This is a genomic window from Spirochaetales bacterium, from assembly GCA_016930085.1.
Taxonomy (GTDB): domain Bacteria; phylum Spirochaetota; class Spirochaetia; order SZUA-6; family JAFGRV01; genus JAFGHO01.
Genome location: JAFGHO010000018.1, coordinates 1 through 57,671 on the forward strand (window position 1 = coordinate 1; position 57,671 = coordinate 57,671).

The 57,671-nt window shown below is 46.0% G+C and carries 48 protein-coding genes and 1 pseudogene; 30 read left to right on the forward strand and 19 right to left on the reverse strand.

From position 1 onward, the window contains the following. Positions 1–429: 429 nt before the first annotated feature. The 3 genes from JW881_02975 to JW881_02985 are packed head-to-tail and all read left to right on the forward strand — an operon-like array spanning position 430 to position 3,596. Complete coding sequence (locus JW881_02975) at positions 430–2,652, forward strand: hypothetical protein (protein MBN1696456.1); 2,223 nt, start codon at positions 430–432, stop codon at positions 2,650–2,652. 47 nt (positions 2,653–2,699) lie between these two features. Then, positions 2,700–3,107: a hypothetical protein gene (locus JW881_02980; protein MBN1696457.1), complete on the forward strand. Its 408-nt coding sequence runs from the start codon at positions 2,700–2,702 to the stop codon at positions 3,105–3,107. Between the two features lie 6 nt (positions 3,108–3,113). Next, the gene (locus tag JW881_02985) at positions 3,114–3,596 is read left to right on the forward strand and encodes a hypothetical protein (protein MBN1696458.1); all 483 of its coding nucleotides are present in this window, start codon (positions 3,114–3,116) and stop codon (positions 3,594–3,596) included. A 7-nt stretch (positions 3,597–3,603) separates the two neighbouring features. Here the strand turns inward: JW881_02985 and JW881_02990 are convergent, their stop codons facing one another. Then, complete coding sequence (locus JW881_02990) at positions 3,604–5,895, reverse strand: substrate-binding domain-containing protein (GenBank protein ID MBN1696459.1); 2,292 nt, start codon at positions 5,893–5,895, stop codon at positions 3,604–3,606. A 356-nt stretch (positions 5,896–6,251) separates the two neighbouring features. On the opposite strand from JW881_02990, the gene JW881_02995 reads away from it, so the two are divergent. The 7 genes from JW881_02995 (at position 6,252) to JW881_03025 (ending at position 20,091) form a co-directional block, all read left to right on the forward strand. Next, entirely contained in the window at positions 6,252–8,591 is a 2,340-nt protein-coding gene (locus tag JW881_02995; protein ID MBN1696460.1) for a substrate-binding domain-containing protein, read from the forward strand. Positions 8,592–8,725: 134 nt separating this feature from the next. Continuing rightward, entirely contained in the window at positions 8,726–8,947 is a 222-nt protein-coding gene (locus tag JW881_03000) for a hypothetical protein (protein ID MBN1696461.1), read from the forward strand. A gap of 241 nt (positions 8,948–9,188) precedes the next feature. Next, complete coding sequence (locus JW881_03005) at positions 9,189–14,312, forward strand: hypothetical protein (GenBank protein ID MBN1696462.1); 5,124 nt, start codon at positions 9,189–9,191, stop codon at positions 14,310–14,312. An 89-nt stretch (positions 14,313–14,401) separates the two neighbouring features. Next, positions 14,402–15,175 (forward strand): DUF1573 domain-containing protein, encoded by a 774-nt coding sequence (locus JW881_03010; protein ID MBN1696463.1) that lies wholly within the window; start codon positions 14,402–14,404, stop codon positions 15,173–15,175. Positions 15,176–15,390: 215 nt separating this feature from the next. Next, positions 15,391–18,006 (forward strand): PAS domain S-box protein, encoded by a 2,616-nt coding sequence (locus JW881_03015; protein MBN1696464.1) that lies wholly within the window; start codon positions 15,391–15,393, stop codon positions 18,004–18,006. Between the two features lie 140 nt (positions 18,007–18,146). Further along, positions 18,147–18,365, forward strand: coding sequence for a hypothetical protein (locus JW881_03020; GenBank protein ID MBN1696465.1), 219 nt, complete (start codon positions 18,147–18,149; stop codon positions 18,363–18,365). 13 nt (positions 18,366–18,378) lie between these two features. Beyond that, positions 18,379–20,091, forward strand: coding sequence for an ABC-ATPase domain-containing protein (locus tag JW881_03025; GenBank protein MBN1696466.1), 1,713 nt, complete (start codon positions 18,379–18,381; stop codon positions 20,089–20,091). 4 nt (positions 20,092–20,095) lie between these two features. On the opposite strand, the gene JW881_03030 is transcribed toward JW881_03025, so the two are convergent. Together JW881_03030 and JW881_03035 are read right to left on the reverse strand one after the other, a co-directional pair. Then, a complete protein-coding gene (locus tag JW881_03030) occupies positions 20,096–21,613 on the reverse strand; it encodes a LysM peptidoglycan-binding domain-containing protein (protein MBN1696467.1) in 1,518 nt (505 codons plus the stop codon). A gap of 337 nt (positions 21,614–21,950) precedes the next feature. Continuing rightward, complete coding sequence (locus JW881_03035; protein MBN1696468.1) at positions 21,951–23,177, reverse strand: cation:dicarboxylase symporter family transporter; 1,227 nt, start codon at positions 23,175–23,177, stop codon at positions 21,951–21,953. A gap of 291 nt (positions 23,178–23,468) precedes the next feature. On the opposite strand from JW881_03035, the gene radA reads away from it, so the two are divergent. Continuing rightward, on the forward strand, positions 23,469–24,818 hold the full coding sequence (gene radA, locus JW881_03040; protein MBN1696469.1) for a DNA repair protein RadA: 1,350 nt from the start codon (positions 23,469–23,471) through the stop codon (positions 24,816–24,818). Between the two features lie 196 nt (positions 24,819–25,014). Here the strand turns inward: radA and JW881_03045 are convergent, their stop codons facing one another. From JW881_03045 to JW881_03055, 3 genes are all read right to left on the reverse strand, one after another. Continuing rightward, the gene (locus tag JW881_03045) at positions 25,015–25,248 is read right to left on the reverse strand and encodes a hypothetical protein (GenBank protein MBN1696470.1); all 234 of its coding nucleotides are present in this window, start codon (positions 25,246–25,248) and stop codon (positions 25,015–25,017) included. A 145-nt stretch (positions 25,249–25,393) separates the two neighbouring features. Then, positions 25,394–25,861: a hypothetical protein gene (locus JW881_03050; GenBank protein ID MBN1696471.1), complete on the reverse strand. Its 468-nt coding sequence runs from the start codon at positions 25,859–25,861 to the stop codon at positions 25,394–25,396. A gap of 239 nt (positions 25,862–26,100) precedes the next feature. Beyond that, the gene (locus tag JW881_03055; protein MBN1696472.1) at positions 26,101–27,405 is read right to left on the reverse strand and encodes an OmpA family protein; all 1,305 of its coding nucleotides are present in this window, start codon (positions 27,403–27,405) and stop codon (positions 26,101–26,103) included. 204 nt (positions 27,406–27,609) lie between these two features. Here JW881_03055 and JW881_03060 point away from each other — a divergent pair, with 204 nt between their 5' ends. The 4 genes from JW881_03060 to JW881_03075 all read left to right on the forward strand — a co-directional run bounded on the left by JW881_03060 (position 27,610) and on the right by JW881_03075 (position 30,217). Then, positions 27,610–29,328 (forward strand): hypothetical protein, encoded by a 1,719-nt coding sequence (locus tag JW881_03060; GenBank protein MBN1696473.1) that lies wholly within the window; start codon positions 27,610–27,612, stop codon positions 29,326–29,328. Beyond that, positions 29,325–29,756, forward strand: a complete 432-nt coding sequence (locus tag JW881_03065) for a hypothetical protein (GenBank protein ID MBN1696474.1) — start codon at positions 29,325–29,327, stop codon at positions 29,754–29,756. The genes JW881_03060 and JW881_03065 overlap by 4 nt, the downstream gene beginning before the upstream one ends. A gap of 123 nt (positions 29,757–29,879) precedes the next feature. Further along, the gene (locus JW881_03070; GenBank protein MBN1696475.1) at positions 29,880–30,032 is read left to right on the forward strand and encodes a hypothetical protein; all 153 of its coding nucleotides are present in this window, start codon (positions 29,880–29,882) and stop codon (positions 30,030–30,032) included. Then, positions 30,029–30,217 carry a type II toxin-antitoxin system RelE/ParE family toxin gene (locus tag JW881_03075; GenBank protein ID MBN1696476.1) on the forward strand — a complete coding sequence of 63 codons (189 nt, stop codon included), beginning with the start codon at positions 30,029–30,031 and terminating at the stop codon, positions 30,215–30,217. The genes JW881_03070 and JW881_03075 overlap by 4 nt, the downstream gene beginning before the upstream one ends. 13 nt (positions 30,218–30,230) lie before the next feature. On the opposite strand, the pseudogene JW881_03080 reads toward JW881_03075, so the two are convergent. After that, positions 30,231–30,638, reverse strand: a pseudogene (locus JW881_03080) (WYL domain-containing protein). Between the two features lie 138 nt (positions 30,639–30,776). Here JW881_03080 and JW881_03085 point away from each other — a divergent pair. After that, positions 30,777–31,625 carry a hypothetical protein gene (locus JW881_03085; protein ID MBN1696477.1) on the forward strand — a complete coding sequence of 283 codons (849 nt, stop codon included), beginning with the start codon at positions 30,777–30,779 and terminating at the stop codon, positions 31,623–31,625. A gap of 145 nt (positions 31,626–31,770) precedes the next feature. Here the strand turns inward: JW881_03085 and JW881_03090 are convergent, their stop codons facing one another. Then, a complete protein-coding gene (locus JW881_03090) occupies positions 31,771–32,364 on the reverse strand; it encodes a hypothetical protein (GenBank protein ID MBN1696478.1) in 594 nt (197 codons plus the stop codon). Between the two features lie 124 nt (positions 32,365–32,488). Next, positions 32,489–32,926 (reverse strand): hypothetical protein, encoded by a 438-nt coding sequence (locus JW881_03095; GenBank protein ID MBN1696479.1) that lies wholly within the window; start codon positions 32,924–32,926, stop codon positions 32,489–32,491. 185 nt (positions 32,927–33,111) lie between these two features. Between JW881_03095 and JW881_03100 the strand changes: the two genes are divergently transcribed. Together JW881_03100 and JW881_03105 are read left to right on the forward strand one after the other, a co-directional pair. Continuing rightward, on the forward strand, positions 33,112–33,639 hold the full coding sequence (locus tag JW881_03100; GenBank protein ID MBN1696480.1) for an NUDIX domain-containing protein: 528 nt from the start codon (positions 33,112–33,114) through the stop codon (positions 33,637–33,639). A 161-nt stretch (positions 33,640–33,800) separates the two neighbouring features. Next, entirely contained in the window at positions 33,801–35,534 is a 1,734-nt protein-coding gene (locus tag JW881_03105; protein MBN1696481.1) for an SLBB domain-containing protein, read from the forward strand. On the opposite strand, the gene JW881_03110 is transcribed toward JW881_03105, so the two are convergent. The 3 genes from JW881_03110 to JW881_03120 form a co-directional block, all read right to left on the reverse strand. Then, positions 35,531–36,214 (reverse strand): response regulator transcription factor, encoded by a 684-nt coding sequence (locus tag JW881_03110; GenBank protein ID MBN1696482.1) that lies wholly within the window; start codon positions 36,212–36,214, stop codon positions 35,531–35,533. The genes JW881_03105 and JW881_03110 overlap by 4 nt on opposite strands. Before the next feature lie 232 nt (positions 36,215–36,446). Beyond that, on the reverse strand, positions 36,447–37,334 hold the full coding sequence (rfbD, locus tag JW881_03115; GenBank protein ID MBN1696483.1) for a dTDP-4-dehydrorhamnose reductase: 888 nt from the start codon (positions 37,332–37,334) through the stop codon (positions 36,447–36,449). Further along, positions 37,331–37,855 (reverse strand): dTDP-4-dehydrorhamnose 3,5-epimerase family protein, encoded by a 525-nt coding sequence (locus JW881_03120; protein MBN1696484.1) that lies wholly within the window; start codon positions 37,853–37,855, stop codon positions 37,331–37,333. The genes rfbD and JW881_03120 overlap by 4 nt, the downstream gene beginning before the upstream one ends. 126 nt (positions 37,856–37,981) lie before the next feature. Here JW881_03120 and rfbA point away from each other — a divergent pair, with 126 nt between their 5' ends. Continuing rightward, positions 37,982–38,848 (forward strand): glucose-1-phosphate thymidylyltransferase RfbA, encoded by an 867-nt coding sequence (gene rfbA, locus JW881_03125; GenBank protein MBN1696485.1) that lies wholly within the window; start codon positions 37,982–37,984, stop codon positions 38,846–38,848. Positions 38,849–38,853: 5 nt separating this feature from the next. Further along, entirely contained in the window at positions 38,854–39,930 is a 1,077-nt protein-coding gene (rfbB, locus tag JW881_03130) for a dTDP-glucose 4,6-dehydratase (protein ID MBN1696486.1), read from the forward strand. A 46-nt stretch (positions 39,931–39,976) separates the two neighbouring features. On the opposite strand, the gene JW881_03135 is transcribed toward rfbB, so the two are convergent. The 3 genes from JW881_03135 to JW881_03145 form a co-directional block, all read right to left on the reverse strand. Continuing rightward, positions 39,977–40,249, reverse strand: a complete 273-nt coding sequence (locus JW881_03135) for an acyl carrier protein (GenBank protein ID MBN1696487.1) — start codon at positions 40,247–40,249, stop codon at positions 39,977–39,979. Positions 40,250–40,522: 273 nt separating this feature from the next. Further along, complete coding sequence (locus JW881_03140; protein MBN1696488.1) at positions 40,523–41,326, reverse strand: ABC transporter permease; 804 nt, start codon at positions 41,324–41,326, stop codon at positions 40,523–40,525. Continuing rightward, positions 41,323–42,267 carry an ABC transporter ATP-binding protein gene (locus JW881_03145; GenBank protein ID MBN1696489.1) on the reverse strand — a complete coding sequence of 315 codons (945 nt, stop codon included), beginning with the start codon at positions 42,265–42,267 and terminating at the stop codon, positions 41,323–41,325. Before JW881_03145 ends, JW881_03140 begins: the two co-directional genes overlap by 4 nt. Positions 42,268–42,681: 414 nt before the next feature. Here JW881_03145 and JW881_03150 point away from each other — a divergent pair, with 414 nt between their 5' ends. Genes JW881_03150 through JW881_03165 form a run of 4 tightly spaced genes read left to right on the forward strand, consistent with a single transcriptional unit; the run spans position 42,682 to position 45,067 of the window. Further along, the gene (locus JW881_03150; protein MBN1696490.1) at positions 42,682–42,849 is read left to right on the forward strand and encodes a hypothetical protein; all 168 of its coding nucleotides are present in this window, start codon (positions 42,682–42,684) and stop codon (positions 42,847–42,849) included. Next, positions 42,828–43,694, forward strand: coding sequence for a hypothetical protein (locus JW881_03155; protein MBN1696491.1), 867 nt, complete (start codon positions 42,828–42,830; stop codon positions 43,692–43,694). The genes JW881_03150 and JW881_03155 overlap by 22 nt, the downstream gene beginning before the upstream one ends. After that, positions 43,695–43,985 (forward strand): PqqD family protein, encoded by a 291-nt coding sequence (locus JW881_03160; GenBank protein ID MBN1696492.1) that lies wholly within the window; start codon positions 43,695–43,697, stop codon positions 43,983–43,985. Then, a complete protein-coding gene (locus JW881_03165; GenBank protein MBN1696493.1) occupies positions 43,982–45,067 on the forward strand; it encodes a radical SAM protein in 1,086 nt (361 codons plus the stop codon). The genes JW881_03160 and JW881_03165 overlap by 4 nt, the downstream gene beginning before the upstream one ends. Before the next feature lie 119 nt (positions 45,068–45,186). On the opposite strand, the gene JW881_03170 is transcribed toward JW881_03165, so the two are convergent. Further along, positions 45,187–45,324, reverse strand: coding sequence for a hypothetical protein (locus tag JW881_03170; GenBank protein MBN1696494.1), 138 nt, complete (start codon positions 45,322–45,324; stop codon positions 45,187–45,189). Positions 45,325–45,528: 204 nt separating this feature from the next. Here JW881_03170 and JW881_03175 point away from each other — a divergent pair, with 204 nt between their 5' ends. From JW881_03175 to JW881_03195, 5 genes are all read left to right on the forward strand, one after another. Then, entirely contained in the window at positions 45,529–46,755 is a 1,227-nt protein-coding gene (locus JW881_03175) for a nucleotidyltransferase family protein (protein ID MBN1696495.1), read from the forward strand. Between the two features lie 498 nt (positions 46,756–47,253). Further along, a complete protein-coding gene (locus JW881_03180; protein MBN1696496.1) occupies positions 47,254–47,934 on the forward strand; it encodes a hypothetical protein in 681 nt (226 codons plus the stop codon). 294 nt (positions 47,935–48,228) lie between these two features. Further along, complete coding sequence (wecB, locus tag JW881_03185; GenBank protein ID MBN1696497.1) at positions 48,229–49,284, forward strand: UDP-N-acetylglucosamine 2-epimerase (non-hydrolyzing); 1,056 nt, start codon at positions 48,229–48,231, stop codon at positions 49,282–49,284. After that, positions 49,277–50,518 carry a glycosyltransferase family 4 protein gene (locus tag JW881_03190; GenBank protein MBN1696498.1) on the forward strand — a complete coding sequence of 414 codons (1,242 nt, stop codon included), beginning with the start codon at positions 49,277–49,279 and terminating at the stop codon, positions 50,516–50,518. Before wecB ends, JW881_03190 begins: the two co-directional genes overlap by 8 nt. Positions 50,519–50,536: 18 nt before the next feature. Continuing rightward, positions 50,537–51,691 (forward strand): hypothetical protein, encoded by a 1,155-nt coding sequence (locus JW881_03195; GenBank protein MBN1696499.1) that lies wholly within the window; start codon positions 50,537–50,539, stop codon positions 51,689–51,691. A 65-nt stretch (positions 51,692–51,756) separates the two neighbouring features. Here the strand turns inward: JW881_03195 and JW881_03200 are convergent, their stop codons facing one another. Continuing rightward, positions 51,757–52,353: a class I SAM-dependent methyltransferase gene (locus tag JW881_03200; protein ID MBN1696500.1), complete on the reverse strand. Its 597-nt coding sequence runs from the start codon at positions 52,351–52,353 to the stop codon at positions 51,757–51,759. A 435-nt stretch (positions 52,354–52,788) separates the two neighbouring features. Here JW881_03200 and JW881_03205 point away from each other — a divergent pair, with 435 nt between their 5' ends. Beyond that, a complete protein-coding gene (locus tag JW881_03205; protein ID MBN1696501.1) occupies positions 52,789–54,465 on the forward strand; it encodes a hypothetical protein in 1,677 nt (558 codons plus the stop codon). 77 nt (positions 54,466–54,542) lie between these two features. On the opposite strand, the gene JW881_03210 is transcribed toward JW881_03205, so the two are convergent. Then, positions 54,543–56,084, reverse strand: coding sequence for a hypothetical protein (locus JW881_03210; protein ID MBN1696502.1), 1,542 nt, complete (start codon positions 56,082–56,084; stop codon positions 54,543–54,545). Between the two features lie 171 nt (positions 56,085–56,255). After that, positions 56,256–57,611 carry an O-antigen ligase family protein gene (locus JW881_03215; GenBank protein ID MBN1696503.1) on the reverse strand — a complete coding sequence of 452 codons (1,356 nt, stop codon included), beginning with the start codon at positions 57,609–57,611 and terminating at the stop codon, positions 56,256–56,258. Positions 57,612–57,671: the final 60 nt, after the last annotated feature.

The window sequence follows — 57,671 nt, forward strand, 5'->3', positions numbered from 1 at the left end:
CTCATGCAAAACAGATGCTGTCATATGAGGCTCCTTGAATAAAAAGTTTTATACATTATATAACGCATAGAAAGTGACCGCTGCTTTAATTTTATTCTGAAACCGATAAAAAACCCATGCCTCTGCGTTTTTTGTAAGAGATGGCTTATATATAACCACCAATTTATTATTCAACGATAATTATTTGAACAATAGCTGTCGGGCATCTGTGGAAGGCCGGCACCTTTCATTTAAACATCCTGTTAACCGTAAAAAGATCAACACTCTTTTAAAACCGGTGCCGGCCGATCTGCTGTTTTTAAAACATTTTTATTAATAATCAATTCCTCTTTCACTGTGCTATCTTTCGTTATAGTATTAGCGAGAAAAGGCCCGTATGCATTGAAATTCGGGACAATAAGGAATATATTCTCATGAAGGAGCTGGTTGATGAATAGAAATATAATGAAGAGACTCGCATGGTTCTGCATATCCGCCATGCTATTGATATTCGAAGCGTGTCCGCCTCCCGAAGACGGCAGAGCGGTCGCACTGGGAGTGGAGGGGGAATACGCACCCTATCTCCATATTCCTTACCATAAAATCTACTATGCCCGGGCCGGAACGGAATACAGTACGGACGATGAAGCCACATGGACGGCCTGTCCCGGTTCGATCTTCGATATTAATCTTGACGAAGGGGACCGGGTATGGATCCGGGATATAGACGAACCCGCGGACACACTTTTTCTGGGTGAAGTGAAAGCGACCGGCGGAAAAGCGGATTTTCTTGCCTGGGAAAAAATCTATGCCGGAGAAGGAAGTTGGGAAGACAAGGCGTACGGGTATCCCGGCCAGAAGAAAAAAATATTGTTTTACTTCGATAATATCGGAACAAGATCGGACAGTGACTCGAATCAACGGATCAGGTTGTATCTTTCCGGGGACAGAACGATCACATCATCGGACACCCTTTTACGCGACATCAAGTACACCTATAACTGTCCCGTTGGTGAAGTCTTCGGGGGCCAGGAAGAGTTTACGGTGCCCTCCGTCCCATACGGTACGTATTACATCGGTTGTATCATAGACGCGACGAATGTCATTGCCGAACTGAACGAAGACAACAACACGACGCCCCCGGCGTGCACCGCCGAGTTCCATGTCCAGGACCCGGACGCGAACACGGGAAGCGGGGCGTTCAAGGTTGTCAATTCATGGGGTACCACGACCAGCTGGCAGAATGTCGGGGGCGACGGCCATTACTGGATTACCTATGAGGTCATGAAAAAACAGCAGATGATGATCTATTATTTTTATAACGATTTCAGCCACGTCTACAAACCGACCATTGTCGCCGTGTTCCGCCTTACCCACCCCCAGCGAAACAGGTGCCGCGTGGTTGCCGGACTCGGCAATCCCTCATCTCCTTATATGGAAAAGGAACTTCAGCTGCGGGACGGGGACGATAAAATTTACAGCGGCGCCGAACCGTTTCCCGCGAACGATATCGTCCTCGACATCTCCGAGTTCGCCCCGGCGATCAATGACTTCGACCTTTTTCTTTCAGTTGAAAACCGCAGTACGATTGACAATTGCATGGTCGGGGATTTTTCCGCGGAACTGTATACGAATTACGACGACGGCCCCCCCGGCGACCAGTCCTTCACTGCGGAACTCGAATCCCTGCCGTACACCATAGCCCCGCTTTCGACGGGCACCCTGACCCTGGCCACAAAGGGGATGGTGACGGTGGATCCCGAACAGATCCTTCCTTTAACCCGCTCGGCGAGCTCTCGGGCCGTGATCACCGAAGGCATCCCACCGGATGACGAACTCCGTAGCGACATGAAAGCAGGCGGGGTTTTTCGGGAAGGTGTCACGTACAATATCGTCACTCAGGACGGCCACGGGACCGGCTACCGGCCCCCCACGGAATCACAGTGGAAAAGCATGAAGAAACTCCGCGGGGTATCGCCCCCCTCACTCACGCGGGGGGTGGCGGTGGATCAGGAGGCCGATCATTCGGCGACACAGTATTTCCCGCCCGTCGGGGAACAGGGCGATAAGGGCTCCTGCGCGTGTTTTGTCATGGGCTATTATATCACGACCTTCAACGAGGCAAAGGAGCACAGCTGGGACTTGAGCGGCGCGTCATGGACCGGGGGAGCGCCGGATGCAGGCCACCGGCAATACATCTTTAGTCCAGACTTTCTCTACCACCAGATAAACGAGGGTCTCGACGACGGATCGAGCATGCTCCATGCCGCCTCCATGGCGATCAGGATGGGGTGTTCAAGCTGGCTCGAGATGCCCTACGAGCTTGACGATTATACAATATGGCCATCCGAAGCCGCGTTCAGGGAAGCCGCGCGTTACCGCGGCCGCGAGGTGGGAAACCATTACTGGGAATACGCGCCGTGCGGCTATTTCATCATCTATACCGACGCGGACGTCAACATGCTGAAACACCTGATCGCCTCCGGGTACTGCGTCGGGACGTCGATTCATGTGGAAGCGGTGAGAAATCCTAATGACTTTTATTATTACCTCGACGACAATGATGTGTTTTGGGATGATTCCGTTTCAAAATTCACCGACCTGAATCACGCCCAGACTATCGTCGGGTTCAAGGACGGGACCGCCTGGAATCCGTCAAATCCGGGCGCATGATGATTGAATATACGGGGCGGACAGGAAGCGGCCGCCGGGTGGGCGGCGTGAAATTGACGATCCTTACGTATATTATCATATCCGGCCTCTGCTTGTGCACCTCTTCCCGGAAGCAGGCTGTCGGTGGAGGGAATATCAGCCAGCCGGAAAACCTCGCACAGCCGGCACACAACAAAACCGGCGCCTTTGAAGCGATCGATACCGGGTCGGCCATAGCGGTAAAGACCTTCGCGTTCCTGAAGGAGACATTGGAAAAAGCCCGCCCGCATCTTTCGCTGCATTCGGTAAAGGAGGCGGAAAGCCAGGTCGTTCAGGGCGTCAATATCAGGCTGGTCTGCGAATACAGCCTTGAAGGCGATGATACGCCGCGGCTCCTCCGCGCCACAGTCTATTGGGATCCCGGCGGGAATCCCTCTCTCACGGAAGCATCACCCGATGACGAAAGGGATTCCTGAACCCCCGTGCTTTTCGACGCCGATCTTTCACTGGTACAGTTTTCCCGCCTCACCTCCGCGTTTGTCGACAGTTCCTCGCTGATCTACATGGACAAGACGGGGTGTCTGGGGGAGGTTGTTTCCGCAATAATGCTTAAAACGATTCCCGAAGTCACAGAAGAAACGGGTTTTACGCCGCCTGGCGTATCGGTCTTCACCCACTCTTTTCCGGAACACGACACCGACAGCCTTCTGCTTAAAGCCGCCGCCGGGGAAACATCCCCGATTATATCGGAAGACAAATCACTCATTCTTCGGGCGGACCGGGCCCGGCTCCCCTGTTTCAATACACTCATGATGCTTCTTTTTCTGCTTTACAAAAAGAGAATCACCGGACCGCAATACCGCTCTTTTTACGACCGCCTTGTACCGATAGCACGTTATGGAGAATACGTTCTCCGTTTTGGAGAGGAAACGGCGGTGAAACTTGGCGCCGGACCGGATACGTGAGAGTGGTTCATTCCTTGATAAACGTATAATTTTTTTTCATGAACAATTCCAGACAGATATCGACCGCGCCGTTGTCATAGAGAATCCCCTTGTTGTTGAACACCTCTTCGAGCGCTTTGTCAATGCCGAGGGCTTCCCGGTACGGCCTGCGCGAGGCCATTGCCTCGACCACGTCCGCGACGCTGATAATACGCGCGGGGACATTGATATCCTCGTCTTTCAATCCCCTGGGATAGCCGCTTCCGTTCAACCGTTCGTGGTGCTGGAGAACGACTTCCGCGATCGGCCACGGGAAATCGATCGCCTTGATTATATTATAGGCCATCATGGGGTGGGTTTTGATTAAATCGAACTCGATGTCCTTGATTTTACCCGGTTTACTGAGAATATCGGCGGGAATATAAATCTTGCCGAGATCGTGGATAATGCCGGCCATACGGACCGTTTCGATCACATCGGGGGGCAGATTCATTTCCTGCGCGATCCGCCGCGCGAGATCCGCCACACGTCGCTGGTGGCCGGCCGTAAAGGGATCCCTTGTTTCGATGGCCTTGACGAGGGTATTGATGAACGCCGCCATGGCCTTGCGGAATTTTTCAAGATGAAGCTGTAGTTCCTTTTTCTGCTTCTCGAGTTTGTTTTTGTTCATTTGAGACCGGCGGAAGATAAGGCTTCCGTAGAGAGCATTGCTTATAATCCGCCTCAAATTACTGTAGATCCCGCACTGATGTATGTTGAACGGGAAAAGGGTAAAACCGAAAATGTGATCCGTATAATTGAGGCAATGGACAAGATAAGCGAATCGCCGTTTGTGTTGAAAAAATTTTTGCGGAAGAAGGCCGCGGGACGGAAAAACGACTTCGTCATCATGAAGATCGATCCGTTTTGAGTCTTTATAAGCGAAGAGAAGCCGCGATATCCCGTCTGGACCCGCCGGGCCTTCGTAATAATACGAAAGATAGAATTCATCGATTTTCAGAAAAGCGAGTTTACGGGAAAGAATGGAAATAAACTCGTCTTCTTCCATGGTCACGACGAGGGAATCACGGATATCGTTCAGCGCATGGTTATACTGCTCTCGTTCGAAATTGATCCGCTTGTCGATTTGCGCCGTTTTTTTCTCTATTCTCTCGGACGCTTCCTGCCACGTCTCATTTATCCATTGCGATGAAGCATCCATCGTCACATTGTGGAGGATGACGCTGAAAAGCTCGTTCAGAATAGCTTCAATGATGTAAAAGGTCTCCATCATGCGAAACACATTTCTGAGAAATGAATCCCAGGCGAGGAGGAAAGCCGCCGGATTTTCCGAGCCGATCATTTCAGAAAACTGATTGACAAGTCTTTCCGCCTCTGTCCGCATTTCCGCTTCATCCCTGAAAAAGTACAGCCGTCGCAGGTGGCCGATAATGTTTTGCTTTATCGCCGTTTTCTTTTTATCAAATAACGCCGTTAAGGTTAATGTCCGTTCACCGGTTTTTTCCTTATTGTATGGGATATAGTATCCGAAGGTGCACCCGCAGGATTGCCGGATGACCGCTTTTGTCTGTACGAACGTCTCGGAAGGTACTTTTTTACCGGCTATCCGATCTAAAAGCACCGTCAACGCCGTGATACCCACTTCCCGCAAAGGCTGGCGTACCGTGGTCAGCGGCGGTGTCATGACGCTGCTGTTTTTCAGATCGTCAAACCCGGTTACGGCATAATTACCCGGAACATTGAATTCAAACGACCGCAATGCGGTTATTGCGCCAAAAGCCATATCGTCACTGGCGGAAACGATGGCATCGAATTCCGTTCTACCGCCTTCGATGAGTTTTCGTACTTCCTTTTCGGCGGTCGTTGTATAGTATTCCCCGTCCAGAATCAGGCTTTCGTCGACGGGAATATTCCTCGAAGCTAATGTGTCACGGAAAACGGTCAGGCGGTCTTGAGCATCCCGGTCATGTTCGGTCCCCTTGATGAAAACGAATCGTCTGTATGAATGCTCATCAATGAGGTGATAGAGGATTTCCTTCATGCCGTGCTTGTTGTCGACAAGGACACTCGGGATTCCGTCGATCGAACGGCCGACACTCACCATCGGGATGGGGGTATAGCCCTCACAAAATGCTTTAAGCCGTTCATCAGAAAGACGATGGGCTATTGTTCCCAGAAAAAGAATAAGACCGTCGACGATCGCCGCATCCGGAAAGGAAAACATGATATTGCGGCTGGCATCGTGCATATCCGCTTCTTTCGCCCTGTCGAGGACGCCGCCCTCATAGCAGATGAGATTGATATCATTCACCGCAGCCATATCATAAATACCGGTAAGGATACTGACATGATAATCGCTTTCCGTCCAGTCGATGAGAATCCCTATGGTCGGCCTGTTTTTATGGGCTGCTTTCGCCGTATTCGTTTTCCCCTTCCGGATATCCAGTTATGCTACTATAAATATAAAAAAAAGGTGTGCCCGAGTAAAGAAAAAAAATAAACCGATTGAGTAAAAATCCGCCCTCACAGTATGTCCGCCGATCGTCGCGGACTTTTGCCGTGAGGATATTCGGTTTCTTCCGCTTCCAAAACGATGTTTTGAAAGGAGACGCCTTATTATTTGTTGCGAAGACCTCCGCATTTATACTATACTTTTACTGGTAATCAAAGGGTATCATGCGGAAAAAATATCGTTTGAAAAAATGGAATAATTCACCTTTTACCATAGGATTTATCACGGAAAAGGTCATCGGCGGATTCAATGCACCCCTCTGGCAGGGAATCGTCCACGGCGCGGAAGATCTCAAAATAAATCTCATTACCTTTGCCATCAATGAAAGCACAATACGACAGGAGAAACAAAAATTCGTTAACGACATCTACCCTTTGATCGGTCCTCATAATATCGAAGGGCTTATCATCAACTACGGTATCCTGAGTATTTTCGGGAGTAAAAAGAGAATCACCGATCTCATCCAAAGCTTAAAACCCATGCCGATCATTTCCATTGCCGTTCCCGTCGACGGTGAACATTTCCCGTGTATTTCGGCAGACAATTACAACGGCATGTTCGAAATCGTCAATCATCTTGTCAATACACACGGAAAACAGCGGATTGCCTTTATTCGCGGGCCTAAAAATCATCCGGAAGAAGAAGAAAGATTTCGTGCGTATGAGGATGCCCTCGTATCCAACGGTATTCAGGTCGATCCGGTGCTGGTCACTTCACATCTCAACTGGTCCGGAATCGTTTCGGCAAAACGGGCCCTCTCTCTTTTTATCGAAAAAAACAAAGACGGTTTCGACGCCCTTATCGGGGCAAACGATACCCTTGCCCTCATCGCCATGGATATATTAGGGCGAAATAATATCCGCATTCCCGACGATATTGCCGTCTGCGGATTCGATAATATCGATGCGTCCTACATCAGTACGCCAAGGCTTACCACGGTCCAGAACGCGACTTTTGAAATGGGGAAAAAAGCGGTGGAAACCATAATCGCACTGCTAAAAGGTGAAATTGTCGCGGAAACCACAACTATCCCCTCACGGCTGATCATACGGCAATCTTGCTGCCCCTCATCGCCCGACGTTACGTACCGGTCTTCACAATTCGAAGATCTCGAACATGTCATTATCGAACGAAAACTATCAGGGAAAAAGGAATACTTCGAGCTTCTCATCGATGAGTTTACAAAGCGGGTGGTACAGCTTGTCCAGGATATCAATATCGATCAATATATGTCGGTGATCGAATCCCTTCTCGAAGCCATGAAAACCGATATCATCGAAGAAAAAAGCGGGACTTTCCTTCCCTTGCTTTCCGATATCATACAAAAGGAGTCCATCAGGGGTAATATTTCGTTATACCAGAAGATATTCCGGCTTCTCCACGATTTTCTGACCCACCATTGTCCACTCTCCGACTTTTTGCTTCGGGCCCAGGATCTTCTGCTTGAGGCCCGTTACTGCATAGAAAACCGGTTCATGCAAGAATACCATTATCAAAAGCAATACCTCTCCGCCCTCACAAACGATATGAGTATTATCAAGTTCGAGATGGAAAGTATATCCACCTATAAAGATCTTATCGCAAATATCGATGCACAGGTACGAACGGCCGGAATTAAAAGGGCGTTTCTTTTTATGTATAACGAAGCGGGTGTGCCTTCATCCGAGTGCAAACTCATCTATTCGCTTACCGATATATCAAAGGAAAGGCCCGGTAAAACTAAAAACGGAATCCACTCGCATTCCATTATTTCACCTGATATTTTACCGCTTGCAGACCGGTTCTCGTTACTGGTACAACCATTAAGATCCGCCGAGGACGCGTTCGGATTTATCGTTTTCGAAGTATCTTCGCATGAAGGTTATCTTTATTTCGATATATGCAGCCATCTCAATAATTCATTGAGGGTGCTTCTCTCTGTATATAAACAACAGAAAATAATGAACGGTATGATTAATGCCCTCATCCATGCCGTCGAATCACGCGATCCCTATACCGCAGGACACCTTAAAAATGTCGCGGAACTCGCAACGGCAATCGCCCTTGAAATGGGATATTCGGATGATGCGGTGGAAGGTATTTTCATGGCGGCATCTATTCACGACATCGGTCGTATTTCCGTCCCCGCGGAAATCCTCTGTAAACCCTCAAAACTCACGGAGATTGAATATAATATCGTGAAAACTCATGCACAAATCGGTTTTGAAATTCTTGAAGAAATATCGTTTCCCTGGCCGATTGCAGAGATCATCCATCAGCATCATGAAAGACTCGACGGATCGGGATATCCGCGCGGACTGACCGGCGGCGACATCCTGCCTGAAGCACGTATTCTGGCCGTCGCCGACGTTATCGAGGCGATGTCCTCCTACCGTCCGTACCGTCCGCCGTTCAGTATCGATGAGGCGCTCGAGGAGATCATCAACAACAAAGGGACGCTCTATGATCAAGCCGTTGTGGATGTTTGTGTCAGACTTTTCAGAGAGGAAGGATTTCAGTTTTGAACGCGCGAAGCCCGGAACTGCTCAATATAAAAACAGCACGGTGCCTATCGACATTTTTTTTCAACCTCAGGTATGACACTTTTTATAACCAATGGTTTATAGAAATCCGTAATTCATAGAGGAGAGTTATCGAAATGAATTCAACTTCCGTACCGGACTATATCCTTGCATATACCAACTGGGTATTGAATAACATGAAAAGGGACGGTTACCCGATAGAAACCCACAAATGGGAAGGAAAGGTGCTGAAGATCATCCTGTCCGATAACGGAGAGGAAAAAGATATTCTTTCGAGATTCAAGAAAAAATGCGAAGGAAAACTGGACGGTATCGGCATCGAAATAATCCGTCCTTAATGCTATTCGTTTTAGTGGAAACATTTCTTTCTTTTCTCTTCTGAAAACATTTCCCGCTTTTCAAAACAACTTACAAATTTCAGCAATTCTCCATTTTTCCGAAGGATTTTTACCAGTCAAACGATTATCTCAATAGTCGGAATGAAATTCGGAATATAAATAAGGAGGAAACGTATGTAAAAAACCGGGCATATCGAAAAATGTTTCAGTTAAAAAAATATTAATCGAAAGGAGAAAACAAATGAAACATAGTAAAAAAAGTTTGATCACGATACTTTTCTGCGTGATCGTGCTTTCCCTTACGGGATTGCTGTGGGGGCTGGATACAAAAGGCGGATTTAAACTCGATCGAAAGGACGATACCTGTGCATATCCGGTATATACGTATACCTATGACAGCCAACCCAATATTAAGTATTTCAGATTTACATTAAGCCCTTACTTAATGTACGGCTGGTCGACATCAAAAGCCTTCAATGGGGGAGATTCGGCCGGGGAAGGTTCAAACGCCGAAATACTCAGCGCTATCAAGGATATAAAAGAGAAGATCCCCTGGTTCATCAAGATTGACGATATAAGGGCAAAACCGCAAATATTGGAAATTTATACCTATATCAATGTTGATTCCATTCAAAAAATCACCGTGAGATTGAAAAGTTATACACAATCGGATCTTCAAAAATTCATACCCTTCAATCTTTTCACCGAATGGCTTAAGCCGGTACACCTGAACTCGTTCAATGATCGCTTCGATCGAAACTGCGACCGTGTTTTCCGGTTTTCCGATCAAACGCAAATCGAGATGGCCCGGGGATTTATCGATTCTTATAATTCGAGCGCAAAAGATCTTACGGATAAAATAAAAACGGACGGTTTATCGTATGTGGTTGTTAAAAAAGACGACAAGCAATTTCCGTATCCACATTTTTCGAGTTACCTCTTGACTGATCCTGGAAGTAAAATCGCGCCTGATATTGAAAAGATTCCCGGAGTGCATGAAAAATATTTCACGAAAAAAAGGAATACATCCGGCAACATTGTTGAAGAAGAAATGGTAAACTTCCTGCACAAAAAACCGCAAGATCATAAACTGGGCAAAACCCTGACTTCCCGCGAAATCCATGACTGGTCGGGCAGAGACCGTAAACCATTGACGCAAGACGAAGTCATGAATAATTGCAGTGCAAATGAAATCGCTTTCGCGCTGGGTCTCGAACGGCATATCGCTCCGAACTCGACACCGGTAACGAACAACAATTCCTGTGATAATTTCGGATATGAGTGGCTGCATCTTGTCGCACATTCGTTGGGTCCGGCAGCCGGTTTGAATAATAATCCCCAGCATAAAAAAAACCTGGTAATTGGTACAAAAGCGGCGAATACGCTCATGATTAATCATGAGCAGATCGTCAAGATTCTTGCACTGAACGGTTTTGATGTAACGTTGACCGTCAAGGCGATTCCGTTTGAAAAAACCATTGGCGGCGAATATCCCCTCTGGATAGTGAAAGATATAGAATACATCTATGAAGTCAAGGGCCATCCCGAATTGAGTAATGTCGTTCATATCGATCCGTTTCTTAAAACGACACCTTCACTTGCGGAAAAAATATTTTGCGACAGGTTTATAACGTTCGGAAACGATATTCAATCAGTCGAAGGATCAATGGTGGACGATACGGCACGCCGTAAACACTATGTGTGTTTCTCTGAAAAGCTTCGTACCATGCCTGTAAAATCACGATCGTCAGGTGTGTATACGGTTAAGCATACTGTGGGTAATTCTCCAGACATGTTTCCATACGGAAGTGCCAAACCGGCCGGTTTTCCTCATCTTTATGATAATTTGCCATATACCAATATAAATTACAACAACTATTATCATATTGACGAGACATCACTGATTTCCAGATATCTCAATCTCTCATCCGCTTCCGTTTCAAATCCCGTATCCGGTAACATATATACTGCCTCGGCAAGAATTCCGGATTCACACCTCCCGGCATTCAATCAATTTTTATGCAGTGAAGTAACTTCACCTCCTGTTTTCGAATACAAAACCGATAATTTCATGTTAAGCGATTTGTTTCAGGATTTCGATTGTGAATTTCTTGACCAGTTTGTTTTCGACAATGTATCGATCGGGATTGAGCGGGAAGAAGGAATATCGGGCACAGACAATATTATCGTATTCGAGGGAACTCTCGTAATGAATAAGGGCATCCTGGAGGCGTTTGGTGATTTTATGCATGTTCAAGACGGTTTGATCATGCGGGCAAGGATTAATGCGGGAACGGACGATCAAATCCTTGCGGGGAAAATCGATCCCAAAAGCATTGTCATTGAAAGCGCCATGAAATTCAATCTTCCCGTCACGTCGGGAATAACGCTCACAGAAGCCGGACTTCAATTGATCATTATGGAAAAACTGGATTATATCAATATGAAACGCGGATGGTATATCAAACCTTCCATTCACGGTTCCATTGAATTTAGCGACCTGGGAACTGCGGAACCTGTGGTTCTTGATTGTCTGCTCTCTTACGACAACGGAACACTTCATGCCGATGCATTTTGTGACGGTGCTTACGGATTGTTCGGAATCGAAAGGATTTATCTTGACAGTCTCCAGATTCAGTTCGATCTTGGAAATACAAACAATATCGAAATTGCCGCTTATCTCTCCACGGGGACAAAAATGTACGGTCTTGGAGGAAAGCTTTCTTCATCAGGCGCTGGCCTTTTTGTAAAGGCGGAGGAGTTTACCATTAATGATCTGGGAGAACTCTTTTATACGACGACCGGAAGGTCACTGACAATCCCCGATTTTGACATCCAGTTCAACGATGTATTGATCGGGATAGCCACCGATTCATGCTCGATAGGGGACGTTTACCTCGAAAAAGGCCTGACCTTAAGCGGTACCGTGACGGCGCACGGTTACACGGGAAGCGGAACGACCGTTATCTCGGGATCCATGATCTCGTTTACCGGCGCCATGGATGAATTCGATTTCGGTCCCGTTCATATCTCCGATGCATACGCAAGCATGTATCTCTATTCGGGAACCCGGGCGGAGTTTTCCGTCGGGGGCTCTGCCTCGATTCAGGGGATCGACCTCGCATGCGAGGTCAAATTCGAGAAATACGAGGGTGTATGGAATTGTGTTCTTTATGGCAAGATAGAAGGCGAGGACCTCCGGTTTTCGTCCGTTTTTCCCGTTGCCGAAGGGACATTCATGGACAGCCTGAGTTTCTCAAAGGCCGCCTTTATCGTGGCGCTCAGGGACTGCGCGACACAACATCCCGACTACGCATTTACCGTCCGGAAAGGCCTGCAGCTGATGGCGGTACTCGAGGAAATTCCGATTCTTTCTCAACTGACTGGAAACACACAGACCGGCCTCGAACTCTGTGCTTACTTCGGCACCGGGATCGACATTACGGTGGCGCTTCCCGACACACGTCTTGCACTGGGGGATTTTATCGAAACCGATCCATTCAAGATACGTGTTTCCCTCGCGCCTCCGTCGTTCAGTCTGATATTCGGAATGAATGTCGCCATGATGAACCAGACGGAACCCCTTCACTTCGATGTCGTCCTGGATCTCGGCCTGCTCGAGGCGAAAGGTTCGGGTACGATGAAAGGCTACTGGGAAAATCCCTTCGGTATTCAGGGACTGCGAATCGGACCTGAACTCGCCCTTGAAATCGGTATCAATTATGCACAGTTCGCTACCACACTGACCCCTTCGACTTTCGGAATAATGGGGGGAATGGCCGTCGGAGATGTCGAGGCGCAGATGGCGCTGCGGCTCTCTTCCACATCGGCACAGCAGATTCTCATGGGAAAACTCACCAAACTTTCGCCGCATGATCTGATCGCCTTCACAAATACGATCACCGGTTCGAACATCCCCTCAGACCAGATTCCCGATTTCATCGAATTCAATGATCTCAATATCTATATCGCGCCGCTGGGCGGATCGATCGGTACGGTCATTTTCGAAAGGGGGATCAGTTTTTCCGGAGAAATGATCTGTTTCGGGAAAAGAGCGTCGATCAATGCACGCCTGAGCGACAACGGATTTGTCGCGAAGGGTCACATCGACCAAATCGATTTCGGCCCCCTTAAAATACACGGAAAACAGGGGGAAAATGCGGAACTGGATATCGAACTGACTCAGGCCCGCCAGTCCATATTCATCGACGGGGAGATCGAGTTCTTCAACTGTTCCGTTGGTGTATTCGCCAAAGCGTCGGTGAACGGGATCGAATTCGAGTTCGATCAAACTATACTGGACATACTCCGCTTAAGCCTTCACGGTAAAAGCGAAGGATCGCTCGACGACCTCGCGTCGCTGGGCTTCACCCTTTCCGGCGAACTGGTGCTTGCCGGAAACCGTGTTGCCGTCAACGGCCTCCTGCGGGCAAACGGCACCTTCTCACTCGAAGGGGACGCCCGCATCAACCTCGCCGGGATCGATCTCGCCGACGCCCACCTCGCCTTCTCGAACAGCGGTATCGCACTCTCGGGCAACATCAATATCGGCGGCAGCTACTTCAGGGTAAGCGGGGATATCGCCAGTAACGGCAGTTTCAAGCTGGCCGGCGCAGGTAATATTACGATAGGGGGATTCAGCCTTGCAAACGCCCAATTCACTTTTGACAACAGCGGCATCACCGTAAGCGGCAAGGTGAATATAGGCGGCAGCATGGTCCAGGTCAGCGGAAGCGTCAACGCATCCGGCGCCTTTTCGTTCAACGGGACGGGGAATATCAGTCTATTGGGTTATTCGATTGCCGGGGCGAAGATCGCCTTCTCAAACAGCGGTATCTCGGGATCGGGTGCCCTCAGTTTCGCAGGCTTCACCTTCAGTGTTTCGTTTTCCGCCTCGACTGACGGAAAAGTGAACGGAAGCGGAAGCGTGAATGTCGGGCCGTTCTACCTCGGTGCATTCGGCGTGGAAGTCGGCAGTTTTTCCGGAACGGTGACCCTTTCCATTTCCAACAATGCGGTCCGCGCGTCATTTGCCGGCAGGTCGTGCATTATGGGGGCGTGCAGCAATCTGAGCGGTTCGGTCGGGACGGACGGTGTTCTCACCTTCACGGCGCAGGTTTGTCTTTACCTTCCCGTCGCGGGAATCTCGTGCTCGCGCCAGTGTACCAATGTCTGTCTTCCCGAATGTTACTGGGGTTCAAGCTGCTCTCAGATCTGTGTTCCTTTTCTGGGTTGCAGTACCGTCTGTGTCCCGGTGCTTCTATGCCCTATTAAATGCCACAAGGTATGTATCGATGTGTGCGTTCCCGTTATCAACATGGTGTATACATGTTCGAACGTCACATTCAGTATTGATTTATTCTGAGTATCTCTTCACCGGAAGCCGGGGGCTTTTGCTCCCGGCTTCCGTAATAAACGAACGCATACGGTTGATATGCGGAAAGGAAAATAACTATGAAAAACATTAGAAAAACAATAACGATAATATTCATTTGTCTTGCGGCATATGCACCATGGTGTATTGCGGACGATAAACTCGGTCCCATTATGGTTTTCGACAGTCTTGTTTTTGATTTCGGCAAAGTGAAACAGAACGACACAATGTCGTTTGATTTTTCATTTACCAACAACGGCGACGGCCCGCTTAAAATCACCCAATACCAGACATTCTGCGATTGTACGGCGATCGAAAATGTGCCGGAGAAGATCGACCCGGGTGAAAAGGCAAGCATCAGGGGAACCTTTCATTCGAAGAATTACAAAGGAGAGGTTGAAAGAATGATCAAACTCATGACAAACGAGAAGGTAAACGAAGCACATGTGCTTTATATCAAGGCGGATGTCACCGAACTGATCAGGATCGAACCGGAGAATACCATGATGTTCCAGCATGAAGCAAAAGAAGGGATCATAATCAAAGAGATGACGATTTCGAGTGTCGACGGGAGACGCTTTGCGATAAAGGATATAAAAAGCAAAGTCGATTTTCTCACCGGTATGGTTATTGTCGAAGAAGAGAAGAAGAAGGAGAAAGCAAAGGATGAAAAGGAGAAAATGAAGTCTTCATACAAAGTGAATGCCGCTGTCGATTGTTCAAAAATTCCGGATTTCGACTACTTTTACATCGCCGTCGAATTGGCCTTTCTGGTGGAGTTCGAGCAAGCGGACAAAGGAACGATCGAGCAGAAAACAATGCTTTTGATTTTTAATGAAATGGAACCGCTATAAGACGACCTTAAACACAACCGTAACAAAACAGCGGCCGGAAGATAGGCTCCGGCCGCCATTTTCATACAAGTTCGTGAAAAAAGACGGCTGTGCAGCAATGACAACTTTTACAGCAAAGTACCCGAAATAATATTGAATATATATCGGGAATATTATATAATATAATTTATGTAAAAATTAAAGCAATAAATCGTTAGGGAAAACATTCCGGAATCATGATTATACTGGCATTTATTTCATATACACTTTTTCTGCTATGCCTTTACCTGGGATACGATTCGATCGTGGGGCAAGAGAAAACACCCGTTCATAAACTCTATATATTGCTTATCGCCCTCTATTGTCTCTGGAATCTCGGAATGACATTGTATCATTTTGCAGGGACAAAGGAAATCGCCTTTTTTATTTTCAATCTGAGCAGCAACTGGATTGCCCTTTTTACATTACCGCTGTTCCTTCACTTTACCCTTTTTTTTACCCATGCACATCTCGAAAAAAAATATCTGACAGCCGTCACGATCGTTTTTTATATTCCCTATATCGTCCTCCAGATCCTTTCCTTATTCCCTCGCTACACATGGCTCGATTCGGTCATCGCAACCGATACCGGCTGGCAGATCAAAACCAGTTTATTTTCCGTCACGAATCTGCTTTTGATAACGTATATGACTGCGGTATGTTTGTGCGGATTTTCCATGATTATTCTGTGGGGAATCCGTGCAAAAAGCGGAAAAATCAAGAGACAGGCGGGACTGCTGGCCGCGGCAACACTGGCGGCTTCCCTCTTTTCGGCATGCTCATATATGCTCTGGATGTTTTTTCAGTCATCGGGTTTTCCATATACCAATCACTTCGCCACTTTTTTTCTGGCAGTCGGCTTCAAGATCGCCATTTCACGCTACCGGTTTCTCGAGGTAAGCCCGCAAATCGCACTTCCCGATATCATCAACAATATTGAAGATTTTTTCCTGCTTTACGATAAAAACGGCACGATGATCGCCTCCAACATGCGAATCAATGAAATACTCGGCTACCAGGCCGACGATGTGGAAAAACGTTCACCCGACATTGTCGTCGATAACACGAAGATGGGTCTGGATTCCTTTATCAGCCGGCGGAAACCGGATACACCGGAATCGGTCAATCTGAATTTCGTCTCGAAAACAAACGAATATATCCCGGTCCGGCTGTCGATAACGGATATCCGCGATCGTTTCTCGGAAATAATCGGGTGCCTGGTGATCGGGCACGACGAACGAATACGCCGGGATCTCGATCTCGAACGAATGGATAAACTGGAAAAGGAACGATCGCTTGAAGCATCGGAAGCCCAATACCGCAAAACAATCAATTCGCTGACCGATTATATTTTTGTTATCGGCACGGATTACCGCATGCTTCTTTATAACGAAGCATGTCTCAAATACGCACGGTCCCTGGGTATCGGAGAAGAACTCAAAGGGCGTCTCCTCGAAGATATCTTTCCGCACTTTTTACAAAAAACAAAAGGATCATATGAAGAGGTATTCAGAACGGGCCGGCAATCGGCTAACCGTTATTCGATCGAAATGAAAGATAAAATGATGTCCTACGATTACAGTTTATTACCGGTTTCCGAAGGCACCGCCGTCAGAAAAATCATATCGATTGTGCGGGACATTACGGATCAAAAAAGGGCGGAAGAAAACCTTATCCAGACAACGAGGCTGGATTCCCTCGGTATTCTTGCCGGCGGTATCGCGCACGACTTCAATAATGCGCTTACCGGCATTATCGCCAATATTTCCTTTGTCACCGGCTGTCTTTGCGATAACGAGACAAAAGAAATAAACGCCATACTGGCCGAAACAATCAACGCCGCGATGAAGGCAAAAAACCTTACCTTACAGCTTCTCACCTTTGCAAAAGGGGGCATGAACGTCAAAAAAACCGGCTCGATCCGAACACTGCTGGAAGAATCGGTCTACACTCCCGTGCGGGACAGCAATTGTACCGTCAACCTGCGCATCACCGACAACCTCAGGCTTGTTGAAATGGACGGCGGCCAGATATCGACCGCCTTGCAGAATATCATGTTCAATGCAAGGGAATCCATGCCGGCAGGCGGCGAGATACACGTACGGGCGGCCAATGTCCGGCTGTCCTTCCATAACACATTCAACCTGAAAAGCGGCCATTACGTTAAAATCAGTATCACCGACAAAGGACACGGTATCGATCCCCTTATCGCGGACCGTATCTTCGATCCTTATTTCAGCACAAAGGAAGACGGACACGGCCTCGGACTGGCCACGGCTTTTACGATCATCAGAAATCATCAGGGGTATATCGATGTCCATAGTGTTCCCGGCAGGGGGTCCACATTCCACATCTACCTTCCCGCGACGACGCAAAAAAATATCGCCGAACCCACCGTAGAACGGCCGGGCGATCTGAAAAACATCAATGTTCTGCTGCTTGAAGACGACAGGTTCATTCAAAATGTCGTCGAGAGGGTAATCAGGCATATGAAAGGTACCATCACGATAACGGAATCCGGAGATGCAACCGTCAAGGCATACAAAAAAGCAATGGAAGAACATCATCGCTTCGACGTCGTTCTGCTTGACCTGACCATACCGGGGGGGATGGGCGGAAAAGAAACAATACAGCACCTTCTGCGCATCGATCCGGATGTGAAAGGGATCGTATGCAGCGGATATTCGACGGACCCCGTGATTTCCCGCTACAGGGAATACGGATTCCGGTATTATTTAAAAAAACCCTTCGATTTAAACGAGTTTCTCGATGTCATCAGCATCGTCGTCAATAGTGAAAATGACCTCGGATAACCTGCTTAAATGAAACCGCATTAACTTCGATTGTAAAAAATAATGCGATGTACCACTGTAAATTATTTTTATTATATTATTGTAATATTCTCTAAATATATTTATAATATTTCTATTATATTAATGATGGGAGGAAGTTAATGAAAAATGAAACAAAAGATCAGCGATTCAAGCGTGTGGCTGAAAAAAGGGTCCAAAACATTATCAAAAGCATACGAAGCCTGTCACAACTCGCGAATTCGAACATTTATCAATGGAACAACGAACAGCTAAAGAAAATATGGAATATCCTGGAAAAAGAAATCGAGGGCTGCAGAAAGCGTTTCGAACATCCTGACTCCGATATGTTTACATTGTAGAGCGGGACAGAGAATGCAGACCATTGACACATTACGAAAGAAAATTTCCGCCATCGACGGAAAAGACTATGGAGCGTATCAGTCGCTCATCGGTGTTTATGAATATGGGGACTTCATTCTTTTCTGTGACCGGATCCCGAAAGATCCCTACGCGCCGCCGCATACCGGTATTTATCGCCTCCGGATTCCGCGTGATTATACAACCATCCCTTCCGGGGTGTACGATTCGGTGATTACCGGCACGGCGTATCGTGATTTCTGCGCGCGGAAATTTTACGATGCGTCTTCACGCATTTCGGGAACCCGATTGGGAACGGGATACAGCGGCATTATGACAATAGACAAGCCGGGACAATCGATACTCGAAAGAAGCTCCGTCGTCGTGACCGCGGCATATCTCGAAATACGTTTTTTTATCGGCCTGCCGGCCGAAGGGAGAAACATTACATCGCAGGCGACCGCCGTCATGCTGTGCGACAAACTACCCGCGATCGTCGAAACATCCCTGTTCGCCCGGAATATCGATACATACGGGCTTGAAGAACATATACGAACGGCGGAAGATGCCGACTGCCTGAGGAAAAAGCTTACATCTTTGAAACTTGTCGCCTTTATCGCGGACGGGGCGATTCTTCCCAGAAGAAGCGGGACTGACGATAAACCGATGGAAGAAAAACAGGCGGTTTTTTTCCGTTCACCCGCACGTCTCAGGACATCCATCGCATTGCCCCATGCGGGAACAATAACCGGTATGGGAATTCCCGAGGGAATTACCCTGATAGTCGGGGGAGGATATCACGGGAAATCAACACTGCTCAACACGATATCACATGGTGTGTATAATCATATCCCCGGCGACGGGAGGGAGCGTTGCGTCTCGAATCAAAACACGATAAAAATCCGATCATACAGCGGCCGTTATATCGAGAAGGTCGATATCTCGCCGTTCATAAACAACCTTCCCTCACGTTCGGATACCAGGGCCTTTTCTACCGAAAACGCAAGCGGCAGTACCTCACAGGCAGCGGCGATACAGGAAGCGGTCGAAGCGGGCGCGGAAGTATTGCTTATGGACGAAGACACATGCGCGACGAACTTCATGCTTCGCGACCATAAAATGCAGATGCTTGTCGATAAAAAGGACGAGCCGATCACTGCGTTTATCGACAAAGCCCGGCCGTTGTTCACGGAAAACGGTGTCTCGACGGTCCTGGCTTTGGGAGGCTCGGGCGATTATTTCGATATCGCCGACAGGGTCATACAAATGAAACGATATGTCCCTTATGATGTGACAGGAAAGGCCTTCCGGATATCCCGGCAGTTTCCTTCCTGCCGTTCGGTCGAGGACCGGCGGTTTCCGCGGCAATCGGGAAGAAGAATACCGCTTCCGGGCAGCATGGATCCGCGCAATGAATACGGGAAAGAAAGCGTGTATATGACGGAGGTCTACCGGATACATTTCGGAAAAACGATTATCGACCTTACCGATGTCGAACAGCTTGTGGAACTTTCACAAACAAAAGCCGTCGCCGCGGCTATCGTATTTTTACAACGCTCTATAGACGGAAAGAAGTCGATACGCGAAATTCTTGATGCTTTTGAAATCGAACGCAGCGATAAAGGTATCGACTTTATTAGTGAAAAAATATCCGGCCATTTCGCCGGATTCAGGATTCTGGAGTTAGCCTGCGCCATAAACCGGTTGAGGGGGATGAAAATGCGGTAAGCGGCTACCGTATCACCTCGAGGACATTATCGCGAATCGACCTCATGAGTTCCGACGCGCTGTAATAACGATTTTTTCCGAGCATACTTGTTCCGTCCGCATAACGGGCCGAATTGGTTTTCCAGTCGGAAGGGATCGGGTCATAGACAATAAAGTATTTCCTGTCGAGTGTATATCCCTTTACAATCACATAGTGTCCGACACGGTCTTCGTAATATCTTCCGACGATATTTGTCGTCCTGTCGCCTTTTGTCCTGCTTATCTTTCCCGTATTGAATAAAATAATGACAATATTTCCGCGATCGATGATCCTGAAAATATCATCGTTTCCTGATATGGTTTTCCTGTCGACCTCAACTCCGTGTCTTCCGAACGAACGTATCATGTTATCGAAACTGATGGCGCCGTCCCTGTAAGGCATACCGATTTCCGCCCTCACCTTTTCGACGGGAATATCGCGCGCGGTTGCCCAGTGAATCGCCATCGCGACACAGGCGGGCCCGCAGTTGCCGTTCACACCGGTGGCGAACTGCGTTTTGTACCAGTTATACGGGGGGTCGTAACTGTGTTTCGAGGGAAAAGGGCTGATAAAAAGATACATGGTATGTTTTTCCTTTTCCGTTTGAACGATTGCCCGCGAATACCCGCCCGAGGTGGTGAGAAATTTGTTTTCGCCGATATGCTGTAAAACGTTCGGCGCCTGGATTAATGTAGCATTACCGCTTTCAAAGGAAACATCGTTTCCCAATACTTCCGACAGATCGATTATGTTGTTTATTTCACCGACCGTGACGAACCTCGGCGTATTCGATTCGATGCGAACCTTTTTCGTGGTTTTGGGCATGACCTCAATGCTTAATGTATTCGAAACGACTTCATGATGATCTTTATCCGTCAGAATAAGGAAAACTTCGAACCTTCCGGTTTTCCTGTAAGTGAATGTCGGATTCTTTTCGAATGCATACCGGTCGTTTCCCAACACCCACATAAAGGAAGCGGCGCCTTCGGGAATCGGCGTATCGAGAGAAAAACTCACCGCCAACGGAGCATATCCCCTCCCGGAATTTGCACTGACCGAAATCTCCTCAGGCAGCAGGCGGGTATCCTGACGATTTCCTTCGACGTGCGCTGCCGGGGAAACATCTGTTGCGGGAAATATATTAATCGTATCACCCGTCCTGAGGCTTTTCGGGTCGCTTATTCTGTTCGCTTTTAACAGATCGTAAAAGGAAATATCGTATTCTTTCGCGATACTGTAAATGCTGTCCCCCTCCCGGAGAATATGTATCGGGGGGACCTGCTTCTCCTCCGGGTTTCTCATCCCGATACCGATAAGCGCCGGCCGGCTTTCGTCATCAATCATTCCGAAAACAGTATATCCCGCATGGAACCCTGCGAGGGACGTTTCTTCAGGCAACAGCAAGGTTTTCCCGGAAAATGTAAGAGAAAAGATGTGGGGCGACGAAAGAAAGAGGAAAACAAGGAGAAGAACAAGCGCGCCCAGAATCGGGTACTTCAACATCGACGGTTTAAATCCCTTATGTCGCCGTCTTCTCGCCAAGGAGAATGACCAATTCACCCGCTTCCGCGATATACGGGAGACCGGCTGTTTGACGGGTCTGAGACCGGGCCGGCTGGATCTTTTTCTTATCTTCTGATTCTGTAATACGGAAATCATGGTTCTCCCCCTCCCGTTAAGAATATCGACATTATTTTTTACTCATTGAAGAAAAATCGGGATAAAAACAGGCGGGGATAAACTCCCATGCTGCGGCCGTCGTGAAGCACGATGCCGTCTATGATATGGGAGAACGTGGATCCGGCGGTCCCGGATTCCGATCCGGCGGTCCCGGATTCCGCTAAATGAAATCCCTTGCTTCTATCTTGAATTTCATACTGTCATGATGGGTGATAAAAAACGCGACAAAAGCTGACACGGCAACATCGATCACAACCCCGAAACTGACAAGAAGGGGGGCAATCGGTTTTAAAATCAGGTACATCTCCTGAACGCCGCTTCCGAAGCTGTTGCAGAGAAGACTGATTGCGGTAAAGGCCCCTATCCCGGGCACGGGGCTGATAACAAATGAAACAAGAAATGAAAGCCCGATAATCCATAAAACTTCGAGGATGCTGATATCGAGTGAACGTGAAGAGTTGAGAATCACGATAAAGGAGACACTCGTGACGAGGGCGGTCCCGGCCTTACCGAACAGGGCGAACATCGGATAGGAGATGGAACCGATTTTGCGGGAAACACCCATATTTTCCTTCCCGTGTTTGATGAGCATACCAAGGGATATATACTCGTCCCCTGTTATAAAAGCGGTCAGCAGCGGGGCCGTGATTGCGTAAAGCCATTTAAACGGATTTTTCCTTTCGACAAAGAAATAGAGAAGCAGGGGAAAAATACAAAAAAGAACAATGGCAACATCAATAATGAGGATGATAATTAGCTGGAAATAGATCGAAATATCCTCGATCATGGTGAATTTCATGATTGTCGCGGTCGTGATGGCAAGAATTCCGACCGCGAATATTTCGGCGACAAAGGAATAAATATGATAGAAAACCCGTGAAAGGGAATCGACCAGCTGAACAACGGGCCGTGTAATAATCTTGTCGAATGTGAGATTCATGCCGATTACCAGCGCAAGGACCACGAGGGGAAGGAGAAAATCCCCCCGGTCGATCAACGCATTGAACATGTTCTTCGGGAACATGGTAAGCAGGGTCTCCTTGAGTCCCGGCACATTGATCTTTTCCATTTCCTCCGGTACCATCGCAATGCCCTTGGGAAAAAAGATGAACACCGAAAGCACCCCGATCAGAACGAGGATAAGCGTCGAGGCGATCATGAAAAGGAACATATAACCGTACGTTTTGAACCTGCTCTTTTCAAGCTTCAGTTCATAGGTACCAATGACAAGAGAAAAAAAGACAAGGGGAAAAATCGCATACCTGCCGATATTGACGGCAATCTGGGCGGCACTGTCAAAAAAACTTCCCACAAGATTCGAAGGAACAACGTATCCCAAAATGATTCCGAGTATAATCCCGATAAGCAGCTTGATCCATATCTTCATAGTTCATCCCCGTCTACTTTTCTCTCCGAAGCAATAACACTATCGCTTAAAATCGTTGACCGTAAAAGTTCCGCGGAGAGATCATTTCATGAAAAAACATCAGATTATTTTATATATCGATATGACAAGTACGTCAAGTGAAGAACCGATAATTCCGCCGGTATGCCCGCAGGGTGCCGCAATCATGATGATGCGGCCCGTTCGGAGGCGCTAAACCGGGCCCGCATGAACTGCTTTTCATGTATACGGCTTGAAGAAACGCATAAAATATCCTACAATGCCCCGGCAAGCATGAAAATCAGAACGCGTTTTACCTGTCAATCATGCGGTCATGAAGAACCGCGATGGCTCGGCCGCTGTCCCCACTGCGGTTCATGGAATTCATTTGAAGAAATCAAGGCGGGTACATCCGCAACCCGCCGGACACAAACGAGCGGCCATGCACCGGTACCCCTCAACGCGATCGAAACAAAAGACAAAGTGCTTTCTGATTCAGGTATCGAAGAACTCAACCGGGTGCTCGGCGGTGGAATCGTCACGGGTTCGACAATACTCGTCGGCGGTGAGCCCGGCATCGGGAAATCCACCCTGATGCTTCAACTCGCCGCATCCATGAAAACGAAAGGCCGGGTTCTCTATGTCACGGGTGAAGAATCGGCCGAACAGATAAAACGACGGGCGGGAAGACTTGCTGCCTGTACGGACACAATCGAAGTCTTTTGTGAAACGAATCTCTCATCGATCCTGAAATCGATGGAGACATTGAAACCCGTCCTCGTCATAATCGATTCGATCCAGACGATTCATTCGGATGAGGCGGGGGCGATTCCCGGTACACCGTCACAGGTAAAAACATGCACCTATGAGTTGAACGAACACATCAAGAGACATGGTTCATCGCTTTTCCTCATCGGTCACGTGACAAAAGAAGGAATCATCGCGGGGCCCAAGATTGTCGAACATCTTGTGGACACGGTCCTCTATTTTGATCAATCCGATTCCGATGTGAGAATACTCAGGTCGACAAAAAACAGGTTCGGAGCCACCCATGAGATCGGTCTTTTTACCATGACGGAAAAGGGACTTCTTCAGGTGGCGGACCCCTCTTCCCTTTTTCTCGAACACAGAGAGACAAGCCCGCCGTCGGGCGTCGTCGTTGCCGCGGTCTATGAAGGGACGCGGGCGCTTATGGTCGAAGTGCAAAGCCTGGTCGTTCCGGTAAAAGGGGGTATCTCCCGTGTTTTTTCCGATAAAATCGACTCGCGCAGGGTATCCCGGCTTGCCGCCGTCCTCGAAAAACACCTTCAGGTGGCTTTTTCCGATGTTGACATCTATGTCAATATCGCGGGCGGCATCAAAATCACCGAGGTGGGAATCGATCTCGCCATCTGCCTTTCACTCTATTCGGCCAGAACGGACCTGCTCCTGCCCCCGAAAACGGCGGTCGTCGGTGAAGTCAGCCTTGCGGGAGAACTGCGTTCCGTCACCCATACCGAAAGAAGAATCAAATCCGCGTACGAAATGGGTTTTTCCCACATTATCGGTCCGGCCCTCAAGGAGGAGGAAAAGGCGGCGGGAATATCGTATAAAGGGCTGACGACGGTGAAGGACGCGGTAAGAACCGCATTTACACAACAATAAACTGTTCGCCGGAAACAGTTTTAGCACCGTCGCACGGGAAACACGACAGGAACACATGACGGCCGCCTGAACAACAGAAATCGTGATACGCATCCATTCGGTTCCTCATCAAGCCCCGCAAACATAAAAGCCGGACGCGTCCTTCCGTCGAGGTTCCCGCCGCCCGGCTTTTCATGTGTCGTGCCGCTTCACTCCCTCAATCCGCCCAGGCGGGCATCGAGTTCATATAGTGGTCGGCTCGCTTCAGGAAATCGACATTCTTTTTTTCCGGCGCCCACTCCCTGAGCCATCCGGCTATGCCCTGTCGCACCTGTTCACGGGGCAGAAGATTCCCCTCCTTGTCGGAACAATACGTGCAATATATCTCCTTTGCTTTCGGATTCGCATTCCCTTCAAGGAGCATGCCGCATGACAGACATGATGAAGCCATAATGTCACCTCCCTTTAATATTTTCTTCAATCCTATCATTCGGCTTTGACACCAGTATGTCATGTTTGGCGAGTAAATTTTTTTATATAAAAATTGTGTTGACGGATACCATCCTGTTTCAGTAATGATTTGAAATCACCGGAAATCACATACCCATTGTATTGAGTGCCGGTCTGAGTTCCTTTATCAGCTGTGTTTCTTTCGATAATATCGAACATAAAGGAAGGTATGCCCAGCGGAGAAAAAGCGTACCGTTAAAATACTGACTGGCATGAAGGAGGGCCCGACCCTTATGACGGCTGGTTTTGTGTTTCGGAGGGCGGCCCCCGTGCCGTTTGATTTCCAGATAGGGACGGAATTTATAACCGGGAAGACGTGTATGAAGATCTTTTGCCTTGCCGACATACACTACGGAAGGGGTTATTCTCATCTTATCTATTGCCTTTACATAATTGGGATCAGTCTCCGATGGCAGACGGGGATTGGGTTTAAGCGGATCGGGATACTCGGTAAAAACATAAACCCCGGAACCGGCAGGTATGTTTATTTTTTTGAAGTCAATTGTCGATAACCGATACGGTCCGATCCATTTTAGCTGGTTATATAACGGCATATACACCTCCATTTGAAATGCACCTGCAACCGGAGGGGGACGACAAAACATCCCGTCCGTCCCTTTGCATTATCATAATGGGTTTCATCTTCCCATAACCATGATTTCACTTGATGTTTCAGAAATAGTATTCTGTTTTTTTATCCGGTTCCTGTCAAGACATTTTGCGTGATTATTTTTATTTTTATAAAATGAGACCACCTTACAAAAAAAATCTCATCCCTATCATCCATCCGCATCTATTTCTCAAAAATGAACTCCACCCGCCGGTTCTTCCATACATTATCCGTATCGTCGAACGGGACAATCGGCATATCCCCCCCGACGCCCCTCACCGTCAGCCTCCCGGCATCGATGCCCCGCACGACAAGGGCGTCTCTCACCGCTTCCGCGCGAACGAGGGAAAGCGGCAGTAAAACTTCCTCCTGTTCGATTTTCTTCTTTTCGGGGTCCGCCCAGTCGAGATGATTCGCGTGGCCCTCGATGCGGATCGAGTAACCGCCGAATTGCGTTGAAAACAGTTCGGCGAGATGATCGAGAATCTCCCGGTTTTTTTCCGTTGTCGCCTCATCGCCGTCGATGACGAGACTGGCCGAAAACGGGGGGAACGTGATACTGGGGATTCGGACGTTGAAGGCGGTTTCCGTTTCATGGACCAGGATACCCGTATTGATAACCGCCCGCGCCTCCGTTTTTCTGCCGAACTCGTCCGACAACGAAAACTCCACATAATAGGTCATAGCCGATTCGACAAGTTCTTCGTCATCGGAATAGCCGTCCCACAGGATTTTACCGGGTACCGGTTCGGTACCGGAAAAGGATCTGAAACGGTGGTGCATGGGGTCGAGAATGTGAAGTTCCCATTCGTCGATGTGAGAAAAGGTGAGAACATGAAGGGAAATCTCGGCAATATCGTTCCGGTCGTCGCCGTCCGGTGAAAATAAAGGCGGAGAAACACCGATCCAGGCCTTCGCCTTTTCCGGTATACCGGGGATAATCCGGTAGCGGTTTTTCAGACCGATGTGAAACCGGAACATGAGCGGCCAGCCGTTCGACAACTGGAGGGAGGTGTCGAAGGAAAAAAAGACGGAGGTGTTTTTGACGATATTGACGTCGAACAGACAACCGGCGGTCAGATGTGGATTGACGAGCAGATCGATGTAATTATAATGGAAGACAACGCCGCCCCCGGCATGGGGGGTGACGAGCAGAAAAGGAAAGGGTGCAAAATGATACCCCCCCGTAAGGACAATGTCGCAATGGCTTGAAAACGCGATGTCTTCCCGCTGCGGTCTGCTCAATGCCGTATCCAGAAAAAGCTGGGTATAAAAATGGCTGGCAATGATATTCGACGCACCAATGCCGAAAAGAAAACCGGGGGCCGCTTCATAACGACTGTGTAAATCAGGCTGCTGAAAAGAAAAGGTTGCGGCCATAAAAGGAGAAAGGTGAACGATCGGATACGGATAGGTATAGGCACCCAGCGGTTGAGCAATAGTAATGAAGAAAAACGGTAATACGGCAATATTCAGTTTCTTTTTCATCGCCTGTCAACTATATTGAATTTGTTCGTCACGATAAACGAAAGGGTAGTATATCAGATTCGACGAACTAGTAAAAGCAATCGGGGAAATATACAATTTACCGGACGTATCGTTACGGCACAAGGGCCGCTTTTTGTTATGAAATTCGCCATCCCCCCCCGCATTTCCTTGACAGGTGTGATGATAACCCTATAATTCAAGGTAATGGAAAGAAAAACGGTTTTTATTTTGATATTCCTTTTTGTATGTCTTGTGCCGTGTGCGGCCGGAGAGCGGGCACGTATCGCGGTGCTCGACTTCGAGGTGCAGAGCGACAATCCTTCCTACAAATATCTTGGCAAGGGCTTTGCTGAGTTTATCGCCGTCGAGCTGGCGGCAGCGAAAGGGATCACGATTATCGACCGTGAACGGCGGAACGTGATTCTGGAAGAACAGGAGTTCGCCGTCTCCGATTTATCGGATGATTCCCAGACGATGCAGATAGGGAAAATGCTCACCGCCGAATATCTTGTGGCCGGAAGCGTCTTCGACGTCTTCGGGCAGCTCGCCGTGACGGTAAAGCTGATCGACGTACAGACCGGCGCGACGGTGACGAGTGTTCAGGTCGACGGACCGCCCGAAACCTACAAACGGCTTGTCGCGGAACTGGCCGAAGCAGTGGTCCGTTCCCTCGACCTCAAGCCGGCCCCCGCGGTTGTCGCCGTTGCAAAAGAACCTGAAATCGCCAAGGAAAAGGCGGAAAAGGTACTGACCGTTTTTTCCGAAGCGGTCGACGCTGTCGACAAAAAGGACACGGAAACGGCAAGAAAAAAGCTGAAGCAGGCGGAGAAAATCGACAGCACCAACCGCGCTGTCACCTACTACCTGAACAAACTATTTGCGGCCAGCCCCAAGTTCAATGTCGAGCTGATTTTCTACGCGCCGAGCTTCAACCCGGCGTACCTGGGATTCGTGAACAAGGACAGAATATACCTCACCGGCAGCACCAATTATCTGAGTCCGTTCTACGTCCAGTACCCGGAAGAAATCGACGGCCACAGAGATTTCACGTGGGAAGTCATTCCGGGACTTTACAATCAACTGGATATCCTGAAAAACGAACTCGGCTATTATTTCCCGATCGGTAAAAACATGGGCGCGGGCGCGGAATTCACCTTCGGCATGAACTCGAATATCTCCCGGGATCTCAATTACGAGATACCTTCGGAGCCCCCCGGAAGCGATATCTACATTGCTTCGCGGGCGAATGTATTGGGCGGCAGGCTGAGTTTCGGCGTCGGCCTCAACGACTGGTTCGCTGTCGGCGGCTCCGCATTCATATTCAACAGTAATGCGAACCTCGGCGGCAGCGACGGCCCCGGCGATCCACGTTCAAATACAATTTCCGCCTCCGCCACCCTCGGCCTGTACACCCGGTTCGACGGCGGAAGGCTGACATTCGACACCCTTGCCACCGTGCCGTTCCTCCAGGAGGTGTACCTCGATTACAGCGAGAAGGAATACGTGGCGTATAAAACCGCGCCGTACCCGCTTGTCTGGGAGACGACCATGGTAAGCGGGCTTTTCGGAAACCGTCTGTATGCCGCCGTAAAGGAAGTGGCGGAAATATATTACAGCCTCGGGGACGACGAGCGGTGGGGGGTGGCCTCCCGGCTTATCGGGTCCCTCGAATGGTGGTTCCTCGACTTCCTCGCGCTGCGCGGGGGCGGCGAATACGACTTTCTCACCCTCCTGGACGTAACTGAACACGGTTTTGGCGTGTTCGGCGGGGTATCGGTCCGTATCGGGGCCTTCGACCTCGACGCCAACTACACCTATATGCAGCGGGCACTCAGGTTTTATCCCGGTCTCACCGCCCCCGATGCGACCCTCCTTCTTCAACTCTCCTGGAACGGGGCATTTATCAAGGAGCGACAACAATGAAGCGTACGATGAAAACAATCACTATCGTTTTTGTTTCGATTCTACCCCTCCTGCTGCCATCCGGCTGCGAACCGAACGACTGGGACATAATCATGGCGGCTCCGCCGCCGGTGGAAAACCTTTCGATCTTCAGTCACAGCGGAGACGATATTATCTTTGCGTTCACCCTCCCTGATTTTTCGGAAAAGCATGAGGTATTCTCGAAGTTCGAGTTCCATGTCTACATTTATTCACGTCCCGCATCGGGCGGGGAAGAGACGTACCACAGTTCCGATTATTTCGATCAATCACAGATAGGAACGGATCAGACAATAATGGATACATTCACCGGCCTTACAGGCGGGACGCAATATATATTTATCCTCTATGTGGTCGATACCGAATTCCAGAAATCGGATCCTGTGGAGACGTTACCGGTCAACTGGTAACCGGACCACGACACATGCCGAACGGGACAGGCTGCACATATATATACCTTTTCTCCAATACAATTGACATGATAAATAATATTTCTTGTATCCATAATATAAATACGGAAAAAGGATCAAGGAATGCCCACCACACTATTGAGTACAACAATCGATGAAAAAATTGCGGAAAAGCTGGATAAAATAGCCGCCGAGACCCACAGAAAAAAAGTTTCTTCGTCAATCAGACCCTCAAGGAATATTTCGAGGAAATCGAAGAGTACGATACAGTTTTGAAGCGTAATAACGGTGAGTTTATCGAACTGGAACGGGCCAAAAAGGAATTGAAGGGAAAGTACCGGGGATTGTACAGTTACCGGTTTTCCGATTACAGAATCGTCTATCGGATTAATAAACCCGCAATTGAAATTCTCATTCTCAGAATACGACACAGGAAAAATGTGTACGACGGGTTTTATTGAAATTCCTTTTCCATCACGCGTCGTGTTTTTCTTCCGTATACAGCAGGCGAATCTTCTCCGCCTTCTCCCTGATGATCGTACGGATATAATGAGGTTTCACTACTTCCACGTTATCTCCGTAACTCAAAATCATGGAATACACCCATTCGTCTTCGGGAAACCGGAGCCCGACGAGCAGATCCCCTTCGTCGGTAACGGTGATCGAATCATCCTCGAAATATTCCTCCACCCGATCCTTCACCTCCGCTTTAAAGCGTAATACGATTTCCGCATCCCCGCCGTCATCCGGTTCTTCACAAAAGATTTCCTCATATAAGGCGTTTTTACGGCGGAAGGTTTCTGAGAGGAGACCGATATCCTTCATGCGGGAGACACGGAAAAAACGGTAATCGTTCCGCGTGCGGCACCAGGCAAAGAGGTACCACTATTACCATTTCTTTCATATAACCGGCAAGACGAACATTAACCCCGACAGGTTTTTTCCCGCAACACCCGAGTGATTTTCTTTTTTCAAACGATATACATATATACCTCAAATAAAAACTGAAAGGAGTGTAAAATGCATTATATTAAAAAATATATCTGGCTTATCACGATCCTCATCATCCCGGCGGGATGCGAGCTTATCGATCCGGAAATACCGACTCCCTCCGACCGGCCGCCCTCCATGGAAACTCCCCTGCCGACCTCCGGGATAACCGATACCCCGACGGCCTTGCCTACGGACATGGCAACCGGAGAACCGTCGCCCATTCCCACCGTTCAACCCACAACGGTTCCGACAGCCGAGCCGACCGAATCTCCATCACCCGATCCCACATCCGCCCCGACCGCGGTTCCGACCGTCACACCCGGCCCGACCGCGATACCGGTCCACTATGCGACGATCTATGTTGTATCGGATACGGATTGCACCGCCGCCCAACACGCGCAGGCGCGGATTGAACTCGATAACGCCCTCCGGGAAATCCGGGACAGCTACAATCCGGTCGATTTTACCGTCATCGACCTCGGGCGTGTTTGGGACGGACCGGATGGAGACGACTCAAGCGCGGCGCTGAGCGACCTCAGAAACGATTTCAGATCGTACGGCACCGGCAACAGGTATGTCATCGGTTTTATCCCGGACATGGGGATAAATAACGGGATGGGATATATGAACGGTAATTTCTGCGCCGTTTCCTGGGGCGGGTTGATCCCGCTCAATACCGCCGTCGTCATTGCACACGAGTTGACCCATAACTGGGGGGTGGCAGCCGAAGGACATGTCGATGCGTATCTTCCCGGGCCGGATATGTGCGTCATGAACTATTTCTACGCGGCGATCATGGACCCGGACAATATTGTATGGTGCGACGAATGCCGCGCCACAGTACAGGCGACGATCAATCGGTGGCCGGCGCGTTGACACTCGCTGATACCGGTATTTCGTTAAAGGCCGTACATTGCATCGAAACGTAATATTGCCGTAAAAGGATTAAAAAGGGGCGGCCGGCCGGCCGCCCTCCTGAATGCTTAACGTATGTGTTTCGGATAAATCCGAAGTCCGCAGATTACATGAAGATTGCCGCGCCGATTTTCGCGCCGAATTCCATAGTCTGGTAGGAATAATTGGCATCTTCCGGGGTAACAGAAGAATAATTGAAAACACCCCCTATCTGGATCGCGGCGTTATTATTCAGGAAAAGCGCGATTCCCGCTTCAGGCGTTACCTGAAATCCGGTAGCAGACGAATCCGTACCGCCGCCACTCTCCGTTTGCATCAGAAACTTCGCGGAAGCCTTCCCAAAAAAAGCCATCATTCCGCCGAGATCAAGGTAATATCCAATTTGAGCTCCGATCCCTATCACAGTATAACTGTCATCAGATTCATTGGAGCTATCAAAAAGCAGCTCGACGTCAGGCCCTACTTCCAGTCCGTCAATGACAAAAAATCCCATCGAACCGCTTAGCTGAATGACAAATGAATCCTGTAATACAGCGACTTCCTCGCCGTCTTCATCGATAACTTTCATCGATGATACGCCGCCGAACCCCGTCACATCCCCGCCGATCATGATATTCCCTGCGTTGATTGCCTTGCTGCCCTGGGCGAAGAGCAGGCTTCCCATCATCAGTAGCATTAAAAGTACGAGATATTTTTTCATATCTTCCTCCTGATAATATAGTTGCAATTGATTCTAATGCATCAGTATTTATAATTCCAATAAAACGTATAATTTTTTCAAGTTTTTTTGTTCCTTTTTAATATAAAATACAATCAATCGATTATTATCCGGAAGGAAAAATCCTGCGTCTTTCACGAACAGCGAGCCAGTAGACGACAACGAGAAGGACAGAAGCTGGCGGGAATTTGGTCGCGAAAAAAAGCCTTCCGTACCCGTCTTCGTTATCCGCAAATAATGCAGGAACATGCCGCAACGCGGAGATGAGAAAAAATACCGCCGCGATAACCGTTGTCCCAAGGAAAAATTTAAAGAAAAGTTCTTTATGCTCATTAAACATCTTTCTGGTAAAAAAGAGATACAGAAGCGTGACGACGGCGGCTCCTGCAACGGAAAAGCATAAAACAAAGAGGTTGTATCGAAATACCATGCCTGCATGTTCGGGGTGCCCGGAATATACATACAATAACGGATAAAAGACGGTCGCGAGGATGAGCATGAGGGGAAATAGAATAAATAGTAATATTCCGGGAATTTTCAACATGTTGTGTCTTCCTCCTTTCGGTAATACAGGCCGCAGCCGGATTACTCCGGACAGAAGAAGAGTACCGTAACGGGGGGTATTGGGCAAGGGGGATAACGGATGTAATACGTCTCCTTCTGTCTGTATTACTATCATGTACACGCTTTCTCTCAAGCGGGGAGTAACGAAAGCCGACCATTGACTATATGATTTTTACTTTTTGTCCCCGATGCAAGGCAAAAAAGGTCAATTTTGACGGGTTCAAGGAATACTCCTGTATTTCCTGCGGGTATACCTTTTATCATAATCCGGCGGCGGCAGTGGCAGCGCTCATTCCGTTAAACGACAAGGTATTAATGATAAAGCGGGCACGGGATCCGGGAAAAGGTAAGCTCGATCTTCCGGGGGGATTTGTCGATCCGGGAGAATCGGCCGAAAATGCCTTGAGGCGTGAGATACGCGAGGAACTTGGCGTCGAGATTCGTTCACTGACATATTTCGGCTCGTACCCGAATATTTACAATTACAAACGAATCGAATACCACACTTGCGATCTTGTCTTCATTGCCGAAATCGAGGAATTTCCCGAACATAAGGACGATGAAGAAATTGAAGAAACCATAATGATCTCACCATGCGCCTTGATGCGGGAAAGAATTGCCTTTGATTCGATCAAGCATGCACTAAAGGATTATTGTGCATTATTGCGCCGGAATCCGAATGGTTCACGATAAATACGTATATAATGCAGCCATAAACGATGTGGTTCACGTTTATCACAGGTGAACAGTTATTTTTGAATTGCAAATTCCCTAAAAGTGTGATTTATTTAATATTGATAAGGTATGCCTCCGGCACAGGGAGTAATAATCGTACATTATTCAAGGATGGATTTATGAATACTATATTACGGCTGTCCAACAGGCAGATAACAATATTAATAACCCTCCTTATTATGCTGTTTATACCGTCAGGGTACGCCCAGCAGCAGGAGATGGAAATTACGGCCGAAGAAGGAGCACAAAATCGTGTCTTTCTCGCCCTTTCCAGTGAAGAATACGACGTAACCCCCGGAGATATCTATACACTCAGTTATCTCAAGGCGGACGAACTCATAAGCTTTAATATTGTCGTTGAAAGCGATTATGCTATCAATATAAATGTCATCGGCCAGATTGACGGCAGAAACAAAAAGTTCCTCCGGCTTCAAAAGGAGGTCGAACGAAAGGTCCTCAATGTCTATCCCCAAAGCACCCCGCACCTTATCATCACGTCTGTCGGTATATTCCAGATCATGATAAAAGGAGAAATTCCGCAAACCGTCTATGCGACCGCCTGGGGGCTTTCCCGATTGAGTGAGATCGTCGAGAACAATCTCGGCCCCCTTTCTTCATTACGGGATATCCGGATCGAGTCAAAGGATGGAAAATCCAAAACGTATGATCTTCTCCGGGCCAGATTATTCGGCGATATCGATAATGATCCGTATGTAAAACCAGGGGATACGATCGTTATCTCCCGGAGGGAGAGAGAGGTTTCGGTAAAGGGGGAGGTAAACAGACAGGGAAAATATCAGCTTGTTGAAAACGAAAACATTTCCACACTCCTCGAAGAATATGCGAGGGGAATAACCCTGCGCGGAGACAAATCAAGAATAAAGATCGAAAGACAAAGCGGCGAACCGCCGGAAGTACTCTACATTGACGTCGATAATGCCGATGGTTTCCGCCTGGAAGACCTTGATACCATCACTGTCGAAGCGAAATCCAATTTTACCACCTATGTCTTTTTTGAAGGGGCCGGAATAAGGCGGCCGGCTTCCGAAATGGCCGCAGCCGAATCGGAAGAAGAAGGAGGGGGGGCAGAAAATGAAGGATATAACAGAATCAGGCATCCTATATTAAAGGGTGAAACGCTTCACAGCGCGGTCAGCGGCATTTTGTCATCGATCGATCCGCTTGCAGATCTGGATAACTCTTATATTATTCGCGATGGACTCGAAAAATCCATTCCCGTCAATATCGAAAAACTTATATCGCAATATAATGCAGACGATGATGTGGATCTTATGCCGATGGATACGATCCATATCCCCTTGAAACAACTCAATGTCGTTGTTCTCGGCGATGTCCGGTCACCCGGTCTGTACCGCTATCAGCCGAATAAATCGTTTCTCTATTATATCCATATGGCCGGTGGCGTGATCAGCGGGTTTCCCGAAGATTATGATATCGTCATTTCGGATAAAACGGATTCCAAAAAAAATCATACCGATTATATTAATCCCGGGGACAAGATTATAATTCATCAGGAAACGGTGAATGTCATCGGGGCGGTGATGAATCCGGGGAAGTACCCCTACTCGCACAATAAAGCGTACCTTTTCTATGTCAATCTTGCGGGCGGCATCAATGAGGAACGTAATTCCGGGGGTGCCGTTGTTTTAAAAGACAGTGACGGTAACGTCATAAAAGACCGGGAAATCATCAATCCCGGGGACACGATATATCTGCAGAGTAATTCTTTTCTTTACCATTTTAACCGGGTCGCGCCGGTTTTTACCACCACCCTGGGAATTATTACTTCGGGGATAACGATCGCGCTGTTTGTCATGAACTATACAAATTAAAGGTTTTTGGCCGCCCATAATGCGGCCTGAAGTCTGTTGGTGACATTTATTTTTTTATAAATATTATACAGATGGGTTTTTACCGTATTTAACGAAATGAACGTTTTTTCTGCAATTTCTTCGTTCTTTGCACCCATACTTACCAATGTCAATATTTCAAGCTCACGCTGGCTGAGATTTGTCTGATTTTGGATGAGGTACCGCTTTATCTTGAAACTGTTGAGTGCACACTCGGTAAGTATATCCCTGGAGATCCAGATTTGACCTTTGAATATCACCTCGATCCCCTTCATCAGCATATTGAGGCTGTCATTGGCATAAAAGAAACCCTTTATATGTTTTCCGATTGCGACCTTTTCCACGCCCGTACCGTAATTAAGATTAAAAACGGCAAGCAGATCGGCGGGCTGGGCGTTTGATCCGCGCGGGATGAGATGTTTGAGGACATGTTCGAAACTATGCATGCTGCTGTCGATCATGATGAATCGGAGTTTATCGTGATTGTCGGGCGGAATGATTGAAATGTCCTCGATTATCCTTGTAGGGGTTGAAAATTCCCGTTCGATCATGTACGCGACTAATTCACAGTGCAGACTCTTCTTTGTCACCAATAACGTCTCCGTGACATCGAGCGTCGTGTCACTGATTTCCTCATTATTTAAGGCCGGTTGAAAGTTCATATATGTTAATACCACCTACCCTTTTCATTTTTTACTTTAGCATAGCGCACAATCTTTCGCATAGCGTGTATACAATGACATCAGGTAGTAATTTTACTATACCATTTGGTATGCTTATCTTAAAATATACCATTTGGTACGATTTGTCAAGATTTTTTTAACGGGGACAAAAAGCGGCCGCACGCGCGAAATACCGGAGGGACTTTGAATAAAATCCTCATTATCTATGTCGTTACATCGAAAATATCCGGCTTTTTTCGGATTCAAGATAGTCACAAAGGGCTTCCCGCCAAGGTCTGAGAACAATACCCAGTCGGTTTTCACATTTCCCATTGCTTAACACCGAGTTTTTCGGCCGTTTTGCCGGTGCCTGATATTCATAACTCGTTATGGGAAGCAGTGAAACATCACGGGTGAGTACACCGTTCTCCTTACCGTACCGGTATATTTCCGTCGCGAATCCGAACCATGTCGTATAGCCTTGATTAGTCACATGATAAATACCGTATGAATCGGTCTTAATTTTTATAATCGTTACAATCGCTTCGGCCAGGTCCTTTACGTTCGTCGGACTGCCTGTCCGGTCATCCACTATGGTTACCGCTTCCCTTTCATTGAAAAGACCGATCATTGTTTTTACGAAATCCCCCGCGCCCCTTCCGTAAAGCCAGGCGGTTCGAAGAATGAAAAACCGGTCCGTTTCCGATTGCAGGAGTTTTTCTCCTTCCAGTTTACTCGCGCCATACACGCAAAGGGGATGCGCCGGGTCCGTCTCGATATAAGGGGCTTCTTTTTCACCATCAAACACGTAATCGGTGGATATGTGTATCAATACGGCACGACGGCGGCGTGCGATCAGGGCCAGATGGCGGGGGCCCGAAGCATTGAGGCGGAATGCTTTATCCCTCTCCCGTTCCGCGCTATCAACGGCCGTATATGCGGCACAATTGATGATATAATCGATGTCGGGGAAACGCCTTCCGGATATATATGATTCCAGACCTGCCATTGAGGTAATATCGACTTCTTTGTCCGTCGATACATATTCAAACCCGCATCGGGAAATAATCTCTTCGACAGCCGATCCGAGCATTCCCTTGTTCCCGACAAGCCAGATCATATTGAAACAAATTCCTTAAAGAAAAAATCTTTTTCGTCCTCGTGCCGGATCTCATCGACCTCTTCCTTTTTATCCCTGCCCGCATAGAGTTTATCCGGATAATTGATCACCATCCCGCGGCATGTTTTTGAAATATTCCTGTATCCGTGTATAATGCCGGGCGGAACAACAAGAGAAAGGGGGGCATCTTCTCCGGCGTAAAAAATCATTCGCCGACCGAAAGAAGAAGACCCTTTTCTGTCATCCCACAGATACACCTTGAAATTACCCGGACCAATGAATGAGAAAATATCCGTCTGATACCTGTGTTCGTGCGGTCCTCGCCCGATTCCCGGCTCCGTATACGATACATAACTCATTTCCGGTCTCAATCCTTCGGGAAGCATATCGATGCGCATTGTTTCGACAAGGCATCCGCGTTCATCCATATATTTATGCAACCGGATAACGGTAACGTCGTCTATAGTCCCTCCGGTAAAATCCATCATTTCTTCATCCTCGTGTATTTTTAGGTGTTTCACCCCAGATTACTACATTTCAAATAAAGCGTCTACAAGGATCATCGGGTTCATCCGAGGGACAAGGGGGGATTGAATTTGACGCCAATATGATATAGGCTTTATGTTTCCGTGCCAAGGAGACCGAATATGAAAGGAATAATTCTTGCCGGCGGATTCGGAACCCGCCTTTATCCGATCACACAGGTCATATGCAAGCAGTTGTTACCCGTTTATGACAAACCGATGATTTATTACCCCCTTTCCGTACTTATGCTCGCTGGCATCAGAGACATTCTGATCATTTCAACTCCGGACGATCTTCCCAGGTTTCGATCTCTCTTCACGGACGGCTCCCATATCGGAATGCATTTTGAATACGCCGAACAATCCGAGCCGCGCGGATTGGCGGAGGCATTTATAATCGGAAAAGAGTTTATTGGAAAGGATACGGTCTGCCTTATCCTTGGCGATAATATTTTCTACGGTCACGCACTGACCGATCTACTGACATCCTCCGTCCGGCTCCGGAAAGGTGCTATTATCTATGCCTATTATGTAAGGAATCCGCACCGGTACGGAATTATAGAATTCGACGAACAGCACCGTGTTCTCTCGATCGAGGAAAAACCGAAAAAACCGAAATCGAACTTCGCCGTGGCGGGCATCTATTTCTACGACAACGACGTTGTCGAAATCGCGCACACGCTGACACCGTCCGAGAGAGGGGAACTCGAAATTACCGACGTGAACAATGCGTATGCGAAACGCGGTGAATTAAAGGTGGAAATTATGGGGAGGGGATTTGCCTGGCTCGATACAGGCACACAGGATTCGCTTCTCGATGCTTCCGCATTCGTCAAGACAATCGAAGATCGTCAGGGTTTGAAAATATCCTGTATTGAAGAAATAGCCTATGTAAAAGGATATATCAATGCCGGGCAATTAAGAAAAATCGCCGAACCACTCAAAAAATCCGGGTATGGAGAATATCTGATATCATTATTGAAGGAATGACACCGATGAGAAAACTCACCAATATCATGGTAACGGGCGGCTGCGGATTTATCGGCTCGAATTTTATACGTCACCTTTTTCTCGAGACAGATTTCGCGGGCACGATCGTCAATACCGACATACTCACCTATGCCGGGAATCCCGAGAATCTGACCGACATACAGGAACGCTTCGGCGGTACACGGTATTACTTCGAACGGGCATCGGTCTGTGATTACCGGCTCATGACGGATATATTTTCACGGTACAAGATCGATACCGTGGTTCATTTTGCCGCAGAATCACACGTGGACCGTTCTATTTTCGGTCCCAAAGATTTCATTCAGACGAACATTGTCGGGACATTCACGCTGCTGGAAGCGGCCCGGAAGTACTGGAAGGAAAGGGGCGATGTCATCTTCTATAATATAAGCACGGACGAAGTGTTCGGTTCCCTCGGTAAAAAAGGATTTTTCACGGAGGGAACTGCATACAATCCAAGAAGCCCCTATTCCGCATCAAAGGCGTCCGCGGATCATCTTGTACGGGCTGCGCATCATACATACGGACTCCCCGTCATTATTTCTCATTGCTCGAATAACTTCGGTCCGTACCAGTTTCCGGAAAAACTTATTCCCCTGATTATACTCAATATCCTCGACAACAGAGAACTTCCCGTCTACGGTGACGGAAAACATATACGCGACTGGCTTTTTGTAACGGACCATGCCCGGGCGATATTGCTTATCCTTCAGCGTGGTGAAACCGGTGAAACCTATGCCGTCGGCGGCGATAATGAATGGCGGAATATCGATCTCGTCCATCTTCTCTGCGAAAGGGCGGCATTGCTTCAGGGAAAAAACAAGCATACATATAAAAAGAATATCTCCTTTGTCAGGGACCGGCCTGGCCACGACAGGCGATACGCGATCGATTGTTCAAAATTGAAAAAAACAATCGGATGGAAACCGTCGGGCAGCTTTATCGAAAAACTCGATACGACGATCACATGGTATATGGAGCATATCGAATGGGTCGATCATATAAAATCAGGTGATTATGCAACGTGGATAGAAAAACAGTACGGCACCTCCACATCATAACGCCGCGGAACGTCGCCCCAAGCGGCATCCCCGGATATATGCCGTTTTAATCGCTATGCTGACTGTTTTTTCGGATTAGAAATGCCGCGATATTGTCAAGGGAATCGAGATTTTCAGGAAGCAATTCGGTATCTTCGATTTTAACGCCAAAATTACTTTCAATAAACTCGATCACTTCGAGAATTCCCGTTGAATCGATAATTCCATTTTCCATAAACGATATATCATCTTCAATCTGAAAGGATGTATCTCCGAACAGAAAAGTGGTAATAATAAAATCTTTCACTTTTCTCTTTATTTCTTCCTTTTTTGCTTCCACTCGCACTCCGATCAGCATTAAACTTTCGTTGATATTGTTTCATGGTTAATCACCTGCATACTATGTCACAGTAACCCCACATACAATATACTACTTATTCTTTTGGTATGTTGTCAATAATCCGGCCGACACTCTCTCTTTATTTTTACAGGCAAAAGCGGGAAAACGAAACCGGCATGATATAAACGGTGTCACAGGAATCAGAACAAAGCTTGTTTATTGATATTGCCGTTTCCTGTTTTCGGCAGGTTTCTTTGTCTTCCTCTTCTGAGGCTAATACTGAATAAGACTGCCGTCTTTCTTTGCCCTCTTCACCGCATACCGGAAGAACAGGAGGCTGATCGGCCCCATGATAATAATAAATATAACGAGATTGACAAGCGGGAATATGATTTCAACCGGATCGACCCGTGCAAGGAGGAGATCCCGAAGCGCGCGAATCGAATGTGTGATGGGGAGTATATTGCCGATAACCCTGAGAGGTTCAGGGAGGACTTCCCTGGGGAAAAAAATCCCTCCCAGAAAGTAGCTCGATGAGCCGAAGAGGATATCGATCGGATTGCCCTGCTTGAAAATCATGATAAATGCGGCGGAAAGCATGCCGACCGTAAGAAACGCAATAAAGGTGAGCATAAGAATGACGAGGGTGATAAAAAGCTGTGAAACGATAATGGTGATACCGAGAAAAATCATACCCCCCGCAAGCATCAGTACCGAGCCGAGAAACGAGGTGACAAACGACCACATCGAGTTGCCGATGAGAACCGTATAAATCGATGTCGGGGTACTCAGGAGGGCTTCGAGGGTCCCTTTCACCTGGGCATCCCTGACATCGGAGGAAAGGGAGGATAGACCGACAAAGACGAAACTCGATACAGCCATGCCGACCAATACATAAGGGAAATACGACCCGCCGTAGGCCTCGAGATAGGGAGAAAGCGTATTACCGAATGTTTGCCCGATGAAATAAAACATGAAGAGGGTCGCAATCATAAAGCCGAAACGGAGAATGATGTAAAACCGGTAACTCAGGGAAATCAGAAAATCCTTTTTGATAAAGGCTAATAATTTCATCACCGTTTCTCTCCTTCCGTCAATCGAAGAATGATATCGAAAAGTGAATCCTCCTGCACATTACAATTATATACCTCGCCCCCGTGTTCGATAATCGCCCTGAGTACGGCGGGTATCCCGCGTTCATCCCCGATCCGGAAACATATGCGGTGTTCATCCTGCGTGACGGAGAGGGACGGGAAGCGGTCTTTCCACGTCATACGGGGCATTCCGATACATTTGATTTCCACATGGAGAAGCGGGTTCATCGTTTTTCGTATTTCATCCAGGCTTCCCCGGGCGATCACCCTGCCTTTGTCAAGTATTATAAGTCGATCGGAAAGGGTCTGGGCTTCGAGAACATCATGGGTACAAAGAAGGACGGTTGCTCCCATCTTTTGAATGAAATTGCGGATGATGAGATCATGAATCGATTTCTTTGTCACCGGATCAATGTGTGTCGTTGGTTCATCAAGAAGCAGAACATGCGGCTCGCCCAGAATCGCTCTGCCCAGAATGAGTTTTTGCTTCATCCCGGCAGAGTAATGTCTGAAGGGTTTGTCCCCTTCTTCCGCGAGTCCGATCTCTGCGAGTACCTCCTCAACCCGCTTTTTACGGATTCGCCCCTTGAGGCCATACAATGAAGCGAAAAAATCGAGATTTTGCCGGCCCGTCAATCGCCAGTAAAAAGAGCGGTCATTCGGCGTTGCAAGGCCGATGCGGCCTTTATAGGCTCCCGGAATCGTCATGGTCCCATGATCCGGCGTGACAAGCCCCGCGATGATCTCGATAATTGTTGTCTTGCCCGCCCCGTTCGGACCCAGGAGACAGGTGATGTTACCTTGCGGGCAGGCAAAGCTTACACCGTCCAACGCCTTTGTCTTTTTAGACTTTTTCCATGGCAGAAGCGAGGGTGTCCGGTATATTTTAACCACATCATTCATGACGATAATGTTTGTATTCACAATGCACAAGCATATATCAGAGAAACTCCATTTGCAATAGGAGGAACAAATGAATTATGATTGAACCTGTAGAAGTGCTTTTTGCGCAGTAAACAAACGAATCGGGAACAGATGAGTCATTATTCTGCAGAACAGTGGATGAAACTTTTAACCGGCGAACTCGAGCCCGGAACGGAAATAGACCTCCCCGTCCTTACCGGGAGCATGTGTCCTTTAATCTGTCCCGGCGACAGGGTAAAAATTATGCGTGCCTTATGGAACAATTGTCATATTGGTGATATTATCATATTCAAGAAAGGCAATCAGTTAATTGCGCACAGGTTACTCTTGCGGTTTTCAATCGGAATAATCCAAATCTTTTTTCAAAAAGGAGATTTCAGTAAAAAAGGTTGTTTCATCAAAACGGATCAGATTGTGGGTAAAGTAATTCATGTCGTCAAACGGGACGGCAGCGTACATGAATATGGAAACAATCGAAAAGACGAGAGAACGATTGCCGTAAAAAAACTAATTCTTTCACTATCGGCGGCGGTCGTCAGTTATGGAAAGGAATTGATAAAATGGATATTCATTCATCCCTGAGATGCAGCATACGGATCGGAGAAATAATAATCCATCTTCAATGCCCGACGGAAGATTATGCAAAGGACCTGCGGCGTTATTTTAATGCAAAAGACGAAAGCGGTCAGGGGATTGAAATAGAACTCGAAATTACGGCGGGGGAGGAGAATATCGGGATACCGGAGTCCCTTTTTACTGAAAAATCGGTATCCGGCAATCACTTCACCATTACGGGGCACTCCGCCTCCGGATTCTTCGATGCGGCTACGGGAAAAGGAAAAATAAACGTTCATTATGCGCTGACGAGTTCCCTCAGGACCCGCCTTTTCGAACAGCTTATGTACCAGGCCTTTTACTCGGCGGTAAAAAGAACGGCAGGACACAACCTTCTGATTCATTCCTGCGGCGTGATCAGGGACGATCGCGGCTATCTCTTTGTGGGAAAATCAGAAAGCGGGAAGACGACGATCGCAGGATTGAGCAAAACGTATTCCGTCCTGAACGATGAAATAACGATGATCGATCTTGACGGAAAGATACCGGTACTGCACAGCACCCCTTTTAACGGCTATTTCACATCCAAGGTTGAAGGAAAAGCGCCGTTAAGCTCACTGTTTATTCTCAGACAATCACATAAACATGCCGTTACGGAAATCAGAAAGAGTACGGCGGTGAAGACCATTTTCCATGAGATCGTCCCCATAACTGGCCTTGAAGATGAAATCACGGGGGAAACACATGAGCGTATGCTCGATGACGCATCGGAGATCGCGGAAAAAACGCCCGTTTATATACTCGAATTCCGCAAAGACGCGGGATTCTGGGCTGAAATCGATACCATGACAAAAAAAAACGGAGTCATATAAATGGATATATTCGAAATGATACCGGTCACAAATAGTCAGCTTACCGTCAGAGAGATTGGTGATGATATCGTCATTCTATCGGAGGAGACCCTGGAGATTCACAACCTCGAGGGTTCCGCCGCGTTCCTCTGGAAGTGTATCGATGGGAAAACGACTGTCGGCGATATACGTGATAAACTTTGCCATGAGTATGAGGTAACGGCCGAGCAGGCAAAGGATGATATCGCCGAGTTTTTTGATGAATGCGAAAAAAAGAACCTCATCTCTTTTCGCGATACGGACAAAGAATGAATATGCCGGGTGCGGATGATCCCGCCGATATAAAACGGATTGAAGAGAGTCTCCACGCGCAGCTGAATAAACGATATCAAAGGGAAAACCGTATTTTTTCCGTTCTCGTTGAAGTGACGCACCGCTGTGTCTCCCGCTGTATCCACTGTTTTCTCCTGAAAAACCGCCGGGATGAACTCGAACCGGATGAAATTGAGGATGTATTCGATCAACTCGCAAAAGAGGGAACGATCGAACTCGCGTTAAGCGGGGGAGAACCCTTTTTACGCGATGATTTTCCGGAAATACTGGCCAAAGCTTCACGTCACCGCTTCTTTGTTACCATCCTTACGACGGGCATATTGATCCAAAAGCCCGAAGTGACATTACTGGAACGGAACCGTATTAAAAAAATAGAGTTATCGCTTCTTGGCTCGCGGCCTGAAACACATGATGCCATCATGAATCATGAGGGGGCATTCAACCGTTTAAAGCGGGCGGTAAAATTGTTGAAGCATGCCGATTTCATGATAGCGCTCAAAGCGACGATTATGCGGCAGAATGTCCGTGAAATCGAGGAAATGCGGAATCTGGCTGAAGAATGGGGTGTCCGGTTTTCCGCAAGTCTTTCCCTGACGCCGCGTGAGAACGGAGACAGAACCCCCCAATCCTTCGGACTGGATGCGGATGTCATTGAAACCCTGGACCCGTCATTGCTCGATTTCGCGCCGCTTCATAGCGGGGAGTCGCTGAAAAAGCCGCAGCTTACCTGCCGGGCGGGAAGTACGGTCGCGGGGATTTCTCCGGCCGGCGATATATTTCCATGTATATTGATGAGAAAAAAGGTAGGGAATATCCGCCAACAAAGCCTGGAAGAGATCTGGCATACTCATCCGTCACCATTTCTCAGGGAAATAAGAGCTTTGAAGGAAACCGATATCGCAGAATGTTACCGGTGCGAGCGTGTCGCGATATGTCCGCGATGTTCCGGTACAGCGTATATGGAGACGGGCAGTCTCATCATGCCTTCTCCCAGTGCCTGTATATATTCGAAAGGAATAAAAAAAGCGCTGTTGCGCAGAGAGGGAAAAAACGACGTTTAATCAGTGTATTTCACGACAATACTATATTCCCAATAACGTGAGTAGCTTTTTACGTCTGCACAGCTTTTAATTATAAGTCAGATTAACGTTTCAAAAAAACCGTATGAGAGAAAAACGCATCAACCTTTACAGCATACTCCCCAAATCCAGGCGGGCCGGATGAATTTCAACGGGCCGCTCTGCTGTCCGTAACAGCCGAAAACCCCTATTTCCATCTTTTCACTCTGGATAACCGGTTTTGTATATGTCTTCTTCATCATTTGCCCCTTTTTCAATACATGATGTATAAAATTTACTATATAATTACATATTTTTTTTATTCTGTCAAGTTTTTTTTTGTTTTTTTTCAGATTGAATTCAAAGAAAATCGTGATGATCGTATTAATCCGATGAATCCGGGGCCGGTATGATATGCCGGATAATTGACAGCAAAGAAAGCCTTTTACTATAATAGCCGTATAATGGCATTAGTATTACGAAAAAAGGAAGACCTGTTCGTTATCGCCCTTATTCTCAATGACACCCGAAAAGCGGAGAATATAATCAATACCAGCGCGCTCGACTGGAAATACATATTGACTGTCCTCGAGAAGAACAAGATAAGGGCCAGGTGCGCGGACACGCTTTTATCGATCCCGCTTCCGGCTTCAATAAGCGGAAAACTGAAAAAATACATTACGGCCGCTCTTTTTGAAGCAAAACTGAATAAAAAGATATACATGAGTGAACTCGCAAAAATAGGGGGCGTATTAAAAAAAAATGATATCGATTTTATACTGCTTAAAGGATTGTCGATCGACCAGGGGGGATTACGAGATATCGGAGATCTCGATCTACTGGTACACGAGCACGACCTGAAAAATATTTTCCCTCTCCTGCACGGCATTAACTATACATACAATGAAGACACCTGTGACATTGAATTAAACAAAAACGAGATGAATGACGTATTCGAACAATTGCATTGGAATATTCACTTTGGCTTTTTTAATGAAAAGACCGGATTGTTGTGCGAGATTCATACAAACCTCTTTCACAAAGACAGAATGTACATCGAAAATCTGGATGTTTTGACAAACGGCATTTCTTCTTTCTGGAATAACAGGGTGTACAACTCCCTGCTGGGCTGCCATACGCTTTCGAAAGAAGATTTATTGATACTCATGTGTATCCACGTGACGATAAAAAGGGCCCTTAAAAAAAACCGGTTTGCGCTTCGCGGATTGCTGGATATTAAAACGATTGTCGAAAACGACATTGATTGGGATTATTTCTATGAAAGGATGAACCGGCTGCAAGTGAATTATTATGTATTTTTTGCTTTAAAATTCACATATAGTATATTAAATATGAGTGCTTTACTTGATAATATCGGAATAATTAAAAAAACATTGAAAAAACGGGAACTCTTTTTAAGCAGGATCCATTTCAGGTGTTTTCTGACATTACGGGACAGCGCTGTATTTTACATTAAAATTTACGATTTTTTTATGCCGTTTATATTGGGAAAACAGATGCAGCACAAATTGAAAAGCCTCTTTATTCTGCCGCTTTTTATTCCGACGCGATTGAGAATGGAGCAAATATTCGGTATCGATAGACGGTCACCCTTGATTTATCTTGCTTATCTGGCACTCCCTTTCCGGTGGCTGTTTTTGTTTATTAACAGATTCAAACACATAAAGTAAGCAAATGCGCCTTTCAATAGTAGCGTGTAAAAGAATCTCCGGCCTTAAATCATCGGCAGGATAATTGAATCCCAATGAAAGAAGATATAAACAAACAGAAAACAGGATAAATTCTTTTACGGGGTTACTGCATGAAAGAAGGGGATATATTAATCGGACGTCCGATTAATAAAAAAAGTATTGAAATTTTAACAATAATGCGATAAATTGATATAATTGAGGCTGTCTCACAACCTCGATTTTTCATGGAGTAACAGTAATAAACGCTATATAGCGTCGTATAGTAATAAACCAAGCTAAATACAGTGTAGCGAGGTTGTGAGACAGCCTTATTGTAGGTTGCGGGACAACCTCAATTAAAGAAAAAAGCAAAAATTGAGTCTCTCATACCAAATAGTACCAGGTTCAGGTTTTCAATGATAATCATTCTTTATCGTTTTCTACAAGAAATAAAGGGGAAATCGATATATAAATAAGCGACAGGGGGTATGTATTGCTATGAGTGATAAAATTCAAGACATTGTTTCTTTTCCGGAAGTGAATTCAGGGATTTCACTGGATTTTATTCATTCGAATAATCTGGATGAAATCGAGAATGGCATCAAGGACACGGTAAACGGAGTAATCTTTTCTAAAAAGGCGATATGTATCGCCCTGGCCCACATTAAAGAAAAGGAATTATATAAACAGATACACGTCAATAGTTTTAAAAAATATCTCAAGAAAGAAAGAATTCCAATAAATTACTCGACGGCCCTCGATTATTCCATAATCGGTGAAATGCTGATTAAATACGAACCTGAATTAAAAAGTATCGATTTTAACGAAGAAAAAGGTCTTCAAAAACTCCTTTTACTGGAAAAGGGGCTCAATAATTACAAAGAACGACCTCGTGTTGTTTTTGAAAATATCAAGGTAAAATCATATCGGGATTTTAAGGTTTTCGTGAACAATCATAATAATAAAGTAAACACAAAAAATGATCATAGGGAAAATACGGATTCATTACATGAGGTCTCAATAAAAATAGAAGACGAGAGGATTTTCCTTTCACCATCCGGATTGGACATCCTGTGGTTGAACGGAGATGTTGAAGATAAACTGGGTGTTCCCGGTTTTTACAGGGAATTCAAAAAATATATCGTCAAATGTGTCGAAGAGTTTATAAAAATGTACTGAACAATGACGGCGGGATTCGCCGGATTGTAAAAACTCTCAATACCTCGGATGCGTGAAAACGTGCGGCTTTTTTTATTGACACCGTTTTATATTTACAATTGACAAAAGCAATAGCTTTCCATATTATTTGCTGTATATTTTAGTAATGATTACTGTATATAGTCATTAATATAATGACAAAAAAACTTTTTTATCAACATCTATGTCCTTTTTACTTAATCGAGTCAACGAAGCGGAAAGGAAATGAGAGAAGAAAAAAGATGTACGAATATATTATCATAAAGGGAAATAACAGTGATTAAATTTTATTCAGTTGTCGGAACAAGACCTAATTTTGTAAAAGAATTCCTGATCAACAGTGAATGCCGGAAACGCGGAATCAGGGAAATTCTTGTACATACGGGACAGCATTATGATTATGAAATGTCTCAAATTTTCTTTGATTGTTTTCACCTCCCGAAACCGGATCATCACCTTGCCGTGCAAAACCTCACCGCCGCCCAGTTTTCAGCGGATGTGATTATTCGTCTCGATTCGTTGTTAAAGGATGAACGCCCTGATTTCGTTTTAAGTTACGGGGACGTCAATTCGACATTATCGGCAGCCGTTGCAGCGACAAAAAACCATATTCCTTTTTTTCATGTCGAGGGGGGGGTACGTGGTGACAATCTGTATAATCCCGAAGAAATAAACAGGCGTGTTGCGGATGTTCTTTCGGAAGTGATTTATTGCTGCACCAGAAACGATATAAAAAATCTTCAAAAAGAGAATTATGATAACGGAAGAATTGTCTATACCGGAGATCTGATGAACGATGCACTCATGTTTACCCTGAAAGAACACAATATTGTTCCGCAACGGGGCGATTACATGGTTCTCACACTCCACCGGCAGGAAAATGTCATGCATCCTGAAAGACTGGGGGCAATTATCGACGGCCTGATCCAATCCCAAAAAAGGATTATCTTTCCCGCACATCCGCGTACACTCAATCAGATCCGAAAAAACGGCCTCATGGAGGGACTTGCACGATCGAAAATCGAAGTTGTCAAGCCGATGGGATATCTGGAATTCGTAAAGCTTCTGGCAGGATCAGACAAGGTACTGACCGATTCGGGGGGGGTCCGCCGTGAAGCTTATTTGCTAAAAAAACCGTGTATCGTATTAATCGAGTTGTCCTGGTTTCCGGAAATATCCGAGGCGGGCTGGAAAGTATTGACAAAACCCGACAGCAGCAACATCGAACATCTTGTACAGACGTTCGAACCGCGCGGGGAACATCGCAATATTTTCGGCGACGGAAAAGCGTATATAAACATTATCGATGATATTGAGAAGCGCTGTGGGTAAAAGAAGAAAAAAGACAATTCGCATATGCATGCTGGTGCATTCATACTACCTCATGGACCCGCGGGTTCGCCGTCAGGCGGAATGCCTTGCGGAAATCGGGTACGAGGTCCATGTCATTTCATGTCGATTGTCTTTTCTGAAACACTCCGGGATTCCATCCTATCAGGTGGTAAAAAATGTCCATATTCATCTTCTGCCGCTGTATAAAAAACGCGGCGGAACATTACGTTACCTGTTCGAATATGCTTCCATGACAATCCTGGGAATGCTGAAAATTCTCCTGCTCAATGCGAAAAACAAGATCGATATCATTCATATCCATAATATGCCGGATATTCTGGTGCTGGCCGGTTTGCCCTTCAAATGGAACGGTACTACACTGATACTGGACATACACGATCCGATGAGTGAATTATACCAGCAAACCTACAAACTCGACACATCCCATCCTGTCATACGTGCCATAGCGATACAGGAAAGGTTCAGTTACAGGCTGGCGACACAGCTTGTTACGGTCAGTTATCCAATGGCTTCCAATGTCGCGGAAAAAACAGGGTGCCCGGAAAAAGACGTTATGGTCACCCATAATTTCCCGGACCTGAATATGTTTCCGATTATTACCGAAAAAAGAAAATGGCCGTACAGCAAGGACGATTTTATCTTTCTCTATTCCGGAACAATTACCGATCACTACCGGTTGGATATCGCCGTCAGGGCACTGGCGATAGCGGCACGTTCGGTTCCGGGTATCCGGCTTTATCTTCTTGGAATGGGCACCTCTCTGCAAAAAATTCTGTCTCTCGCACGCGCGCTTTCCATAACGGATCGTGTCAAACATATAAAACCGATAGAACTCAAAAAAGTGAAAGAAATCATGGCAAATGTCGATGCCGGCATTTCCACCCACGAAGCGGGAGTATTCGGGGACCTGTATTTTTCCACAAAAATAATCGAATTCATGACACAGGGGCTGCCGGTGTTATCCAGTAGAACTTACACAATACATGAATATGTTCCGGAAGACGCCATCTTTTATTTCGAACCCGAAAATATCGAAAATCTTGCTGAACAAATGATCTATATGTATAAAAATCCGGACGTTGTTATGAAAAGAATCGATAACTCAAAGAAAATATTGTCGAAATACAATTGGCAGGCCGAAAAAGCAAGGTATCAGACATTCTATAAGGGATTGACTGACAATCCGATCAACAGACACCGTGCATCGATGTGAAAGGCAGTATAAACAACGATGAATATCGCTATTTTGGAAAACAGTATAAATAAAGCGGAAAAATGGGCGGAAGACCGGGGGTATAAAGGATACGATCCATTTGACGGATTGTCGTCCGTACTCAAACCACTCATATATAAAAATCTTTTATTGGACAGAATATTAATGCAGCTCAACCGGCAAAGTCCGATTAATATTCGCCCATTGTTGGGAATCAAACCGCTGGACTCGACCATCGCCCGTGGATATTTTGCCTGGGGGTATGTAAACAGGTTCAAAAAGACCGGTAATGAAGCATTTAAAAAGAAAGCCGTCCTCTGCCTTCAATGGCTTATGGATAACAAATCTCCGGGTTATAAGGAATACAGCTGGGGCAAGCATTTCAATTACGCGAGCAGGGGCGGGCGATACGGCAAACTTGAACCGATTATCGTATGGTGCGGTATTATCGGTCAGGCATTTCTTGACGCGTACGAGTTTCTCGGTAAAAACGAATATCTCGATGTCGCGAAAAGTGTCTGCCGCTGGATCCTCAATGTTCCCAGAGAAAAAACCGATACCGGTACATGCCTGAGTTATACCGCCTTGGAGATAATCTCCGTCCACAACTCGAACATGCTCGGGGCCGCAATGCTCGCGAGGACGGCAAAGATATCGGGCGAGGCATCCTGGCTCGACGTCGCAAAAGAAGCGATGCGGTACAGCTGCTCCCGGCAGCTTCCGGACGGTGCATGGTACTACGGCGATGACCCGAAATATCACTGGGTCGACAATTTTCATTCCGGTTATAACCTCGACAGCCTGAAATGCTATATCGACAATACGGACGACAAGGAATTCGAAGAAAACCTCGTCCGCGGCTATTCATACTATAAAAACACCTTTTTCGAAGAAAACGGGAGACCCAAATATTATAATTACCGCGCATATCCCATCGATATACAATGTGCTTCACAGGCAATCGATACACTCAGCTATTTCTCCGATCACGACGAATCCGCTCTCGACCTGGCATTTAAGGTAGCCGAATGGACGATAAATAATATGTTTGATAATAAAGGGTATTTTTATTACAGGATGTTGCCATTCAAAAAAGTAAAAATACCAATGATACACTGGGGACAGGCGACGATGTATAAGGCATTGACATTTTTACTACTGAAACTTCGATAACTTGACCATACTGTAGACATAACCCAGTTTTTTGATCTGCGCAGATCCATAATGATGTCATATTTTTACTGAAGAGACGATTGGGGTTTCGGCTCGACAAGACAGATTTTCCATTGCAGCTTTCTCGAGGTATTATATAACGTTACTTCGTCGATTATATTCCATCCCAAAGTTTTCATGGTTTTCCAGACGCCGCGAATACACCTGTTGTTATACGCGAAAGGATCGGATTTTTTATGCATCGATATGATAAAAAGGCCTTTCTCAGCCAGAAAATCCTTATATCGTTTTAAATTATTTTCGGGGTTTATGGTATAATAGAGTATTTCATTAAACAGGATGATATCAAATTTTTCATCCGTTACAAACTCTTCAATCGTCGAACAGATAAATTTATCGTGCGGGGTCACCGCTTCTATTTTATCCAATGCCACCCGGGATATATCGACACCATAATAGCGGTCGATCAAATCATGGCGGCAGAATTCCAGTATTTTTCCTTCACCACATCCGACATCCAGCAGCTTGATCTTCCTGTTAAAGTATTTCATATATGAACATAAAATACCATAACGTGGAAGTTCATATAATTCTTTGAGATAATCCCATTTCTTTGATTGATATTGATTATTCCAGTCATCCTGTTTTTGTTTTATCTTCATAACGGACTCCTTATTATTGGAATTATATCTGCTCTTTCCTATAGTAACAATTAAAAGACATTAGTTCAAAGAGTTTTTCCCGGTATCGTTTATAAGGAAAGATACATGATTATCGATAAAAGATGAAGCTTTCAATTCGATATTGATTATTTGGATATTTCAATGGTTTAATTGACCCGTTTTTATATATTTATACGTTAATTGGCAATGTTACACGCAGGGTTTGAGAATGCAATGACAGTATGGTGAAAATCATGCCAAAAAGCATATGGTTATTGCTATGGCATGTGGCTATTGTTTAAGGTAACCAATTACCGTATATTAAATAAATGTGACAATGAATAAAGTAAAATACCAGTAATAGACAGGGATAGTATGCCGGGAGATGACAGGTATATAAAAGGAAAGCGTATTATTCCGAAAAAGGAGGTTGTTTTGCATAAACAATTATTTTTCATAAGTATCTATATGTTAGTGGTCCTTTTATCGTGTTCATTGCCGCATATCCATAAAACAAGTTTTTATTATGAACCGGATATCCCGGCCGACGACAATAAAATCATACCCCTCAACAGACGTATTGACTGGTATCCCGGTATACCGGGCGATATTCCCGATTATCCCGATGCGATCAATGCAAAAGATTCACCATACAACGCGGCCGGCGATGATACGACGGATGATACCGCGGCAATTCAAGCAGCGATTAATGCATGCCCCCCCGGCAGCGCCGTTTATCTGCCTGCCGGAACGTACAGAATATCAAATCAATTGACAATTTCCAGAAGCATCGTGTTGAGAGGTGCGGGTCCGGAAAACACAAGGATCAAACAATATAGTACGGCAAGAATTTTACAATTATACAGCGGCAATCAACGTATCGGCCCGATCGTTAAAATCATTTCCGGCTTTTATAGAGATTCGACCTCGATTACCGTTTCAAATGCCGCGACATTCGAATCAGGTGATTATATCGTCATGTACCAGGATAATCTCGATGGCCTTGTTTTTAAGGAAGGAAGCGGGGGCCGTCCATGCGAATGGTGTGGAATTGGTGAAAGCGAGGGCAATCATGCGATGACCCAAATTGTAAGGATCGAGTCAAAATTAGGAAATTCCCTGAAGATTAACAGACCCCTTTATTTTGGGTTTACGGCTGAAAATAATCCGGAAATACAGGAAATAGGCATGATCAGTGGTGTCGGCGTTGAGGATCTTGCGATCGAACAAGCAGTTTCAGGCGGAAGCTATAACATATTCGCTTCTTCACTCGCATATTCCTGGCTGAAAAACATTCATAGTTACATGTGTCCGTCCGCTCATTTGCGGCTCATGTATTCATACGGCTGCGAAATCCGCGACAGTTATTTTTATGATGCCTACACTCATACGGGCAGTGCTTCATACGGCATTTTTATTATTTATCCCAATTCAGACCATCTCATCGAGAACAATAAAATATTGAAATGTTCGCCGTCCATCTGTCATGAAGGAGGCGGAAGCGGGAATGTCATCGCGTACAACTATGCACGTGAAAGTTTTCATGAAGATCCGTCGGAATGGTTCTTCAAGAATATCGTCAATCATGGTGCCCATCCGTATATGAACCTTTTTGAAGGCAATTATGTCGACGGTATCGCCCTTGACAATTACTGGGGATCGAGCAGTCATAATACATATTTCAGAAATTATGTCACCCGACACAGAACGACTCCGGAAGCCACGGAAGGCATCTATGCCGTCGAAATCGGAACATTAAATTATTACAACAGCTTTGTGGGTAATGTCTTTTGTCAACCGGACGCCATAGGAACGGTCAATATGTGCAAATGCAGCGATAACAGAATAATCTGGCGTATGGGTTGTTTTAGCGGTGCTTCAACGGGTAATCCAGAAGACCCCTTCGTTTCCTTGACGACATTCAGACACGGCAACTATAATTATATAACCAATTCGGTAAATTGGGATATCCGGACCTCAGAGAAAATCATACCCCATTCACTCTATCTCACATCAAAGCCTTCTTTTTTCGGCAGCCTGTCATGGCCGCCATTCGGGCCGGACGTCTCCGGGAAAGTGGGTGAAATCCCTGCGGCTCATATCGCCGAGTGATATTTTACGCAGGATTGGTTACGAGTTTTATTGATAATGTTTATCTATTTCCGCACAAATAATGGGAAGATAAACGATTATATATCGGATAAAAGATTCTGTTTGCAATACACCAATGCATCACCGGCGAATTTTCCATGAAAACGTTTTATGAGGTACATATCATCGATATACTCATTGCCGAACGTTATAAAAAACTTATTTTCCATATCCGCTTCCCGAACAATATGTGAAGTATCACAAAGCCATTCCATATACATGTCAAGATATTCTTGTCTTGTCGGAGGACGGTTTCTCCTGTCGATGGCTGTTTCGGGATTATTTATCGGATCTTTCATTTCCTGATAGAAAATAATATCGTAGGTTTTATAATCCGATTGTATCACCCATTCAGTTATGGATTTCAACTGATGCGTTTTCTCTTTTTCTGCCAACAGAGGATTTGTGAAATTGCTTACCAGGGGAATACTGATTCCCATTCGCAGGAGTATAATAAGAATCCCGCAAACGATGTATAAGAGAATTGTGGAATATTGATTGATAAATTTAATTTTATCATCCACGGTTTTCCAGCCATAAGGGAACGCTATCGTAGCGGCTGCTATCGTATAAATAGTATATGTCGGAGAACCTGTCGAAAGCCCCATTGGAAGAGGAAATGTCAATAAAATAAGAAATAACAATGACCATTTTTTAATTAAAAACATTTTGATTACAGAGACGCCTATCCATAAAAAAATAACCGGTACTTTGAAAATAAAAAACACTATTGACAATAACAGGAAGAATATTCCCGAGACAATTTTAATCGGCAATGTTGATCTCTTAACACTGAATATTGTCGCAATTGTTAATAGTAATGAAAATACTGAGATCACAGGATGAATCTCTATCATACGATACGATACCAAAAGACCATATAAATTCAGACTCAATGACGAAACACTCGTACTGACTCTGATTAAAATGATGAGAAGTGCCGCTATTATCAAGAAGACGATACTCAAAATATATTCTTTAAATGTGAAGGATTTATAGTTTTCTATTCCAAAACCGACCAGAAAACCTATAAATACCAATAATGAAGACGGGTGCGCCATATAGGCGATACAGGTAAAGATAAATGCATATACAATGGTCCTGACATGACTGCGCTTTGGATTTTCAAACAAATAATAAAGACAGGCAATCAAAAGGAGAACAGGGCTATAGTTGATGCCGTGCAAATGAAACAAATAGATATAGCCTGTAAAAAAAACACCGGTAATCAATAAACTAGAAAGTGCAAATATTTTCTTTTCTTTCACAACCATCGCAATAAAAAACCAGGCAATAATAGCAAGAAGAAAGTTATATAGTTGATGCAAATATATCCCGCCGCCGGTTATTTTATAGCATAGATATACGATAAGATTGTTTAATGGGCGGAAATTGGGTTGATAAAATATATTTTCGGTAATCGCCTGAATAAAATTAGTCTTCCCGAGAATCACAACCCAGAAATATGATTCATTATGGTTTTCAAATGGAAATGCGATAAAAAAACAGAACGTTATTCCCAATATCGCGATTAGCCCGTAATGAAACGTGTGTAGTCCGTCAATTTTAGAATTTTCCATTTATTCCTTCTTACCCGACATAATATTCTTTACATATTATCCGATACAAACCATGTTTTTTACTGTAATACATATTTCATGCAAAAGTCAATAAATTATCGGGTATAACCATGAACCCGGATACCTCGCATATAGTGACGTATCACCAACAGACGGAAATCATTATCGCCATCAGGGGGATTCGATTGTTTTCGTACTATCGCGATTAACCGTAACGACCGTCAATAAAAATATTCCCCATAAAAAACTGGTCGGTACAATAAACGTACTCTCGGACATGTTATGAATTAAAATCATTATTAATAGAATCAACCGAAGCCTCGAATAAATCAGATTATATTTATCTTTTTTCGATAATACGATTATATTTTTATATGATTGTAATAATACAAGTATAAAAATTACAAAACCGGCAAGGCCGAGTTCCAAGTAAATATTAATATAACCATTATGAGAACTATTTAAAACAAAACTATAAACGTTAAACAAAGGATTTGTTAAATTAATGTACCAGAACGCCCCAAAACCGGGCCCGAACAGCCAATGGCGTAAAGAAATTTGAATCAATAATGTCCATATACCGATACGTCCGGAAAAAGTCATATCACGCCCTGACGATTCAACAATAACCTCCAGAAGCGTTTTATCAAAAAAAGCACCCGTGATCGTTTCTTCCAGATAAAACAATATAAAAGCGGTAATTGATATCCTCATTATCCTGTTGATATCCTTTTTCGATCTAAACAGGACAAACATGAGGACGAGGCTTATGATAAATATCAGGACCGATGTGTTACTCCTCGAATCCGATGAACCACCCAGCAGGTACAGACCCAGCAGGATAAATACGATATACAGTCTTTTCGCTTTTTTATTTTTTTCTGTAATCATAGAGAAAACGAAATTCGTCAGGAAAATTGCCGTTACAACACCGAGAGAATTCTTGTGAATGGTAATTCCAACCCACATCTGTGTAAGGCCGTCTTGTGTAAAGGCAACGCCGATATACCTGAAATACTTAATGCATATAATCGAAAAAGGAAATACAATATAAGCGGACCACCGGAATATGGCACAGAGCGCTTCCATGGGATCATCGTCCGTCAGGACGACCATACTGACGATGATATCTCCGACAATTCTGATCCACCGCTTTATCGATATATCTTTATAATCCGACCATATAATACTGATTAACATGTATAAAAACAGCAGGATCAAGGCAAGATTTTTCCTAATAATTTCCTGTATATTAATATTGTTTTTAATCAGGATGATAATACTCAAAAACATCAAAAGAATGAGAAAATTTCTGTCTATTGGGCTTCCGGCCGAGATATCGAAATCCGTAGCGATGGTTTGAGCGGGATTTAACCAATAAGCCAACGATCTTCCCGTACTGCTGTATAACAGCCATATGAACGGCACAATCAGCTTCAAAGAATAGCGTTTGTGTATTCGCAAATCGATAATAAAGACAATGGTAACAAAAACAATACAGGCAAATAATGCTATATTTGGACTCATATATTCACTGTTTCATTCTTAAATTTGGCGGTCGAAATATGTTACATAACAATCTCAGCT

What these genes read in the sequence shown, in the direction of transcription:
- JW881_03090 (MBN1696478.1), bottom strand. Translation starts at nt 32,364, where the DNA reads ATGAAAAAATATCTCGTACTTTTAATGCTACTGATGATGGGAAGCCTG.
- JW881_03085 (MBN1696477.1), top strand. Translation starts at nt 30,777, where the DNA reads ATGCATTATATTAAAAAATATATCTGGCTTATCACGATCCTCATCATC.
- JW881_03210 (MBN1696502.1), bottom strand. Translation starts at nt 56,084, where the DNA reads ATGGAAAATTCTAAAATTGACGGACTACACACGTTTCATTACGGGCTA.
- JW881_03050 (MBN1696471.1), bottom strand. Translation starts at nt 25,861, where the DNA reads ATGCCGTTATATAACCAGCTAAAATGGATCGGACCGTATCGGTTATCG.
- JW881_03015 (MBN1696464.1), top strand. Translation starts at nt 15,391, where the DNA reads ATGATTATACTGGCATTTATTTCATATACACTTTTTCTGCTATGCCTT.
- rfbA (MBN1696485.1), top strand. Translation starts at nt 37,982, where the DNA reads ATGAAAGGAATAATTCTTGCCGGCGGATTCGGAACCCGCCTTTATCCG.
- JW881_02990 (MBN1696459.1), bottom strand. Translation starts at nt 5,895, where the DNA reads ATGGCTGCGGTGAATGATATCAATCTCATCTGCTATGAGGGCGGCGTC.
- JW881_03055 (MBN1696472.1), bottom strand. Translation starts at nt 27,405, where the DNA reads ATGAAAAAGAAACTGAATATTGCCGTATTACCGTTTTTCTTCATTACT.
- JW881_03065 (MBN1696474.1), top strand. Translation starts at nt 29,325, where the DNA reads ATGAAGCGTACGATGAAAACAATCACTATCGTTTTTGTTTCGATTCTA.
- JW881_03105 (MBN1696481.1), top strand. Translation starts at nt 33,801, where the DNA reads ATGAATACTATATTACGGCTGTCCAACAGGCAGATAACAATATTAATA.
- JW881_03160 (MBN1696492.1), top strand. Translation starts at nt 43,695, where the DNA reads ATGGATATATTCGAAATGATACCGGTCACAAATAGTCAGCTTACCGTC.
- rfbB (MBN1696486.1), top strand. Translation starts at nt 38,854, where the DNA reads ATGAGAAAACTCACCAATATCATGGTAACGGGCGGCTGCGGATTTATC.
- JW881_03155 (MBN1696491.1), top strand. Translation starts at nt 42,828, where the DNA reads ATGGATATTCATTCATCCCTGAGATGCAGCATACGGATCGGAGAAATA.
- JW881_03020 (MBN1696465.1), top strand. Translation starts at nt 18,147, where the DNA reads ATGAAAAATGAAACAAAAGATCAGCGATTCAAGCGTGTGGCTGAAAAA.
- JW881_02995 (MBN1696460.1), top strand. Translation starts at nt 6,252, where the DNA reads ATGCGGAAAAAATATCGTTTGAAAAAATGGAATAATTCACCTTTTACC.
- rfbD (MBN1696483.1), bottom strand. Translation starts at nt 37,334, where the DNA reads ATGATCTGGCTTGTCGGGAACAAGGGAATGCTCGGATCGGCTGTCGAA.
- JW881_03215 (MBN1696503.1), bottom strand. Translation starts at nt 57,611, where the DNA reads ATGAGTCCAAATATAGCATTATTTGCCTGTATTGTTTTTGTTACCATT.
- JW881_03170 (MBN1696494.1), bottom strand. Translation starts at nt 45,324, where the DNA reads ATGAAGAAGACATATACAAAACCGGTTATCCAGAGTGAAAAGATGGAA.
- JW881_03035 (MBN1696468.1), bottom strand. Translation starts at nt 23,177, where the DNA reads ATGAAGATATGGATCAAGCTGCTTATCGGGATTATACTCGGAATCATT.
- JW881_03000 (MBN1696461.1), top strand. Translation starts at nt 8,726, where the DNA reads ATGAATTCAACTTCCGTACCGGACTATATCCTTGCATATACCAACTGG.
- JW881_03195 (MBN1696499.1), top strand. Translation starts at nt 50,537, where the DNA reads ATGAATATCGCTATTTTGGAAAACAGTATAAATAAAGCGGAAAAATGG.
- JW881_03180 (MBN1696496.1), top strand. Translation starts at nt 47,254, where the DNA reads ATGAGTGATAAAATTCAAGACATTGTTTCTTTTCCGGAAGTGAATTCA.
- JW881_03025 (MBN1696466.1), top strand. Translation starts at nt 18,379, where the DNA reads ATGCAGACCATTGACACATTACGAAAGAAAATTTCCGCCATCGACGGA.
- JW881_03165 (MBN1696493.1), top strand. Translation starts at nt 43,982, where the DNA reads ATGAATATGCCGGGTGCGGATGATCCCGCCGATATAAAACGGATTGAA.
- JW881_03005 (MBN1696462.1), top strand. Translation starts at nt 9,189, where the DNA reads ATGAAACATAGTAAAAAAAGTTTGATCACGATACTTTTCTGCGTGATC.
- JW881_03175 (MBN1696495.1), top strand. Translation starts at nt 45,529, where the DNA reads ATGGCATTAGTATTACGAAAAAAGGAAGACCTGTTCGTTATCGCCCTT.
- JW881_03100 (MBN1696480.1), top strand. Translation starts at nt 33,112, where the DNA reads ATGATTTTTACTTTTTGTCCCCGATGCAAGGCAAAAAAGGTCAATTTT.
- JW881_03030 (MBN1696467.1), bottom strand. Translation starts at nt 21,613, where the DNA reads ATGTTGAAGTACCCGATTCTGGGCGCGCTTGTTCTTCTCCTTGTTTTC.
- JW881_03010 (MBN1696463.1), top strand. Translation starts at nt 14,402, where the DNA reads ATGAAAAACATTAGAAAAACAATAACGATAATATTCATTTGTCTTGCG.
- radA (MBN1696469.1), top strand. Translation starts at nt 23,469, where the DNA reads ATGAAAATCAGAACGCGTTTTACCTGTCAATCATGCGGTCATGAAGAA.
- JW881_03200 (MBN1696500.1), bottom strand. Translation starts at nt 52,353, where the DNA reads ATGAAGATAAAACAAAAACAGGATGACTGGAATAATCAATATCAATCA.
- JW881_03110 (MBN1696482.1), bottom strand. Translation starts at nt 36,214, where the DNA reads ATGAACTTTCAACCGGCCTTAAATAATGAGGAAATCAGTGACACGACG.
- JW881_03070 (MBN1696475.1), top strand. Translation starts at nt 29,880, where the DNA reads ATGCCCACCACACTATTGAGTACAACAATCGATGAAAAAATTGCGGAA.
- JW881_03095 (MBN1696479.1), bottom strand. Translation starts at nt 32,926, where the DNA reads ATGTTGAAAATTCCCGGAATATTACTATTTATTCTATTTCCCCTCATG.
- JW881_03060 (MBN1696473.1), top strand. Translation starts at nt 27,610, where the DNA reads ATGGAAAGAAAAACGGTTTTTATTTTGATATTCCTTTTTGTATGTCTT.
- JW881_03045 (MBN1696470.1), bottom strand. Translation starts at nt 25,248, where the DNA reads ATGGCTTCATCATGTCTGTCATGCGGCATGCTCCTTGAAGGGAATGCG.
- JW881_02975 (MBN1696456.1), top strand. Translation starts at nt 430, where the DNA reads ATGAATAGAAATATAATGAAGAGACTCGCATGGTTCTGCATATCCGCC.